Consider the following 57,671-nt stretch of genomic DNA (forward strand, 5'->3'; position numbering starts at 1 on the left):
AAAAAAGCTGTTTAAATTTATTTATTTTATTATCATTATTCATAAATTCCCCCCCTATAAATACTTGATTTAACGATACGACCTGTATACAAATAGTAGTTATAAAAATTCTGCGATTAAATGAGTTAATATGCCTGTTATTTGTTAAGTATATGTACATATAAAAAATTCAAAATTCAAATGTCTAATAGGTTTACGTTGAAAATAACGGGACTATTGTATTGAGACTATGTATTTAGAACAAAATGTGTATATTTTAAATACCCGTTTTTTATATTAAATAGTCACATTTGATAAATTAAATTTATATAGTTTTTTAAATAATTCATTAGATCATTAAATCAATGATGATTCAAAAGAAGTTTTTCCAGTTTGAATAATTACCTGAAAGTTATGATAATGTACTAGTAGGAAGAAATGGTGGGGTGAAGTTGATGAAAAAAAATATTGGAATCGGTATTATTTTAGTTCTGGTCATCACAATGCTTGGCACTTACATAAAAGCTGAAATCAATCAAAGTACTGCAATCAACGAAAATGCATTAGGGAAAGAAGTTGAACTGGGGGAAGAAGTGGGCCTTGAAAAAGGTCAGTTTGCACCGGATTTCACATTATATAATTTACAAGGCGAGCCGCTGACACTTTCGGAGCTGAGAGGGAAGCGGGTTGTACTGAACTTCTGGGCAACGTGGTGTCCGCCTTGTGAAGCGGAAATGCCGCATATGCAAAAGTACTACGAAAAATACCGTGAAGAAGACAATGTGGAAATTGTCGGTGTTAATATGACATATGCTAACGAAAAATTGGAGCGTGTGGATCAGTTTTTAAAAAGCTATGGTATTACCTTTCCTATCGTACTGGAACAAGCTGAAGCAGTCGCCTTTCAATATGAAATTTTGACAATGCCGACAACGTATATGATTGATTCTGCAGGGAAAATACAAAAGCAAATCATTGGTCCGCTGGATTTGGATACATTGCGGGAAAATGTAATACAACTCGATTAAACGGGGGAATGAGCAGGCCCGGCTTCTTAGTTATCATCATTTTGTGACGTATAAATTCGACTTTATAAGTATGAAACTTTCATTCGCTTCATAAATTTTATGGAACGGAGGAGAATTCGTGCGGAAAAGTCGGATTTTTTTATTAGTAGTTGTAATGATGTGTATCGGCATAATTGTTTATGGTGTTATGAAAATCAAGGCACAACCACAAGAGGAACAGGCGGATTTTGCGGTAGTCAATGAACTGCATGAGTTAATCACGAGTGAATCAGTTTATGATATCAACTCTGAAAAATTGGTGGAAGGTGCACTGCGAGGAATGGCCAATGCAATAAATGACCCCTACAGTACTTATTATTCGGAGCAAGAAGCAGCATTACATAAACAGACGCTCGCAAGTGAACGAATCGGCATTGGTGTTGAGTTGGCAGAAGCGAATGGCAAGATTATCGTAGTGGCCCCTATTAAAGCATCGCCTGCAGAAAAAGCAGGTATTCGACCATTGGATGAGATTATACAAATCAATGAAGTACGTCTTGACGGGAAAACTATGGGGGAAGTTCGTAAGCTGATGTACGGCAAGGAAGGGGAAGAAGTTGAGCTTGTCATTTACCGACCGGAACTGGACCAGCATTTAAAGTTGGTCATGAAAAGAGAACGTTTGAAAAATGATACGGTGGAAGCTGAAGTTCTCGAAGTAGAAGGGAGAAAACTAGGCTATATAACGATCAATCTTTTTGGCGAAAAAACAGCAGAAGAATGGAAAGAGGCTCTTGATGGAGTAATCAAGGAGGAAGTAGAAGGATTAATCATTGATGTGAGGGACAATCCAGGTGGCTATTTACATAGTGTTGCCCAAATGATGAGCATGTTCGAGCAAAAAGAGAAGATCTTTGCGTATATGCAAAATCATGACGGTGTAACAGAGCCACTGAAAACAAAGAAAGTGGAGCAGTTCCAGCCTTACGCAAATTGGTTGCGTGATACGCCTTTAACTCTTATCCAAAATGAAGGAAGCGCATCAGCCAGTGAAGTGTTTGCGGGTGCCCTGCAGGACTGGAAACGTTCGGTCATTATTGGGGTGACGAGCTTCGGTAAAGGGACGGTCCAACAAACATGGGATCTCCAAAACGGCGGAGAAGTAAAATTATCGACGAACAAATGGCTTACACCTTCTAAAAAATGGATCCATGATGTAGGGATTGAACCGGATGTCGAAGTGACACAGCATCCTCTTTACAGTGTAGAAACAAAAATACTGAAAGGACGCTATGAAGAGGGAGAATACAGTGAAGAAGTTGCCTACAGCCAGCGTATTTTAAGTGAACTGGGCTACGCTATCAGCCGGACAGATGGATTCTTTGATAAGGATACAGCTCAGGAAGTAGAAAGCTTCAGACATAAGCATGATATTGCAGAAGGAAGCTATATGGATGAAGTATTTTTCAATGAATTAACGAAAGAACTGCAAACATTCAAACAGTCGAAAGTAAACGACATGCAGCTGCAGATGGCGATTAGTTATATTATGCATCAGTTTGAGTGATAAATAGTGTAAAAGATATTGAAAGCTCGTTTCTATAAGAAATGGGCTTTTTTTAGTTGATTAACATTTTATTTAAATACGATCTGAAAAAATTCCATCTTATTTACCGCCTCCTTAGATCTCCGAATCTCCCACCATGGCTTTATTTCATTTCCGGTACAAATGGGACTACGCATTCCGTAAAGGATTTGGTACAATTATTCGTACGGTAGGTGAGAATATGGATGGAACAGTTTTGATTGAAATTTTAAAAGGGATTGGCCGATTTTTTATAAATCCTTTGTTTTATATCGCCATCATTTCCGCAGTTTATTTAGGATATCGCCGAGTGAAGCGCGAACGAAGGTATTTTAACCGACGGATACTAGGTGGCTGGTCCGAGCTGAAAAATATGCTTGCGATGGGTTTAATGCTGTCCGTTATTATTTCCTTATTTAGTCTCGTAATAGGCTTAACAGTATCACTCGAATTATTGACAATTGTATTTATAGTAAGTTTCGTAGGTTTGATCATTTATATGTATCAATTATTATCGCCGGCGATTGTTATGGCGGTTGCTTTTTGTGGAATCATTTGGATGCAATGGCAAGATTGGTCATATACAATCGGAACGATTGAATTGGCAGGGAGAAATGTTACGGACGATCTTGTTATGACCGTTCCGATTATGACAGGACTCTTGCTGATGGCAGAAGGAATTTTAATTCGCCGTTATGGTGCCCGTTTTGCTTCACCGATTGTTGAGAAAACAAAACGTGGATTAAATGGGATAGGCTATTTTAGTAAACAGCTTTGGATTTTACCTGTCTTTACTATTATTCCGGGTGAAGGCATTCAAAATTTTGCGCCTTATTGGCCACAATTTACGATCGGAGCAGAACAGTTTTCGATCATTGTTTTCCCGTTTATTATCGGATTCCAGCAGATGGTGCGCCAAAAGCTGCCTATGAATGTTTATCCTCAAATGGGACGTTCAATTATTATGATAGGGCAATTTGTGCTGATCGTCGGATTGGCCGCTTATCTCCTGCCGGTACTAGGTGCTGCAGCATTAGCATTAGGGGCAATTTCCCGTACAATTATCGGCATTCATTATAGTCGTTCTGAGGACCGCAACAGTTATGCCGTTGTACGCAGTGATAAAGGTGTTATGATTGCCGGTATTTTACCGGATTCCCCTGCAGAGAAAATGGGACTTGTTGCAGGTGAAATTATTAAGCGTGTAAATGGACAAGATGTTTTTACAGAAGAAGATTTGTATAAGGCATTGCAGATCAATGCTGCCCATTGTCGTTTGGAAGTGCTTGACCATTCAGGCGAAGTGCGTCTTGCACAGCATGTTGTCCATCGTGATGATAATCACAAAATCGGGTTATTAGTTGTTAGTTAATTTCAAAAGAATCTCGGTAATACGAGGTTCTTTTTTTTGGTTAAAACGGGTATAAACAAATTATGTTAAGATTAAATTGTACTAGACAGCGTTGTGTAACTTCAGGAATTTTTATCGTTTTTGGTAGGGGTGAGTGGTTATGTTAGATTGGCTGACAATCGATAATATAGAAACAATTGTAGAGAAATATAAGTTATTAGGCCCGTTTTTCGGGATTTTATTAACGTTTTTAGAATCATTTATACCGATATTGCCGTTGTTCGTAATAATCATTGCCAATGCTGCAGCATACGGGTTATTTTGGGGTTTTTTACTGTCCTGGCTTGGAACGGTGGCAGGGTCATACATGTTCTTCCTCATGATTCGCATGTTCGGAAAGTATCGTCTCTTCCATCGGATTAAAGAACAGAAACAAGTAAAAAAACTGATCAACTGGGTGGATATTAGAGGATTCACACCACTGTTTGTTCTACTATGCCTGCCGTTTACACCTGTTGTCGTTGTCAATACGGTTGCTGGTTTATCCAATATTAAAAAGAAATATTATTTTTTGACACTCCTTATTTCAAAACCTATTTTAATCTTTTTAATTAGCTATTTAGGCAGTGATCTGCGAGATATTTTAACCTCTCCTACAAAACTTATTATTTCAGCTGTCATTATTTTAATCATTTGGGGAATCGGCAAATTGATTGAAAACATCTTAAATAAGCGTGTGGAAAGAGATTTGCGAGAGATAGGTAAGTTACGTAAACATAAATAAAAAAATATAAGTCTTGGCTTTTTACAAATAGTGAAAAGGCAGGGCTTTTTTGTATGAATCCAATTAATGCGCGAACATGTATTCTTATATTATAATAGAAGAAAGAAATAGAAGTGAGGTGGGAATTGTGACGTTACGAGTTATATCAGGACGGGCAGGCACGGGAAAAACAACATTAATTCACCGTGAAATTGTCGATGATTTAAAAACAAATATATTTGGACATCCAATTTTTATATTAGTTCCTGACCAAATGTCGTTTACAACGGAATATGAGCTGACAACGAATTATGACATTGAAGGAATGATGCGTGCACAGGTTATGACATTCAAACGGCTTGCCTGGTTTGTGCTGCAAAATGAAGGCGGTATCGCCCACGAACGTATTGACGGCACAGGGTACCGCATGCTGTTGCGACGTATTTTGGAAGAACATCAGGAAGATTTCCTGCTATTTAAACGAGCGGCAGGCAAACCCGGTTTTACGAAAGAAGTGGAGCAGATTTTAAAGGAATTCAGTCAATATCATATCGATGTGGAAACAATCGACCCGCTGATCGAATCATTAAAATCAAACGGTGCAAGTGAAGTACTACTTCATAAATTGCATGATCTGAACATTATTTTAAAGCAGCTGCATGAGCGGATCGGGACGGAATATATTGATGGCGATGGCTATTTCCCGCTGCTAATTGAGCGTATTCCGAAAATGGAAAGCTTGCGCGATACCCACATTTATTTGGATGGGTTTGTTTCATTTAATGGACAGGAATTTGCCATTTTAAAAGAGCTTCTTATTTATGCAAAACGTGTCACAATTGTTCTCCCGATGGAAGACCCGCAAATGGATTTACTGGAAGGCTCCGTGTTTTACAGAGCTGCGATGACGTACGACAAAATAAAGAATGAGCTGCAAAAATTACGATTCGAAGGAGGAATTGATATTGAGGAGGAGCCGCGCGTTCATTTAGAAGTAAACTATCGTGCGACAAATCGGGACTTGCTGCATATTGAACATTGCTTCGACAAAATTACGGATACACCAGTCGAATCAACGGGACATACGAAAATATTGGAAGGTGTAAACCCGCGCGCAGAAGTGCAAGGTATTGCCCAGGAAATTAAACAGCTCGTTCTGGAAAAGGGGCTTCGCTATAAAGATATTGGGATAATGTACCGCCAGGCAGATGTATATGATGCGATTATTGGAACGACTTTTACCCAATATGAAATCCCGTTTTTCTCAAATGAGAAGCGGGCGATGCTTTATCATCCGCTTATCGAATTTAGTCGATCTGTGCTGGAGATTATTACGACAAACTGGAAATATGAGCCGGTTTTCAGAAGCATTAAAACCGATCTGTTTTTCCCTTATGGAGCCAATTTAGTCGCAATGCGAGACAGAGCGGATATTTTGGAAAACTTCGTCATCGCAAAAGGAATTGTCCATGACCGTTGGATGAAAGATGAAGTATGGCATTATCGCCGTTTTAAATCACTGGAAAAAGTCAATGCGGTTCAGACAGAAGACGAGCTGGAGCATGAACAGCTTTTAAAATCGGTACGTGACTTAATCCGGGAGCCGGTACTGGCATTGCAGAACCGGTTGAAGGGCAAAAAAACAGGCCGTGAAATTGTAGTGGCACTTTATGAGTTTATGGAGCAGCTTGATATTTATAAGAAGCTGCTAAAAATGCAGGAGCAGGAAGAGCAGGCCGATTCACTCCATCAGTCAATGGAGCATGAACAGGCTTGGAACGGCTGGATTCATATTTTGGAGCAGTTTGACCTTATGTTCGGCGATAAAGTTATGCCTTTGGAAGAAGTAGCGCAAATTTTGGATGAAGGCTTTGAAACACTTGAATTTGCAAGTGTGCCGCCGACATTGGATGAAGTGACCGTTTCGACTGTCGAGTTTGCGCGTTTTGATAATAAAAAGGCCATTTTCGTCATCGGTGTTAACGATGGGGTTTACCCGATGCGTATGGAAGCAGGAGGACTGCTTTCTGATGACGATCGTGAAACATTTGAGAAAATCGATGTGGAATTGGCACCGGGTATAAAAAGCAGGCTTTTGCAGGAAAGTTTCCTGTTTTACCGTGCGATTTCTTCATCGACACAATATTTATATATTACGTATGCAAATGCAGACGAGGAAAGTAAAAGTAAGCTTCCATCGCTTTATATTAACCGCCTGCACAGCATGTTTGAGATTAGGGAAAACCGTGGTACGCCAAATGAAAAAACAGTTCGCACACTGCCGCATCGGCAAATTGCAATGGACCCGCTTGATGAACTTCAAGAAGGCAATGTGCTCAATTATTTACAGCATCCGTCACCGGCAATCGGCTTCTTAATGACCCAGCTGAAGCAGGCACAGCACGAGCGACGTCCGCTTACCGATGAATGGGCGGCGTTAAAAGCATTTTATGAACGAGAACAGCGCTGGAAAGATGTGCTGAATGTGGTGGAAAAACCTTTATATACGACGAATGAAGCAGAACCGCTAACGGAAGACATAGCGACAGCATTGTATGGGGAAGACTTTTTGGCAAGTGTATCGCGTATTGAACGCTTTTACAGCTGTCCGTATTCACATTTTGTATCATATGGACTTAAACTGCACGAGCGTACGGAATTCAAACTGGAAACATTCGCGATGGGCGATCTGTTCCATGAGGCAATCCGGACGATTTTATCTGAGAAAGAGCCATCGATCCCGCTTACGACATATGTAGCGTGCTATAAAAAGGCGGATGAAACCATTTCAAAACTGGCGGATTATTTCTCGTACAGTATTTTAAAAAGCAGTCACCGCTTTGAATATATTAAAACGAAACTTGTAAAAATCGTGGCACGTACAATTTATGCACTTATTAATCAAAGCGAGCTGTCGAAATTTAAAGCGATTGCCCATGAAAAGCCGTTCGGGAAGCGTGACGACAAAAATACGGAACAGGATGACCGCAACCCGCTGGAAGCACTGAAAATCGATCTGGAACATAACCGGAAAATGTATGTGCGCGGGCAAATTGACCGAATTGATGCTTATAAAGATGCGGAAAATCTGTATTTGCGTGTTATTGATTATAAATCAAGCGGCCGCAAGCTTGATTTTACCGAAGTATATAACGGGATTTCGCTGCAGCTGTTGACGTATTTAGATGTAGCGATGAAAAATATTCCGATTATTGCACGTGAAGGGAAGTTCATTCAGGATTTATCGGAACTGGAGAATATTATTGTCCAGGCTGCCGGGATGTTCTATCTGCATGTGCACAATCCGCTAATTCCGACAGAAGATTATGAGCAGTATGATCATGTGGAAAGTATGCGTCAGGAGAAGTTCAAGTTAAGCGGCTATATGGTAAAAGATGTGGAAGTGGCGCAATTGATGGACAAGTCACTTGAACCGAGTAAAACATCCATTATCGTACCGGCAGCGTTTAAAAGCGGAGAGAATCCGGAATTCAACAGCCGTTCCTCAAAAGTGATCGAACAAGAACAGATGGAAAACTTGCAGGAATTTGTTCACTATAAATTCCGTCAGGCGGGCAATGAAATTTACCGCGGAAATACGGAAATTAAGCCGTATAGTTTAGGAAATCAAAAGGCTTGTACGTATTGCAGTTTTAAATCGGTTTGCCAGTTCGATCAGTCGGAAACAGGCAACAGCTTCAACGAAATAAAGAAACAGCCGGAACAGGAAGTATTTGAAAACATTAAAAAGGTGGTATGTGCAGATGACAATTCCAGCGAAGCCGAGTGATGTTCAATGGACAGATGTGCAGTGGAAAGCCATCTACGCATCCGGGCATGACATATTAGTATCGGCAGCGGCCGGTTCAGGAAAAACGGCGGTATTGATCGAGCGACTCATCCAAAAGATTTTAGCGCCTGAAGACAAGCGCATTGATGTAGATGAGCTGCTCGTCGTAACGTTTACAAATGCCTCGGCAGCGGAAATGCGCAACCGTATGGCAGAAGCGCTTGAAAAGGAACTTGCCCAAAATCCGAGCAACCAATTTCTGCGCCGTCAGCTAAGTTTATTGAACAAAGCGCAAATCTCCACGCTGCATTCATTCTGTTTATCGATTTGCCGTGAATATGCATACACGATTGATCTGGACCCGGGTTTCCGTCTGGCAAGTACAGAGGAAGCTTCGTTATTGCAGGATGATGTGCTGATGGATGTACTTGAAAAGGCATACCGGGGCGATATGGAAACTTTGTTCACGAAAGAGGAGCTTTACACTTTAGTTGACAGCTTTGCATCTGACCGCAGTGACCAGGCGATTGAACTGTTGCTGCAGGAAATGTATAAAGTGTCCCGTGTTCAGCCAAACCCGTATGAATGGCTGCGCGCATTGCCGGAGAAATACGATATTGATCCGGAAAGTCCGATTGATGAGTTGGTTATCGCAAAAGAAGTGCGCCCGTTTATTATTGGAAGCCTAAAAGAAATTGCAACACGGCTTGAAAAAGGCTTGCAAATCGTTTCCGTTACACCTGCTTTAGAGAAAAACAAGCCGTTGTTTGAAGCAGAATATACAGGGGTTAGGCATGTACTTGAAGCGATGGAGGAAGGCTCATGGGAACAGGCATATGAGCTGATTCCTGCAGTTGAGTTCGGACGGATCAAGCCGTTGACGAAAAAGGATACGGAAGAAGATAGGCAATCTTATGCGGTAGCGAAAAATCATCGTGATACGGCGAAAGAAATGCTGACGGATTTGAAGGAAACATTTTTTGCGCGTCATCCAAAGTTGTATGTTCAGGAAATGGCGGCGACTATGCCTATTTTGGAAACGCTCGTAAAACTGACGATTGAATACAGTGAAGCGTTTAAAAAGGCGAAGCAAGAGCGCGGTCTGCTTGATTTTTCGGATTTGGAGCATTATGCATTGGAAATTTTGACAGATGAAGAAAGCACGTCCAATCCACCGCAGCCATCCGATGTGGCATTGAATTTCCAGAAGCGTTTCAAAGAAGTGCTTGTTGATGAGTATCAGGATGTGAATTTTTTGCAGGAAACTATTTTGCAGCTTGTGAAAAACGGCGATGAGCAGGACGGGAATATGTTTATGGTCGGCGATGTGAAACAAAGCATCTACGCGTTCCGTCTTGCAGAACCTCGCCTTTTCCTTGATAAATATAAGCGATTTGAAGAGGACCCGTCCGGTACAGGAATGAAAATTGACCTGAATGCCAATTTCCGCAGTCGTTCGGAAGTGCTGGAAGGTACGAACTATGTATTTGAGCAAATAATGGACGAAGAAGTCGGCGAAATTGCGTACGATGAACAGGCAAAACTGAAGTTCGGGGCGAGCTATGATGAACAGCAAGTACCGATCGAATTAGTTTTACTGGAAGGTGATTCAAAAGCGCAAATGATTCCTGGTAGCGAAGACGGCTCAGAAGAAGAGAGCATCAGCTCGGCACAGCAGGAAGCGCGCTATATTATTCAGCGCATCCGTAATTTAGTCGATCATGGGGGACAAGTATACAATCCGAAAACAAAATCGATGCGTCCTGTCAATTACCGCGATATTGTAGTCTTGATGCGCTCGCGTACATGGTATACGACGTTTGCGGAGGAGTTCAAATTGGCCGGACTGCCGCTATACGCCGAAACGGACGGCGGTTATTTTGAATCGCTTGAAGTGATGATTATGATCAACACTTTAAAAGTTATCGACAACCCGTATCAGGATATTCCGCTCGCTTCTGTACTTCGTGCACCGTTTATCGGGTTAACGGAAAACGAACTGGCGAAAATCCGTTTAGTGAACGGGAAAGTCCCTTTTTATGAAGCATTAAAGCAGTATAAAGAAGAAGCAGCGGGTGACATGCCAATCGAAACAGAAGCTAAGCTCGACAAGTTCTTTACGATGCATCACAAATGGCGACAATTCTCCCGTCACGGGGCATTGGCCGATCTGGTATGGCAAGTGTATCTGGATACGAATTATTACGAAATGGTCGGCGCGATGACGAACGGCAAGCAGCGCCAGGCGAACTTACGGGCACTGCATGACCGTGCATTAAGCTATGAGAAATCATCATTCCGCGGATTATTCCGCTTCCTGCGATTTATCGACCGGATGAGTTCACGCGGAGACGATTTAGGAATTGCGAAATCGACGAGTGAAGCCGATGATGTCGTCACATTGCTCACAATCCATAAATCAAAAGGACTTGAATATCCTGTCGTATTCGTAGCAGGGATGAGCCGTACATTCAATACGAAAGATTTGGGCAGCCGCTATATTTTCGATCAGGATTTCGGTTTGGCGATTAAATCGGTCAATCCGGATTTAAATATTATTTCGACCTCCCTCCCGCATTTATATGTGAAAGAGAAAAAGCTGGCAAAAATGAAGGCGGAGGAAATGCGCGTTTTATATGTAGCGATGACCCGTGCGAAAGAGCGCCTCATTTTAGTCGGTTCGATTAAAGATTGGGAAAAGCAGAAGGAAGAATGGGCATTTTATCAGGAGCTGGAGGATACGGTGCTCCCTGCATACATTCGTTCAAAAGCGAACAGCTATTTAAGCTGGGTCGGTCCGGCTGTTGCACGTCATAATGATTTCCTGTTTGCCAATTACGGCTATTCGAAAGAAGCGGCAACAACAGAGAAATGGACGGTCCGCATCATTCCAAACCGTGACTACTTGCTTGCCAATGAAGCGGAAACGGTGGAGCATGAAGTGGTTGAACAGGCAGTGAATGAAGATTTAGTTCAGCTACTGGCGAAACGTTTCACGACACCATATCCATATGCAAATGCGGTTAAGAAGAAATCAAAAACGTCGGTATCAGAGCAAAAGCGTCTCGAAAGTTTGCAGCGGATGGAAGAAGAGCAGCTTTACAATATGGAAGCGAAGCGCTACGTAAAATCCGATGTCCCGAGCTTTATGCTGAAAGGGAAAAAAGAACGGAAGCTTTCGGCAACCGAAATCGGAACTGCTGTCCATGCCGTTATGCAGCATATTCCGCAGCAAGGATTTGCATCGATCGAGGAGACGAAAAGCTATATTCAATCGCTTGTAAATCGACAGCTTCTGCAGCAGATCGAAGCGGATGCGATATCAGCTGAAAAAGTATTCGCCTTTTTCGGAACAGAAGTCGGTGAGCGTTTTAAAAAAGCGAAACAAATTTTGCGAGAAGAACCGTTTACACTCAGTCTGAAGGATCAGGAAGGGGATGCCCAAATTATACAGGGGGTCATCGACTGCATTTTTGAAGATGAACATGGTAAATGGGTGCTTCTCGATTACAAAACCGACTATATCGAACAGTATTTATTAGGCGATTTTGAGAAAATTAAACAAAAGATGACAAAGTCGTACCAAATTCAATTAAACTATTATCAGCATGCTGTCCAATCGATTAAGCGAATTCAAATAAGTGAACGCGTTTTATATTTATACAGTATTGGACAAGAAGTGAAAATAGATTAGGGGGATGAATGGTGGATTTTCGCCCAGTAGGTACGAACGAACGGGTCGCAACACTTGATATTTTACGTGGAGTTAGTTTACTCGGCATTTTATTGGTTAATATGTTTGGCTTTTACTTGCCGATGCCGCATATAGCGGATTTGGGCAGCTGGTTTAATGAAGTTCAGGATATCGTACTGCAGCAGCTTTTGGATATTTATGTGCAAAGCAGTTTTTACCCGTTATTTTCTATGCTGTTCGGGTATGGATTAGCGATGCAATATGTAAAAGCAAATGAGACGGGTGCAGATTTTTATCGGTTTGCGCCGAAGCGTCTAATTTTATTATTTTGCATTGGAATGTTTCATGCGATTGTCATTTGGTGGGGCGATATTTTGGCCACGTACGCATTTTGCGGAGTATTTTTAATCGCGCTACTTCGTTTGAAGGCAAAATGGCTCCTGCTTGTGGCGGTTGGGGTGAATGCTTTGTATCACGGCTTTAATTTAAGTTTATATGTCGCGGCAGGTTTCTTTACGGCGTCAACGGATAGTTTCTCTGTCGATATTGAAGCAATTCAAAGTGCCTTAACAGCATACGGTATCGGGAACTGGACGGATGCATTTATGCAGCGTCTTGATGATTTATCGATTCAGATGAGTGTCATGATGTGGATTTCGTCATTATTTACGATATTACCTTATATGCTGTTTGGCGCGGCACTTGCAAAATGGCGTCTGATCGAGCGGGCAAAAGAAAAAATTACTGTTTGGATCATTTTGGCTGTAGCTGGTATTGGCGGTGGACTTTATATGAAGAGCTTGCCGATAGCAGGTGACCAAACTTTCGGCAATGAATACTTGCAAGTTTATATCGGTGGACCATTATTGGCAATTGGCTATATGGCAGTCATCACATTGCTGACACAATTACCGGCCATAGTAAAACTGCTGTCGCCAATTGCAAAGGCTGGCCGTATGTCTCTCACGCTCTACCTGATGCAATCTGTTATTTGTACGGTGCTGTTCTACAATTGGGGCTTTGGTTTATACGGGAAAGTGGATGTGCAAATGGGGATTTATATGGCGGTCGGAATTTTCGTCATCCAAGTACTATTTGCGGAAATCTATTTCTCAAAATATAAACAAGGACCGATTGAAGCATTGCTGAAAAGATTTACTTACGGTAAACCTGCAGAACGTAAAACGTGAACAAAGAATGCGGTATTATATAAAGTTTTATGCACCGAAAGCTTAGTTTTACGAATTAAGTCCCTTTTTGTCAGAAAAGTGAGGCAATTATTTATATTTTAATGTATGATGTAAAAAAACAGAAGGAGTGCTCCACGTTATGAAATTGTTATCATTTAAAGTAAACGAACAAGTAAAGTTTGGCCCAAAAGTGAAAAAAGAAGAGGCAGTTTGGGATGTAATCGAAATCCAAAAACAACTTAATGTACTAAAAGACTTTCCGAAAACAATTATTGACGGGATTGCACATGGCTACGAATTTGTTGAACAGGTTCGTAAATTAGTAGAAGCAGCTCAAAATCATGAAGATGGAGCTCAGTTTAAACTGGCTTATTCTGATATTGAATGGCTGTCGCCAGTTCCTCGTACACCGAAAAATATTTTATGTGTTGGTAAAAATTACAGTGATCATGCGCGTGAAATGGGTGCAGAGAAAGCACCGGAACATATCGTTGTTTTCACGAAGTCACCAACTGCAATTGCCCCGGATGAATCGACATTACCTGTGCATGCAGATGTGACAGATTCCCTTGATTATGAAGGGGAGTTAGCTGTCGTAATCGGCAAGCGCGGAAAAAATGTTCCGAAAGCAATGGCATTTGACTATGTGTTCGGTTATACAATTGCCAATGATCTGACAGCCCGTGACGCACAGGAGAAGCATAAACAGTTCTTCTTAGCCAAAAGTTTGGAAGGCAGCTGTCCAATGGGGCCGTATTTAGTAACGAAAGATGAAATTCCTGATCCGCATGCATTATCAATTGTGACAAAAGTAAATGGTGAAGTACGCCAAAATGGATCAACGAAAGATATGCTGTTCTCTGTTTCCGAAATTATTGAGACAGTTTCAAAATATGTAACGTTAGAGCCAGGCGATGTTATTTTAACAGGTACGCCGGCCGGAGTCGGAAAAGGGATGAACCCGCCGCAATTTTTAAAAGCAGGCGATGAAGTGAAAATCGCAATCGAAGGAATCGGAACTTTAGCAAACCGATTTGCTTAATATTTTCATAGCTGCGGATTGCTAGTTTCTGATATTAATAGGCAGTAGATTTCCGGTGTTAGGGGAAATCTACTGCCTTTTTTGCAGAAAAGTATAGCTTTTTTATGACAACTCATTGAACTTGGAAGATTCAATTGAATTTATATGGCTTCACATGGTAGGATATTGCCTGTAGAGAATAAATAGAAGAGGTGGAAAATTCGTGGATTTCTTAACTAGTACGACACATATGCACATTACGACTTGGGTAATTGCATTAGTATTATTTTTAATCGCAGCATTATCCGGCAAAAAGATGAAAGCAGTACACATGATCTTACGTTTGATGTATATTTTAGTAATCGTTACAGGGATGTCTTTATTCCTTGAATGGCGCGACAAAATTTCTGAAAGCGGCATGAACTATGATATGAAAGTGTTATTTGGTATTTTAGTAATCGGCTTTATGGAAATGGTATTAGTACGTAAAAACAAAGGCAAATCTGTCAATATGTTCTGGGTACTATTCGGTATCGTTCTATTAATTACATTATACTTAGGCTTAAGCATGGGTATCGGTGTAAACTTCTAATTAAAGAGTGAAGCGTGTAAAAAGTGGAGGTGGCTTTTTACACGCTTTTTTTATTTGAATTCTACATTCCCCTAAGAATTTCCATTAAAAGATACCGCGACGTCAATTCCTAATCATATCAAACAATCTATACACATTTCTGACACGTATTTGTTGAATTTCCTATAAATAACTATTTAAGCTAGCTACGTTTATACCTTTTTTGGTAAAATGACGATGGACTGTATATGAAAGAGAGGGAAATGAATGGGATTTAATAAATGGTTTCGTACATTAGCTGCAGGTGTGCTGCTTTCGACTTCATTGTCAGTTGCTGCTGTTGCAAATGCGAAAGAGCGTACGATTGCAGATGAAAGTATATATGATGTTTTAGTGGACCGTTTCTTTAATGGTACCGGTAAAAATGATGATGATACAGTAAATGCGCAAGACCCGACGATGTTTGCAGGCGGGGATTTTAATGGATTGCTGAAGAAAATCGATTATGTAGCAAATATGGGCTATACGATGCTGTCGATTGGCTCTATATTTGAAACTGAAAAATATGATGGTTCGATGCCAACGAGCTATACAATGTTTGACCACCGTTTTGGTACAGCAGACGAATTTAAAAAGATGGTCGAGGCGTATCAAAAACGCGAAATCAAAATGATGGTTGATTTCCCGATTTCCAATGTTAGTCCAAACCATGAACTTGCAGAAAAACAAGGATTTGTGGCATCTGAAAATGATGGGAAAATACAGTGGGACTTAACGAATGAAGAAGTACAGAATGAACTGATCAACAGTGCAGTACAATTTGTAAATACATATAAACTGGACGGGGTTCGTTTGACGAATATTGAACAAGCGGATACTGCTTTTTTAAATCGCTTTATCCAGCAGCTAAAAGCAGCAGGTGCCTATGTTATTGCGAATGCAGAAAGTGATGCAAATTTTGACGCGAAATTTTACAGTGATACTGCTGCCAACTTCACAAATGCATTTAAAAATGTTGATTTAAATACGACAGTACTGGAGCCGCATATCGAGGAAATGCTTTCAGGAACTCCGGTATTATCGATGACCGATACAATATGGTCGGATCGCTTCACATTGGCTGCAACAGAAGAAGGCATGTATCCGCCGACACGCAGTAAAATCTCGATTGCGAGCACGCTTTTACTTCCTGGTGTGCCGATCGTACAATATGGATCTGAAATTGCGATGAATGGGGAAGCGGGTGTTGAAGCACACCAGTACTACAATTTTAAAACAGACTCGGAATTAGCCGATTATGTCGGAAAGCTTCAGTCTTTACGAAATGATTCCGATACTTTGCGTAACGGGGAATTTAAATGGCTTGAAAATGAAGACGGCTATGTTGTATTTGAACGCAAATCCGATGAAGAAACATGGATTGTAGTCATTAATAATAGTAGTAAAACAAAACGTGTGCATATTCCGGTGGCTGAGCTAGGTGAAGGAAAAGAAGTTCGCGGAATGTTCAACAGTGAAATCATCCGTGAAAATAAAGACGGCAACTATGCGATTATTTTAGACCGTGAAATGGTTGAAGTGTACCAAGTGATTGAAGCGCGTGGCATTAACACTTCTTATATTGTTGCACTTGGATTGGTCGTTGTGTTATACACAGCATTTATGATTGTTATTATGAAGCGCGGAAAAAAACGCCGTGCAGAAAATTCAGCTCAATAAAGTGAAACTTCAATCAGTGGGGGTTTTTTTACCCCCACTGATAAAAAGGAACCCAAACTAAAACCGTCACATCCTGTGCCAACGCTTGCGTGACCAACATCGTGTTGGCCCGAACCAATCGGGCTTTTACGGGTAGTTGACCTCCTGCCTATCCTTTTCCCCTGCATAAGTCTAAAGGCAGTAGTCTACTACCCGTTAATGCGGGATAAAATGAAACAGCCTGGAGAAGCAGACAACATGCTTTTCCAGGCTGTTTATATTTTATTACAGTTTTAGTCGGTCCTGCAGAAATTTCCCGATGCCGTCTTCGTTGTTCGATAACGTAATTTCATTGGCGATTGATTTCAAATCGTCTATTCCGTTACTCATCGCAACGCCAACGCCTGCGTATTCAATCATTTCCAAGTCATTATCCTCATCGCCAAATGCAATGATGCGATCACGCGGAATGCCCATTTCTTTTGCAATATAGTCGATGCCTACTGCTTTACTTAACCCTTTATGGACAATTTCGATAATCGGGAATGGAGCTCCCCAACGACGATGCTCGATCAGTTCAGCGTGCACATCCTGTAAATGCTTGCGGATGATCGGTGTATTGACATCATCGGCTTGAATGAGTAAACTTGTCGGATTTTCCTTTAATGTATTTTTCAGATCGCCAGTTAAAATATTGGGATTACCCATATGCAGCAACTGAAGCACACCTTCATCTTCACGGTGAAGGTACACATCATCCAATACTTCGGCGATTAAGTTGTCGTATTCATATTTATGAACAGATTCTACAACATCATGGACTACACTTAAATCGACAGTTGTATGAATCGTTTTCCACATCGGATTTTTAGGGTGGTGGATGAGGGCTCCGTTGAAATTGACAATCGGAGTTGTTAAACTAAGCTCCTGATAATAAAGCTGACTCGCACGATACGGACGTCCTGTCGCAATCATCACCTGATGACCTGCTTCTTTTGCCTTCAACAAAGTTTCCTTTGTCAGCGCAGAAATTTTCTTCTCGTCCGTCAATAAAGTGCCGTCTAAATCTAATACAATTAAATGTTCGTTCATAAGAGTAAGCCTCCTTTAGCCTGGGTATAATTGTAACGTGCAAAAATAGCATTCGTCAAAGTTTTGAAACATCGACCAATTTTTGCTAATGTAAACAAAGAGGTGAGAAATTTGATAGTTGATAAAGAACAATGGAAGTCCATTCCATTACTGCATGTATATGATGAAACGATGGATGAGCAAACACCGGTCGTAATTTTTCTTCATGGTTTTTTAAGCGCAAAGGAACATAATTTACATTACGCTTATCAGTTTGTGCAACAAGGTGTACGCGTTATACTACCGGATGCATTAATGCATGGCGAGCGCTCGAACCAATTGACAGAAGATCAGATGAACTTTAACTTCTGGAAAATTGTATTAAAGTCAGTGGAAGAAGTACATACTATTTATGAAGAATTGAAGCTGAAAAACTTGGCAGGGAACAAGGTTGGGATTGCCGGGACTTCAATGGGCGGAATTGTCACTTCAGGCTGTTTAGCGATCTATCCATGGATTGAAACGGCAGGTATTTGTATGGGAACGACAAGCTATACGAAACTGGCCCTCCATCAAGTAGAGGATTTAAAGCAAAAAGGCGTAACATTTCCGCTATCTGAAGAACAGCAAAACGGCTTGCTTCAAATGCTCCAAAAATTCGATATGGAGCAGCATGAAGATTTATGGGCAAACAAACCGATTATTTTCTGGCATGGTGAGCGCGATACGGTCGTTCCTTATCATATGAGCCGAGATTATGTTGAACAACTAGAAAAAGAAAAAAAAGCAGAACATATTACTTATTTGGCAGAACGAAAAGCAGGGCATGCGGTTTCGAGAAACGGGATTTTGCAAGTCACGCAATTTATGGCGCAATGTTTGGCATAAATCTTGCGTTCTGCTATGATTAACATTAACACCATGGCGAAAGGGGAAGTTTAAAATGGCAATTGATCACGATATGAAAGAAAGTATGTTAGGTGCATTGGAAAACGTAATTGACCCTGAGTTAGGCATTGATATCGTCAACTTAGGCTTAGTATATGAAGTGGATTTAACAGACAAGGGCTTAGCAATCGTTACGATGACATTAACATCAATGGGTTGTCCGCTCGCACCGGTTATCGTTGACCAAGTAACAACGGCACTTAGCGAATTACCGGAAGTAAAAGAAGTAAAAGTCGATATCGTATGGCAACCGGCATGGTCTAAAGATAATATGTCACGCTATGCAAAGATGGCATTAGGCATTCGTTAATTAATAAATGAATAAATAAATTGAAATTCGGTCATTTTGCATATAGGCAAAGTGATCGTTTTTTATTAGAAAATTTGCGAAAGAAACAGGGCGTAATTATTTGTTGTTTGACCAAATTTGACTTATAATTAAAATAATCAAAAAAGGTCAAACTAAATGAAAGGGTGCATTCTATGCAATTTAACCAAACACAAGATAATCGTCCGCCCTTAGAACAATTTGGACGTAACTTAATTGAACAAGTAAAAAACGGTAAGATGGATCCGGTTATTGGACGAGACGAGGAAATCCGGAACGTCATTCGTATTCTTTCACGTAAAACAAAAAACAATCCGGTCCTCATCGGTGAGCCAGGTGTTGGTAAAACAGCGATTGTCGAAGGGCTGGCACAGCGAATCGTAAGACAGGATGTTCCTGAAGGATTAAAAGATGCGGAGCTTTATGAACTGGATATGAGTGCACTGATTGCCGGTGCATCATATCGCGGGCAGTTTGAAGAGCGGCTGAAATCGGTATTAAAGCAAGTGAAAGAATCAGAAGGGCGTATTATTTTATTCATCGATGAGATCCATACAATTGTCGGTGCAGGGAAAACAGACGGAGCAATGGATGCAGGAAATATGCTGAAACCAATGCTTGCACGCGGTGAACTGCACTGTATTGGAGCGACAACATTGGATGAATACCGGATGTATATCGAGAAAGATCCTGCATTGGAACGCCGCTTCCAGCAAGTAATGGTGCGAGAACCTTCTATTGAAGATACAGTATCCATTTTACGAGGAATAAAAGATCGTTTTGAAGAACATCACCGTGGTGTACGCATTCATGACCGCGCGATTATTGCAGCGGCCCAACTGGCAAACCGTTATATTACAGACCGCTTTTTACCGGATAAAGCAATTGATCTGGTTGATGAAGCATGTGCAATGATCCGCATCGAGATCGATTCAATGCCACAGGAACTGGATCAGTTAACGCGCCGCCTCACTCAGCTGAAAATTGAACAGCAGGCACTGAAAAAAGAAAAAGATGATGCGAGCAAAAAACGTCTTGAAATAATTACAGATGAAATTGATACATTGGAAGTATCGATAAAGTCAATGAAGGAACAGTGGGAACTCGAGAAAAACGGCTTACAAATTGTGCGGGATAAAAAAGATGAACTGAAAAGAATGGAAGCCGAGCGCGATGATTTATTTATTTCAGGCAGTAATTTAGCGCGGGCAAGTGAGCTTCAATACAGTAAAATACCTCAGCTTGAAAAGGAAATTGCCGAACTGGAACTACAGTTGAAACAGTCGGAAGGTAACCGGATGCTGCGTGAAGAAGTGACTGAAGAAGAAATCGCTAAAATTATTTCACGCTGGACAGGTATTCCGGTAACGAAACTTGTTGAAGGTGAACGCGAAAAACTGCTCCGTTTAAAAGATACACTGCATGAACGGGTAGTTGGTCAGGGCGATGCGGTAACGTATGTAACGGAAGCAGTTTGGCGTGCGCGTTCTGGTATTAAAGATCCAAATAAGCCAATCGGAAGCTTCTTGTTCCTCGGTCCAACCGGTGTCGGAAAAACGGAATTGGCAAAAGCGTTGGCCGCACAACTATTCGATTCAGAAGACCATTTCATCCGTATTGATATGAGCGAGTATATGGAGAAGCATTCTGTATCACGGTTAGTCGGAGCTCCTCCAGGCTATATTGGCTACGAAGAAGGTGGTCAGCTGACAGAAGCGGTACGCCGTAATCCATATTCCGTTGTACTGCTGGATGAAATCGAAAAGGCACATCCGGATGTCGCCAACATTTTACTGCAAGTACTCGATGATGGCCGCATCACCGATAGCCAAGGACGGATCGTCAACTTTACGAATACCGTCATTATCTTAACATCCAATATCGGTTCACAGTTTTTACTGGAAACATCAGAAGAATCGAAACAGCTTGTCCAAGCGGCATTACGCCAGCACTTTAAGCCTGAGCTGTTAAACCGGATGGATGATATAATTATGTTCCATGCATTATCGAATGAGCACTTCCATAAGATTGCCTGGAAATATGTAAAGCAGCTTCAAGATCGGGTAGCAGAACAGGAAATTACGCTTTCTGTTGACGGGGAAGTTGTAGACTGGATTGTGAAGCACGGAATTGACCCGCAGTTTGGTGCACGTCCGCTCAAACGTTTTGTCCAACGCCATTTGGAGACGATTGTTGCCCGTGAGCTGTTAAAAGGGGAAGTTACAGCAGGTGGAAGTTTATCGATTGCATTGGAAAATGAAGAGTTGGTTATAAAAAAATCAAATTAAGTGTGAAGACAGCTTGTGCGTAAATGCGTACAAGCTTTTTTATTTAGGGAGGATTAGAGTTCTAATATAAATGAAAAAGTTCCAATAAAAGCCGGAAGTTCTAATTAGAGGTACTACTGTTCAAATAAACGGGTCGACTTTTCTAATATTGAGTATATATCTTCTAATATTGTATGGAAATTTTCTAATAAAGTCAGCCCCCGAAAAAATAGACGTAAATAACAAGGGGCTGTCCAGTAGTTTTACCGGACAGCCCCTTGTTATCTATTAGTGATGCTCTGCTTCTGCTTCTGGAGTTGATTCGTTTGGAATGATTGCAGCGATAATAATAACTAATACGCTGAATACTAATGATACGATTACGCCATTCATGAAGTTAAAATCTACACTTAATACAGAACTTACTACATAGTTTAGCATTGAAACTAATAAGAATGACCAAAAGAACGTAATGATATATTGCATCAAATTCACCTCATTGAACTTATTTATAACGTTATTGTGAAATTACATCTTCAATATCATACCACAAGCATTCATGAAATTAAAAGGGCGAATCAAATTATTCTTCAAGTTGTCATAAATGCTTATTTTTATTGCTTTTTTTAGTAAGAATTAACACGGAAAAAAAGAAGATTAGCACAAAGATGTTTGTCTAAAAATGGAACGTTTTTGTACGTTCACGCTCAAAAATTTTAAATGGAAGAAACGAATGAAAACTTCCAACCACCATTTAATTTCATGACGATGTTTTACCAATTAGAATAGCCATTTTAATCGGGAGAAAAACAAGAATAATCCATAGTCCCTCTTTTTCCAGAAATTTTAATTGTGTTAAAAATAATTATGTTCTATAATTAGTACCAACTACTAATAATTAGTTATATTATTTGATCCAAGAGAAAACAAGGGGGCTATTATATGAATGCCGGTATTATAGGGATGGGGAAATATGTTCCGGAAAAAGCTATAGCAAATAAAGATTTTGAAAAAGTTTTAGATACATCAGATGAGTGGATTCGTTCTCGGACGGGTATTGAAAACCGTTTTATCGCTGAGAATGAAGAAACATCGGATTTAGCATATAAAGCAGCAGTGCAGGCTATTGAAAATGCAGGTATAACACCAGATCAAATCGGTCTAATCGTTGTTGCGACGGTTACACAGGATCAGAATTTCCCTAGTGTAGCGTGTCAAATTCAAGAACGACTTGAAATATCGGGATGTGGCGCAATGGATGTTTCCGCTGCATGCTCAGGATTTATTTATGGAACGGCTATTGCAAAACAATTTATTGAGAGCAATGATTATGAATATGTATTAGTAGTAGGTGTTGAAAAACTGTCGAAAATTGTGGATTGGGATGACCGTAACACAGCTGTCCTATTTGGGGATGGTGCAAGTGCGGCTGTTCTCGGCAAAGTTTCGGAAGGGCGCGGAATTCTTGCATTCGAACTTGGAGCTGACGGAACAGGCGGAAAGCATCTTTATCTAAATCCTGAAAATCATATTGCAATGAATGGTCGTGAAGTATTTAAATTTGCGGTTCGTCAAATGGGCGAATCAGCAGTAAATGTACTCGAAAAGGCAGGCCTGACGAAGGAAGATGTCGATTATTTAGTACCGCATCAGGCGAACATCCGCATTATGGAAGCCGCAAGAGAACGTCTTGACTTACCAGAGGAAAAAATGTCGAAAACAATCCAGAAATACGGCAATACATCTGCCGCTTCAATCGGTATTTCAATCGTTGAAGATTTGGAGTCAGGTAAAATCAAAGACGATGATATCGTTGTTTTAGTAGGCTTCGGCGGAGGCCTTACATGGGGAGCACTCGCATTAAAGTGGGGTAAATAAGAATGTAGATTGGGATGTGGGGGAAAGATGGAACGAATGCTAAAATCGTCATGGCCTGTCACAACGCATTCGTGACCACATCGTATTGGCCCCAAATCCGAAATAGAAATCAATCTTTAAATAGGAAAAGAACTTAACTTAGAAAAGGGTGTTAAATAATGGAGAAAAGAAGAGTTGTTGTTACAGGAATCGGTGCAGTAACGCCAGTAGGAAACAGTGCAGAACAAGCATGGGAAAATGTAATTGCAGGCAAGTCTGGTATTGGACCATTAACACGAGTAGATGTAAGCAAATTTCCAGTATCTGTAGCGGCTGAAGTAAAAGATTTTAATATAGAAGATTATATCGACCGAAAAGAAGCTCGGAAGATGGACCGTTTTACACATTATGCATTAGCAGCTTCAATGATGGCTGCAAAAGATGCCAACTTGACGATTACCGAAGAAATGGCACCTCGCGTAGGTGTTTGGATCGGTTCTGGAATCGGCGGAATGGAAACGCATGAACAGCAGTTTTTAACATTCCAGGAGCGCGGTGTTCGCCGTGTGAGTCCATTCTTCGTACCGATGATGATTCCGGATATGGCTTCTGGACAAGTATCGATTTATCTTGGCGCAAAAGGGGTAAACTCTTGTTCCGTAACGGCTTGTGCATCAGGAACTAACTCGATTGGTGACGCATTTAAAGTAATTGAACGTGGAGATGCGGATGTGATGATTACAGGTGGAGCAGAGGCGCCAATCGTAACAATGGCGGTAGCAGGCTTCTGTGCAAATACAGCGTTATCGTTAAATCCGGACACGGCTTCTGCATCACGTCCATTTGATAAAAACCGTGACGGCTTCGTTATTGGTGAAGGCGCAGGAATTTTAATTTTGGAAGAGTATGAACATGCAAAAGCACGCGGTGCGAAAATTTACGGTGAAGTTGTTGGATATGGTTCAACTGGGGATGCCCATCATATTACAGCACCGGCTCCAAACGGTGAAGGTGCAGCACGTGCGATGCAAATGGCAATCGATGATGCACAAGTATCGCCTGCCCGAGTTGGTTACATTAACGCACACGGTACGAGTACACCATATAACGACTTATTTGAAACACAGGCAGTTAAGACTGTTTTTGGTGACCATGCCTATAAATTGGCGATGAGCTCAACGAAAAGTATGACTGGCCATTTATTAGGTGCAGCAGGCGGTATTGAGGCTATCTTTACAGTACTTGCATTGAAGGAAGGTATTTTGCCGCCGACAATGAATTTACACGAGCCGGATCCGGAATGTGATTTGGATTATGTACCAAATGCAGCACGCAAAGCGGAAGTTGAATACGCGTTAAGCAATTCACTTGGCTTCGGTGGACATAATGCTTGTTTATTGTTTAAAAAAATTACAGATTAATAAATAACAAAAAACGAACGTGCTTCTTCTATCGCACGTTCGTTTTTCGTATAGTTGTACGAAGGATGGTGTTTTGTGACACGTTTCGTACTTTTTTTATTTTTTTATGGGCTCAGTGTCATGTCGATCAGTAATATGATTTTATACTTGAATTACCGCACGCTCGGTTATTCATGGCATGCTGTATTGATGTACATTGTACATGGAGCAGAGTTGTATATGCTGCTTGTTGCTATTGGCGGGATGATTAGCGTCGTTTACGGCCTAAGCCCATCGCGTTCTCCATTTTCTTAAGTGTTTTAGAGGCAATGGCATTCGCTTTTACTGCACCCTCATCCAAAATTTCATCAAGTTCCGGTGAGTCAATAAGTGCATAATAGCGTTCCTGAATTGGTGTTAAGTGGTCAATAACAGCCTGTGCTACTCCAGCTTTAAAATCACCATAGCCTTTGCCTTCATATTTTGCTTCTAAATCTGCAATTGCTGTTCCGGATAAGGCAGATTCAATAATAAGCAAGTTTGATACACCTGGTTTGTTTTCAATATCAAATTTAACGATACCCTCAGAATCCGTTACAGCAGATTTGATTTTCTTCTCGATTTCTTTTGCTGTATCAAGCAGGCGGATCGTCGCTTTTGTGTTCGTATCGGATTTTGACATTTTTTTCGTCGGCTCCTGCAATGACTTGATACGAGCGCCTTCTTTCGGCAATTGAATATCAGGAATTGTTAATACGTCATTGTAGCGCTTATTAAAACGCTCAGCTAAATCACGTGTTAATTCAATATGCTGCTTTTGGTCTTCGCCAACCGGTACGATGTCTGTATTGTAAAGAAGAATATCGGCAGCCATTAACGGCGGGTATGTTAATAGTGCAGCAGAAACAGACTCTTTACCTGTTGATTTGTCTTTGAACTGTGTCATACGCTCTAATTCACCGATTGAAGCGACACATTGCAGCATCCAGCCGGCTTGTGCGTGGGCAGGGACTTCTGACTGAATAAATAAGATCGATTTTTTCGGGTCAATGCCGCATGCAATATACATTGCAGCCAATGAGCGGATATTTTTACGCAGCTCCAGGCGATCCTGTGGCACAGTAATTGCATGCTGATCCACGATGCAATAAATGGCGTTGTTGTTTTCCTGTAGAGCAGGGAATTGTTTAATCGCTCCGATATAGTTCCCTAAAGTAATAGTTCCTGTTGGTTGTACACCTGAAAAGATTGTTTTCAATGGGTGTTCCTCCTTAAAATCAAATGAAAATAAAAAAACATCATGCGTCCTCTATTCGAAAATAGAAGGGACGAATGATGTTAAAATCCGCGGTACCACCCAGCTTGCCTTAATCGGCCACTTTGCTTCGTAACGTGAAGGCGACGAGCTGGACTACTAATAGAAATGTTCATCAAGCTAACTCGGAAGTCCATTCCATTTAACGAATGATCTGTTTGCACCAACCACAGACTCTCTAGGCATTCTTATTAAATGTACTACTCTTCGTCATCGTTTTTCATAATCTTGAAAGGATTATAACGTAACTAATGAAAAGAAAGCAATCGTTTTATTTTAAAGAAACAGGAATAAAACGAAGAAAAATGGAAATAGTAGTAAATAGATAATTAAATTATATGAAATGGCATCATATTATCTGATTTTTTCTCAATTACAATTTATTAAATGAGAAAAAACATCAAAAATCAGTACGTTTTATTTTACTATTTTACGGGTAAAATTTGTTATGGCACAAAATTATAAAAAGTGTGCTTATTAGAGAGAAATGCGTAATAAAATTTATTACGTAAGTTGAATTATTTGTTGACATTGTATATTCAAACATGGGTTATTCATGTATAATGGGAACAGAATCTTAAATTAAATTAATTCTAAATTGAGTTTTACTTATACATTTGTGCTTCTACATTAACAGGAAGCAACATCTAGCAATTGAATTGAAATCAATTAGAGAGGGAGTGAGCCAATGTTAGTAACATTATTTACTTCACCAAGTTGTACTTCATGTCGAAAAGCAAAAGCATGGTTAGAGGAACATGATATCCCATATACAGAACGCAACATTTTTTCCGAGCCACTTACAATTAGTGAAATCAAAGAGATTTTACGAATGACAGAAGATGGTACAGATGAAATTATCTCAACGCGTTCGAAAATTTTCCAAAAGTTGAATGTCGATGTTGAAACATTGCCGTTACAACGATTATATGAGCTTATTCAGGAATATCCGGGACTATTACGTCGTCCGATTATTTTAGATGAAAAACGTCTGCAAGTTGGTTATAACGAAGATGAAATTCGTCGATTCCTGCCTCGTAAAGTACGAGCATACCAGTTGCAAGAAGCCCAACGCATGGTTAACTAAATATACCGCTCATGATGTTACGGATGCATATTGTGCAATTGTAGCATCTTTTTTTTATTTTAGAACATATTAGAAAGAGACCTTAAGGACTTGATTTAAAGTATTTCGTGCAATACAATTTCAATTATTCAAATAATTTACGCTGAATAATGTTTTTCCTTTTCATTTTAATCCAATCCATCATACAATAGAGTTATAGATACTTCTAATATTTAAAAGTATCTAAGTTCCGATGCAATAGAACGCCATATTGTATGCCACTTGGAAATAAAGCGACGTTCTATACAATGACTGTGAAGGGGGTTGAGGTCTAATGGACATCGAACGCATTAATGAAAATACGCTAAAATTATTTATTACGTATAGTGATATCGAGGACCGCGGTTATACGCGCGAAGAAATATGGTACAATCGCGCAAAAGGTGAAGAGCTTTTCTGGGATATCATTGGTGAAATAAATACAGATGATTATTTCGATTTAGATGGTCCAATTTGGATTCATATTAACGCTTCAGAAAGTGGATTGGAAGTCGTTGTTACACGCGCATCTGTAGGTAATGACTCCGAAACTTCTTCGATGGCTGGCAACTTTGAAGATGACCTTCATATATCAGATCAATTAAATGAAATGGAAGAATCGATCTTCAATGCGATTGGCAAAGCAGCAAAAGAAGAAGAACAATCGCTTGAAAACGCCCGATTCCGATTTAAAGATATTGACGAACTAATACCTCTTGCAAAACGCGCAGCACCATTAGGAATAGAATCCGTGTTGTATAAATGGGAGGATTACTACTATTTATATGTAGATTTAAAAGATTTGGAAAGCCAGGAAGCGAGAAATATCATCGCTTTATGTACTGAATATTTAACGGCTTCCAAAATTACAGCGCACCGCCTTGAAGAGTATGCGGAGACAATCATTGCTGAAGACTGCTTCGAAACAATCATTACGTATTTTGAGTAGGAAAGCAGTTTACGAAAGCCACCTGATTTTAGGTGGCTTTTTTATGTTTGTAATGGGGTAATATAATTGTGAAAGTAGAAAATGTAGGGAGAAAATTATAACGTAGCTTGGAAAAAGTGAAAAACAATATGATAAAAGTAGAACTTTGTGAGGCAAAAGTGGAAAGTTCATAGATATGTAATAAAAGTAGAATTTCTTTGAAAAAGCCAGTTTCCAATAGTTATTATTTATAAGTTGAAATAGAATGAGCATTTCATTAAGATGGATAAAAAGGAGTGGAAGCAAATGCTGGTCGCAATGACCGAACAACAGCAATTATTTCATTTAACGTCGAAATTTTCCCTGAATGAACTGCAAAGATTAAAAAAACAGCAATCCTTTTTCTGCCCCCAATGTAAAGAACAGCTTTTATTAAAGGCTGGACAAATAAAAATTCCGCACTTTGCACATCAAAAAAATAGTGAATGCGATTCTTTGTTTTCGGAAGGGGAATCTGCTTCACATCTACTTGGGAAACAACAACTCTTCCACCAATTTTCGAACCTTCAGCTACGTCCCGTTCTTGAACCGTATTTACCGCAGCTTCAACAGCGACCGGATCTTCTCATCACATTTAAAAATCGTCAATATGCAATTGAATTTCAGTGCAGCCCCATCGCACATCCATCTTTTCAACAGCGAACAAGCGGCTATTTGCGTGCCGGAATAACTCCGATATGGATTTTGCACACGCCCGAAAAATTTAAATGTCCCGGTATCGTAAAAGTTTCAATCAATCAAACAAACGCTCAATTTATGCAACAGTATAAAACCCAGAAATTCCTCATCACCTATGATGTAAAAAGCAAAACCTTCTACTATATTAGTAATTTAATCCATCTTCATAAATTGCAGTATTTTGCAGTTGTTAAGCCGTTAGCCCTCAATCAACAACGTTTTCCGCTCTTAGTTCCTGAAAAAGTAACGAAACCCCAATTTCATTTGCTTCTGAAAAACTTCAGCATATTCCGTGAGCAATATATCCGCCCCCGTCTATTATTAAGCAAAAAAGGGGTTAACGATCAATTTTTCCGTTCTATCTATGAATTAAGGCTAACGATGACGGATTTGCCGATTTTTTTAGGGATTCCTGTGTGCAATACGCATGCTTTTAATCAATTTTGTATAGAATGGCAAGTAGGGTTTTTTCATTTTATGGAATACCATGCGCTCACTGCTAAAACGATGAATGAAAATGCAATTCCTTATTTTTTCAAATGGAATCAATTGGAGCTGACGGATGAGCGGAGAGCAGCGGTGGAACATTATTTAGCAATTTTAAGACATCTCAATATTGAGCAATTGGGTGATAATATTGCCGAGAAACAACTTTTTAATGTTCTGTACGACGAATTGGTTGCATTTGGATGTTGAAATTGTTTAAATAGATTTATAATTTCGAATTTCGGAATAGTAGGAGGCAAATAAATGGCAAAGCAAATTTTAACGCGTGAAGAAGTACCTGAGCAATTAACATGGGATTTAACAACAATTTTTGAATCCGATGAGGCTTGGGAAGCTGAGCTGAAAGAAGTAGAACAATTATCAAAAAAAGCTTCGGATTATAAAGGGAAAGTAGCGGATAGTGCGGAAAGCTTATACAATACATTGCAGTTCAGCGATGCATTATACGAACGTCTGAGCAAGTTATATGTATATTCTCATTTGAAGCATGATCAGGATACTACGAATAGTAAATACCAGGATCTTGATGGTCGTATTCGCTCTGTTCTTACAAATGCAGGAGCAGCGTGGTCATTTATTACGCCTGAAATTTTAGCATTGGATGAAGCGACATTAAACAGCTATGTGGAAAGCTATGAACCACTTTCGTTATATGAACAAAGTCTAAGAGAACTGAATTTGGGCCGTCCTCATATTTTATCTGCGGAAAAAGAAGAGCTGCTGGCACAATTTTCCGAAGTGACATCGACAGCTGGCAAAACATTCAGCGCTTTAAACAACGCAGATTTGGAATTCCCGAAAATTATAGGGGAAGATGGAGAAGAAGTACAAATTACACACGGTAATTATATTACAATGCTTGAAAGCGACAATCGCGAAGTACGTGAGGCAGCATTTAAAGCCGTTTACAAAACTTACGGCCAATATAAAAATACATTTGCGACAACTTTAGCCGGGAATGTAAAGGCGCATAATGCCAATGCAAAAGTTCGTAATTACAATTCAGCGCGCCATGCTGCACTTAGCAATAACTTCATTCCTGAAAAAGTGTATGACCAGCTTGTTTCAACAATCCATGACTATTTACCGGCATTACACCGTTATGTAGAGCTTCGAAAAAAAGTGCTTGGTGTCGATGAACTGCATATGTACGATCTATTTACACCGCTTGTTAAAGAAGTGAAAATGGAAGTAACATATGACGAAGCGAAGAAAACGATGGTAGAAAGCTTTGCTCCACTTGGTAAAGAATATCAGGAAATCGTCCAAAAAGGTCTGGAAAGCCGGTGGGTAGACGTGCTTGAAAATAAAGGGAAACGCAGCGGTGCTTATTCCTCTGGAACGTTCGGTACAAATCCGTATGTGTTAATGAACTGGCAAAATAATGTAAATAACCTTTATACATTGGCACATGAATTCGGCCACTCAATGCACAGTTATTATTCACGTGCGAACCAGCCGTATCAATATGCGGATTACTCAATTTTCGTTGCAGAAGTGGCTTCAACGTGTAACGAAGAATTATTATTTGATCACTTAATGAAAACATTGGATGATGATAAGCAAAAAATCTATTTATTAAATCAATGGTTAGACGGTTTCCGCGGTACAGTGTTCCGTCAAACAATGTTCGCAGAGTTTGAGCATATCATTCACGAATTAGATGCAAAAGGCGAATCAATCACATCGGAAAAATTAACATCGATTTATTACGATCTAAACAAACAATACTTTGGTGATGCAATGACAGTAGACGAGGAAATCGGTCTGGAATGGGCACGTATTCCACACTTCTACTACAACTATTACGTATATCAGTACGCAACAGGTCAATCAGCGGCAACAGCATTATCTAAACAAATTTTAGAAGAAGGCGAACCGGCAGTTGAGCGTTATATTAACAACTTCCTAAAAGCAGGCTGCTCGGACTTCCCGATCGAAGTATTAAAAGCTGCAGGTGTAGATATGGAATCTCCGGAACCGATCGCATTGGCATGTAAAGTATTTGAAGAGAAGTTAGAAGAGCTTGAAAAATTATTATTAAATAATTAATAGTTTGTGAAAACGCATCTGTTTAAGGTGCGTTTTTTGCTTGAATAAATGGAAATTTACTTTAAATCAGTGGGGGATGAAGAAAACTATTTAGGAGAAGCTGTCAGAAGTATAAATGTAAAGAATGGTGATATATCGGCGTTTGAGGCGGGGAATTAAACTCGAATTTATGATATTTTATTTTAAACCTCTTTTCTTCATATGGAAACGCTTACTATATGACGAATTTGTGAAATTGTGAAAGATTCATTGCAAGAAATATTATTCCATGATAGAGTAATACTCGTGAAATAAATCACATAACAAACATACACCCCTTTGTTTGAACGTGAACATTTCTCCCATCCCCTTTGTGAAAAAGAGGCGTCTTATTTCTCGAGAATAAGGCGCCTCTTTTGTTTTGTTTACCGATTTTTCGAGCTGTAGATGGAAGGGCAGGGGGAATTCTACAGGATGAGTAGGAAATTTCTCACTTCGGTAAATAGTTTCCCCATTTCAAAGGAAACTGTCTACTTCACACTCAAAACTTTCCACATTTCCATGAAAACATTCTACTTTCGTATAAAAAGATTCTACTTTTCCGATCCAAGAGTTGAATATAGTAGGAGCGTTCTACTTAATCAGGGAACAGTTCTACATTCAGCTTAAAACTTTCCACATTCCAGTGCAAACGTTCTACTTTCGTACCAAAAACTTCTACTTTATCAATTCAAACGGCGAATAAAAGCACGTCACTTCACTTCCTCAAAAAAGCGTCCTACATCCCTCATAACAGCCCCTTCACTATATCTAGCATGGTGTCATCTCATAACCGCATGAGCGGGCGCAGGAAAGGATTTATATCTGTATCTACCCTCACAACCATAAAAAAGAAGTGACTGTTCGTATCCCAACTCGGAACAACCTCCAGAAAACATTAAAAAAAACCAGCCTGCATGGATGCATAGCTGGTGAAAATATTGTATAAGTGCGTTTAATAAATTATTTAGTAGGTCGTACGTTCTTTTGCACGCCAAAGTGTAATTTCATCGGTCATGATGCGTTCTACTTTTTGCTGAAGCATACGTTTCTTTAATTCGCGTTCTGCCAGTTGTTCATTGATTGAGTAGATTTCGGCTACTTCAGCTGTTGTAAGGGTGCTGAATCGATCGAATAACTCGTCTAATGCGGGAACCGGTTGGCGAATTAATTCTTCTCCTAGCAATTCTGCTAAAATATGCTCGTAAACTTCATAATTATAAGAACCGCTTACTTTCAGGCCTTCATCTTCAATGCATTCATTGAAAAATACGATGCTTGGAATTTCTTCAACTTCCATTTCACGAGTTAAGTATAAATCGCATTGGAACGCACGAGCTGCTTCTTTTGAACCAAAGTCGGACACGAACTCATCCATATCGAGATTGACTTGCTGTGCGATTTCAATTAATGTCGCGTGTGAATTGATGTTGCGTGTATTAAGTGTTGCTACTTCTTGAACTTTGTTTAAATAGCGGAAACCTGCACGCTTTCCTTGAAGTTCGGCCGCTTTAATTGCAATTGAAGGTAATGCTGGATGTGTAATATCCAATTCCGCTCCGGAAACACAGCCTTTCATCCGGCTCGTCATGCTGTTTAAAGCAGCGAGTTCCGTACTAAGGACATATCGACATGTAAAGTAATGACCGTATTCTACTTGCAGTTTACGCATTGTCGTTTGTAGGGCTAATGCTTTTTCGCAAAGAGGGTCAATAAAAATATAAAGCTCAATCGGTTTATTACATGTAGATGGTGCTACAGGTTGCTGTAAAAGTTGGACATTATTCACTCAAATCCCTCCTCATCATTTGGGGCGTTGACCATATGGTGAGCAGTCATAACGAGACGCTTATAGTAAACTTCACGGAATTTACCGTCCAAGCCCACTTCGTCCATCGCCTCTGCCATACATTCAAGCCATGCCTGGGCACGATCGGGTGTAATTTTAAAATGCATATGTCTCGCACGCATCATCGGATGACCATGTTCTTCTGAGAAAAGGTTAGGTCCCCCAAGATACTGCGTTTGGAATTGTATTTGTTTACGAATTGTTTCCGTCAGATCTTCAGGGAAAATAGGAATTAATAAAGGATGCTTCGCCACTCGAGAGTAGAACGCGTTAATTAATTCAGAAAGCTTTTCAGCACCGAGTTCCTCATAAGGAATCGTATATTTTCGATTCATTAGTTATACTCCTTTGTGTCTTTCTTTGCCAGTATATGAAATATGAATGTCATGTAAGTAATGTAAATTTCATTTAGGCGATACAATCATTCTAGCAACGTAGGGCCATTTTAACAAATAAAGTGCCCTGCCAAAAAGTTTAAAGGGCATTTCACATCTATCATCAGTACCGCTGAATCATTGATTAATAGGTGTTTACACCGATTTTCCAACTAATCCAAATTAGAGCATTTCAGGAGCATAAACAATTAAATATCAAAATTGCTTTTGGCTTTCGTCTTCAAATTTTCACTGCAAGTTCACCGGTATTAATAAAAAATTTACACATTCATATAGTTCATTATTTTTTTGACATAGTTTTGAGTTTCCTGGAAAGGTGGGATACCCCCATATTTTTTTACATTTCCAGGACCCGCATTGTACGCAGCAAGCGCTGTTTCCACATTATTATCAAACTGGTCGAGCATTTGGCGTAAATATTTTGCACCACCCATAATATTTTGTGCAGGGTCAAAGCGGTCAGACACCCCTAAATAGCGCGCAGTTGCAGGCATGAGCTGCATTAACCCGGATGCACCGGCAGCGCTAGTAGCAGAAGCATTAAAGTTCGATTCCTGTTTGATAACGGAAGTAATCAGTTTTTCAGGTAAATTGTATTTCTTAGCGGCAGCAGTAATTTCTGCCTGATAAGTCTCAGCACCGGCAAAGAAGTTTGCTACATCGGTCTTTCTAGTAAAATCCGTCATATACTGTTCAATTGTGGATGTTTCATTATTTGCTGATAGGCTATTGAATGTACCCGGTAAATTCGTTAAGTTCGATGAATTATTCAACAAAAATGATGCGATATAGTTTTGAGCAGCCGAGTTTTGCTGCTGCGAATTAGAAGTTTGTTCGGAATCCGTTAACTGCTGGAAAGTGCTCACATCACCAAGTCCATTTAGCGAACTTGATAAAGATTGTCCATTTAAAATGTCGCTCATTAAGTCGGAAAATAGAGTCGACGTAGATGATGATAATACACTTGCGCTTGACTGATTGGATGTATTTAAATTCTGCATTGCCTGAAGTTCAAGCAATGTTTTCATTGATGAAATATCCATCACAGCACCTAGCCTTTCTGATTGTTTAAAGCCGTCATAAAGCGCACTATTTTCTTTTGCGCAGGCTGTGGCTCAATTTCATGATGTGCCAAAAATTCGGAGAAAATCTCTTTTCCGACTGCTTCATCATGTGTCTCATATTCTACCTCATAATCGTCGCAGTGCAAATAGAAAGAATGGTCAAACACGAGCAAACCGCCTTTGTATGGGATTTCTACCCGGTCGGTCGTCAATGTTCCGTAACAGTGCAGCTCGCCTACCGGAATATTAAATAGCGCCAGTCTTTCGTTTACAGAATACGGGGGCACTCCTTCACCGGCCAGCATACGATCTGCTTCCTCACTTGTTAAGTAATCTGTCGTTTCTAAATGCTGGTGCTTGGAAGCTTTCTCTTTTAACGTAAATTCAATCGCATCTTCCACGACACGAATTCGAAGAGCACTGTGAATTTGTTTTAAATCGTTTTCTTTTGTATCAAAGTAATGGTTAACCTGGCGAATAATTTGTTCGTTTTTTATGGAGAATGCTTCAAGAAGCTGTTCATACTGTGACTTTGTTAGTATATTCTTAAATTCTATTTCAATTTGCTGTGTCATTGTCATCGTCCTTTTTGTTAATAGTTTTCAATTAAATTCAACGGCTGAAAGAAGTCAAACGTTTCTGCACCAATCGAGTGTCCTATGGTAAAATGTGAAGGGTAGATGAATCATCAATTTTATCATCCGACAATTTCAGGTGATGAAAAGAAAAAGGAGATTAATTCATTGCGAAACGTATATATAATTGATCATGTTGAAGTAGTACATAAAGAAATCTATTTTATTTTAAATGAAAAGAAACAACTTAGCCAATTGCAATCAACAGGGCAAGTGATCGTCGATTCGGATAACGAGGCGTTTCTTTATATCATAGAAGAAAATGAGGCATACAGTTATATAAGCTTTTCAAAAAATGTATGGCCGCAACTATTACAAATGTTATTGGCAGAGCAGAAAGCATACTTGAAAGTGGAAGATGGTCTGCTGCCGCTTCAACAATTTGCTGATGAATTACAAGGATTGCTTTATAATATTGAAGGCAACAGCAACTATGGAGATCAATTTGTTGATAATATCGAAAAGGCATTTGCCGAATTCTTGAATAAATAGCAATAAACTTAAATATCACAAGAAAAACATCATTTCACGTGATTTAGGTGTGAAATGTGTATTTCTCGTCTACAAGAAGTATAATTGTTTGAAACAACGTGTTGATGAAATAGTGTGAAAGGTATGAACTATTTCTAGTTGGGGGGTTTTTTAAATTGGGGCAGTGGGAAGTATTTTTGAGTCCATATCGACAAGCTGTGGATGAACTTAAAATAAAATTAAAAGGGATGCGTTCGCAATTTGGTATTATGAGTGCCAATTCGCCAATTGAATTTGTTACAGGTCGTGTAAAACCACTTGCTAGTATATATGACAAATCGCTTGATAAAGGGATACCATTCGAACCGACTGCGCGTTTAGGAAATGAATTGCAAGATATCGCCGGTGTACGGATTATGTGTCAGTTCGTGGATGATATTGCAACAGTAACCGAGCTGATCCGTCAGCGTAATGATATGAAAGTGATCGAGGAAAAAGATTATATTACACACAGTAAACCGAGTGGCTATCGTTCACACCATATGATTATTGAGTATCCGGTAGAAACGATTCAAGGTCGCATCGTTGTTGTGGCAGAGATTCAAATTCGTACATTGGCGATGAACTTCTGGGCATCAATTGAGCATTCCATGAACTACAAGTATAAAGGGATTTTCCCTGAAGAGATAAAAAATCGATTGCAAAGCGCAGCCGAAGCAGCATTCCGATTAGATGAAGAAATGTCCTCAATTAGAAGTGAAATTCAAGAGGCACAGGCATATTTCAGTGAAGTGAAAGAAGCAACGAATACAGCTATCCATAAGTCAACTGACAAAGAGGAGCGTGACAAATAATGAAGTTTTCAATTCAATCACGCAGAGATGACCAATCAAACGAATTGATGGAGCTCGCAAAATCTTATTTAATTGATTTCGGTTTACAATTTGATGAACAAGAGCCGGAAATTGTTCTTTCGATTGGCGGCGATGGAACATTATTGCATGCTTTCCACCGCTATTTGCACCGTTTGGATAAAACAGCTTTTGTCGGAATCCATACCGGCCATTTAGGTTTTTATGCCGATTGGAAACCTTCAGAGCTAGAAAAGTTAGTATTGTCGATTGCCAAAAAGGAATACAATGTCGTTGAATACCCGTTATTGGAAGTGCAGGTTCATCGCCAGCATTCCGAATCCAGTACGTTTCTGGCGCTGAATGAAGCAACGATAAAATCGCCGGACGTAACGCTTGTAATGGATGTGGAGCTGAACGGCGAGCATTTTGAGCGCTTCCGTGGGGACGGTTTATGTATTTCGACACCGTCGGGCAGTACAGCATACAATAAAGCACTTGGCGGAGCGATTATTCATCCGACATTGCAGGCTTTGCAAATAACAGAAATGGCATCGATCAATAACCGTGTGTTCCGGACGGTAGGATCATCTTTAGTATTGCCGGCACATCATAACTGTGTACTAAAACCTGTACATGAGCAGCAATTTAATATGACAGTCGATCATATAAGCATGACGGAAACCGATGTAAAATCGATTACATTTAATGTGGCAAATGAAAAAGTGCGTTTTGCTCGTTTCAGACCATTCCCGTTTTGGGAACGTGTGCATGATTCATTTATCTCGAATGAATAGAATGAGGGTATATGGATAAACGATTTCAATTACAATTTATCAATACGGTCGATCAGGAGCTTTTGCGTGATGCAATTGCTCACTGGGGCATTTCAAAGCGTGCATTGACCGCCATTAAATTTGATGGTGGGGCACTTTTGGTTAACGGTGAAGAAAGAAATGTGCGGCATCGCTTGGCGGAAGGCGATGTTGTATCGATTATTTTCCCGGTAGAAGAAGCAAGTGAAGGACTGATTCCAGTACAAGGAGAATTAGCTGTTGTTTATGAAGATGAGGCAGTGCTTCTTATCGACAAACCGGCCTTCATGAGCTCGATCCCTTCTCGGGAACATCCGAATAATTCGCTTGCCAACCTTGTATATGGCTATTTTGAACAGCAGCAGCTTGCTTCTACTGTTCATATCGTGACAAGACTTGACCGCGATACATCCGGGTTGATGCTTATAGCAAAGCATCGTCATATACATCATTTAATGAGTGAACAGCAAAAAAAGGGACAAATTCATCGTGAATATGAAGCAGTTGCAGAAGGCATCATTGAGCAAGCACAGCAGTCCATTATCGCTCCGATTGGACGGAAGGATACGAGTATTATTGAACGTGAAGTACGTCCAGACGGACAATTTGCCCATACGGATGTTACTGTGCTGACTCGTAAAAATAATACGACACATATTCGCCTGAAGCTTCATACGGGAAGAACCCATCAAATACGTGTTCATATGGCTTATATTGGCCACCCATTAGTAGGGGATGAATTATATGGAGGCAATCATACATTAATTGACCGCCAGGCACTCCATTGCCGCTACATTGAATTTGAACATCCGTTAACGAAAGAAAGAGTGCACTTTAAAAGCAAGCTGCCGGAAGAGATTTCTACATTGATTAACTAATGCAAGATGCCAAGATTTCATTGGCATCTTTTATTTTTGGGGAAATTGGGAATATACTGTTGAGAAGGAATTTACGTAAGTCATTAGTCGATTTATTGAACGACGAAAAAAAATAATGATAAAACGTAATTAACCTTGACGAAATACGGTAATTAATCATAAAATAACTCGTTATGAAAAGTCGAAAGGAGGGGGGCAAGCATGATAGAGGAAAAAAATGATGAAGTCCAGTACGATGAAGCGTTTTTGCGAATGCTGCTTGATGAAGAAAATATCGAGTCATTCCGCGAACATTTCCTAGTACTCCATCCATATGATCAAGCACAGTTTTACGAAGAGGTGGGCCCGGACATACGGCAAATTATTTATCGTTACTTGTCTCCTCAAGAAATGGCAATCATTTTTGAAACAACTGAAATTGAGGACGATGAATATAAAACATACTTAGATGAGATGGATCCATCATATGGTGCGGCCATGTTCGGCTTCATGTATACCGATAATGCGGTAGATATCCTCAATGAATTGGATACCGAGCAACGGGAAAATTTCTTGGACATGATGGATGAAGAAACCGTCGATGAAATTAATGAGCTTTTAGGCTATGAAGAATATACAGCCGGGGCCATCATGACGACAGAATATGTATCGGTCGTTGAAAGCGCAACGGTTCGTGAGGCAATGCGAGTGCTGCGTCAGGAAGCCCAAACCGCCGAAACGATTTATTATATTTTTGTAGTGGACCAGGAACATCGACTGCTTGGTGTCATGTCGTTAAGGGAACTGATTGTCGCTGAAGGGGATTTATATATTCGTGACATTATGAGCGAACGTGTCGTCTCGGTCAAAGTAACGGATGACCAGGAAAATGTCGCGAACTTGATAAAGGACTACGACTTATTGGCAATTCCAGTTGTCAACGAGAGCCGTGAGCTTCAAGGGATTATTACGGTCGATGATATTATCGACGTTATTGAAGAAGAAGCAGAGGACGACTATTCCAAACTGGCCGGTATTGCAGATATGGATGATAATGATGCAGGTCCTTTACGCGCGGCAGGCAAGCGTTTGCCATGGCTCATTATTTTACTGTTTTTAGGAATGCTGACATCTGGACTTATGGGAATATTTGAAGCAACGCTTGATAAAGTAGCCTTGCTTGCAACATTTATTCCGCTCATTTCCGGTACATCCGGTAATAGTGGAACCCAGGCCTTGGCTGTAGCGGTACGAGGAATTGCAACTGGGGATATTGGCGGGAAAAGTAAATTCAGGCTGATCGTGCAGGAATTAAGTACAGGACTTATTATGGGGGTAGTTAGCGGTGCCATTGTTGTCGGAATCATTTTCTTCTGGAAAGGTACATTAATGATCGGTCTGCTTGTCGGGGCATCGATTTGCTGCTCGATTATCGTCGCGACACTGGCTGGATCGTTTATTCCGATTTTAATGCATAAGCTGGGTGTTGACCCTGCCGTTGCATCTGGCCCTTTTATTACAACGTTGAATGACGTCACAAGTATTATTATTTATCTTGGCCTTGCATCGACGTTTATTAGCCGGATTCTGTAAGGAACGATTTGAAAAGACTTTGCATATTGTATGAAAAAGGATGTGGAATGTGGAAATTCACCCATTACTTTTTATTGCAAGTCCGGTCTATATACAAGAAAAACGAGTTGAAGTTGAAGAAGAAAGTACATCAATTTATGTACGACCTACCACTGAAAAAATAGAAAATGCCCTTATTGCCCGACAGCTCCATTATTTTTCGAAGCCGATGAAAGAGCCAAGGGTATTGTTATTTATTTTGCAATCAGGTGAAAAAATACACGGGTCAATCGATAAAATAAGTGGTAGTCAAGTATTGTTGAATTGTCATGATACTAAACGCTGGATAAAAGCAAATGAGATTGTATTAATTCATCATACTTTATAAAAAGGAGGAGCCAAGTTAATGGCTCCTCTTTTTTAGTTTGTTTCATGAAAGAAAATACAGCATCCCGCGCTATGCGCGAGATGTGTTTTTTAACAAGAATTAGTCACAAATGCCAAGGTCCACATCATCGATACATTGAACAGCACAGAAGCAATCTAAATCAACTGTGATACAGCTATCTGAAGCCTCAAATTCTGTCACTTTACATACTTGACGGAAGTCAATAGCTGTTCCTTGATCGTTTAGTAAATCAACTGTACGCTCATTGTCATCTTGTGGTACAAGAACACGCAATGTTGCACAGCAGCCATCAAATACATCCTCAACACGGAAATAAATTGATACACAAGGACAATCATTTCCATCTGCTGTAGTGAATGTTGCAAAGAATGGAGAACCATCCTTGTTTAATAAAGTAAATACACGTGTGTCGACATTGTTACGTGCCGGGTTAACAATTCCACCAAGCGGCTCTAGGAAACAGTTTGTTGTACAGCGACTGCATTCATCTTGTACTGCCGCATTTTGAATTTCTAAAATCGCACGGACAACCTCGCAAACACAGCCACGTGATTGGTGATGTCCGCCAGCTCCACCTACATCATTATTACCTCTTCCACAACCCATAAATTTTTCACCTCCGGTTTACTTAACTCTTACTAATAATATGACCCAGGTTTTAAAAGAATCGGGCGAATGAACAGGTTTGGTGAAACTTCTATGGGCGTTGAATAATTCAAAATAAGGGAGGTTATACTTGGAGAAAAATGGACTAAAGGGGGGACTGTTATGTGGAAAGCATTTATGGCATTAAGTTTGGTTCTAGTTCTTGCAGGCTGCAATGACCGGGAGAAGGTTGTAACGTATGGAATGACAGACAATGAACAGAATCAGGAGGAAGTGGAAAAGCTTTTAAAAGAAGATGATGCAATTGAACAGGCGAATCTTTTAGTAATTGAAGATGAATTATTTGTCGCAATGCAATTAAAACCATTTGAAAAATGGAACCGCCAAAAAATTGAACAAGATTGGAAAAAGAAGTTGGAAGATAAATTTTCCGATAGTAAAGTCAATGTTTCCGCGGATTTTAAAATGTTTTGGGAATCGACTAAATTGATGGAAGAAAAAGACCAGAAAAAAATGCTGAAAGAATTGCATGCATTAAAAAGGCTTGCTAAGGAGGAAACGTAACTTGAAAGAGCAACAATACAATACGTTAAAAGATCAAATTACACCGAAAACGCCTCTTGCCATCAATTGTTTAAAAGCTTTTGCAGTTGGCGGTGTAATTTGTTGTGTAGGACAAGCAATTTCCTTTTTTTATATGATGTTTTTTGATTTTACGGAAAAAACTGTAGGTAACCCAACGGTGGCAACAATGGTGTTTATCGCCATGCTCCTGACAGGGTTCGGACAATATCGTAAACTAGGCCAATTTGCGGGAGCCGGAAGTGCAGTTCCGGTAACAGGGTTCGGTAATGCTGTTGTTTCTGCAGCAATTGAAGGGAAATCGGAAGGACTTGTATTAGGTGTCGGCAGTAACATGTTCAAGCTTGCCGGCTCGGTTATTTTATTTGGGGTCGTGTCGGCCTTTTTTGTAACCTTGATTAAATTAATACTAGTATCGGTAGGTGTCGCGGCGTGGTAATTGTTTTTAAATCAAAGCCATCCATTCTTTCCTCTGGTGTTGTAGTGGGACCTTTGGAAAAAAGAAGTGTATTCCAAACGTATTTTGACAAAATTTCGACCGACGAACGGTTGCAAAAAGCTTCGAACGAAAAAGGGAATGCTATGCTTATCTCTGAAGCATGTCAGACTATTTTAAAAAAATCGAACTTAAATAATTTGGATATTGATTATTTACTGGGCGGCGATTTAGTCAATCAAATGACACCTACAAACTTTGCAGCTCGGGAACTGGCTGTTTCGTTCATCGGTCTTTTTTCTGCCTGTGCAACATCTGTCTCTTCTATAGTTATCGCTTCATTATTGACAGAACTGGGTGCCAGTGATTTTTCTATTGCCGGTGCCTCAAGCCAGCATAACTCGGTCGAACGCCAGTTTCGCTATCCGGTTGATTATGGAGGTCAAAAGCCTGCAACTGCGCAGTGGACTGTAACAGCAGCAGGATTTGTATTAATTGGTAAGCATCAGCCGAAGCTACCGTATGTAGAAGCAGCAACAATCGGAAAAGTAATTGATTACGGAGCAACAGATCCATTTCACATGGGTGGAGCAATGGCACCGGCAGCATTTGATACGATTCAGGCACATTTAAAAAAGCGTTCGCAAACAATACAAGATTACGATGTCATAATGACAGGTGATTTAGGAAAAATCGGATTGAAAATTTTAATTGCGATGTTTGCACAAAGTGGTGTGAAAAAAGAAGATTTATCAAGATTCCGTGATGCCGGTGCAGAATTTTACGGTGAAGATACTGCATTTTTGGCAGGTGCGAGTGGTGCGGGTTGTTCTGCTGCAGTCTATAGCGGCTATATGGTGGAACAATTTAAAAGTGGTCGTTACAAGCGCGCATTATTAGTGGCGACAGGAGCCCTTTTATCGCCGCTTTCTTTTCAACAAGGTGAGTCAATTCCGTGCACAGCACATGCAATTGAAATCGGGATGGGGTGAGTACAATCGGCTTTACATTTTTAGTGGCATTTGTCGTTGGTGGTTTAATTTGTGTAATTGGTCAGTTATTAATGGATGTAGGAAAGCTGACACCTGGTCATACATTGTCCATTTTAGTTGTAGTAGGAGCAATTTTAGATGGGCTTAATTTATATGAAGCCTTAATAAACTTCGCCGGTGCCGGTGCGACAATTCCAATTACTTCATTTGGAAACTCATTGACACATGGAGCGATGGCAGAAGCTGAAAAGCACGGCTGGATTGGTCTCTTGACAGGTATGTTCGAGGTGACAAGCTCTGGAATTAGCGCTGCAATATTGTTTGGTTTTATCGCAGCATTAATATTTAAGCCTAAAGGAAAAGTAGATTAGACGAATACCCTCCTTTTTTTTGAGTGTTTGCATACACTACAAAATAGAAAGGGGGGTATAAGTATGTCTGGATATGGTTGGCAGCAGCAAGGTTGGCAACATGGTGGCTGTGATTATGGTTGTTCCCCAGGCTATGGCGGTAATAACAGTATGACATTCGTATTGATCGTTGTACTCTTTATTTTACTTATTATCGTTGGTAGCGCATTTATTTAAGGGAGGTAAGTAAACAGTATGGATCGTTCGTTTTTTAAAAAAGTGGAGCGCAAAACCGGTGTTGATTTCGATGAAATTATGACGCTTGCAAATGCATTAACGTATGCAGATTTCTCGGATGAAAAACAAGTCCGAAAAATCGTGAAAAAAGTAAGCCGTCTCGCAAATAAACCGATTACGAGTGAACTTGAAGATAAAATTGTCCAATCAATCATTCAAGACGGTAAATCTTTGGATTTTTCGAAAATCGAGAAAATGATGAGGTAAGTCGGAACTTAAAAAGTGGCGTAACAATACGAATAACATCCATCTTCTTCAGCGGAAAATGGATGTTTTTCTACTTTTATGAGATTAAAAGAATTAGATTTTCTTCTCCATAGCGCGATGCGGAATGCCAGCATCCATAAATTCCGGGGAAGTAACAGTGTATTCCAGTTTCTCATAGAAAGGAACTGCATAGCTTTGGGCATTCAATTTAAGTTTTTCAAAAGCTGCATTCTTTGCGTATTGTTCAACAGCTTCCATAATTAATGCGCCAAGTCGTTTACCGCGATAGTTGTTCAATACGCAAACACGTTCAACTTTTCCGACTTTCGGTTCGACTTCCCGAAGTCTTGCTGTAGCAATCGAATTTTCACCTTCATTTACCAAGAAATGAACGGCTGTCTCATCATATTCATCTAATTCCAAACTTAGTGGAACTCCTTGCTCTTTGACGAACACTTCTTTACGTAGCGCAAATGCATGTTCGCGATCTTCGTCAGTTGTAACTAGTTTTACTTCAAACACGTATTACTCAGCTCCAGTCAATTTGTATGTTTCATAAGTTGTCCATGAGCCGTCTTCCAATTGGTAAAGCAAGTGGAAACGATCGATCGAATCTTTTTCATCTACTCCAACCATACGCAATTGACCGTGAATATCATCATGCTCGGAAGCGCTCATTTTTTGTGCAATGGTAATATGCGGCACAAATACATGCTTTGGCGCACCAAAATTGATTTTTTCCTGAATCAATTTTTGAATATTTTCCAACTGTGGTGTTGGCTCAACTCGGAAGTAAATGGCATTCGTCGTCGGGTAAAATGAACTGATTCGAGAGGCGTGAATTTGTAAAGGTGCAAACCTTGATGCCACTTCCTGCAAATGCTTGGAGATTTCCCCGATTTCAGATTCATCCGCGTCAAACGCATCTTTGAGCGTAATATGAGGTGTGATTAAAGCATAATGCGGGTCATAGCGTTTGCGATAAGTGTTCGCTAAATCTTGTAATTTTTTAGATGGAAAAGCAACAATACCGTATTTCAAATTCATTACCCCCTAAAAATATTATAAATAATTTCATATAGCACCGTGCTAAATGAATGTGAGACGTCCTGTAAATGGCATAGATTTATACAACTATTAATGATAACAAAAATCTAGATACAGCCACACCAAGGCGTAATTGTTTTAATTATAACAGAAAAATTTGTGAATAAACATTTCCAACATACCGTATTATCCGAAAATTTCAATTAGTGCACGTTTTAGATCAGGTTTCCAATAAGTCCATGTATGATTTCCATTGAATTCTTCATAGAATGTATCAATACCATGTTGAACGAACAGTTGATGCAGCTCACGGTTCGGTGTTAAGAGATCTTTAACCGAACCATCCTTTAAAGCCACTTGATCTTCCTGGAGGCCGATAATATGGTACAACGAAAGAATATTGACATTTTTCGCATCCTTAACCACCTGTAATACAAGCTCATCTACATAAGGTGATTGTAAAATAGCTTTACCAAAAATATTAGGATAATGGAATGCAGTCATTAATGAAATGGTTGCAGCCATAGAATCACCTATTAATGCACGACCACCGCCGACTTGTGTAGTTGAAAATTCATCATCTAAATAAGGCACGAGCTCATGTGCCAAAAACCGCATATACGCTTCAAATTGATCTCCTGCTGGTATATATTTTCTCTTTCGATCTTCATAGTTTTTGTATGGCACACCAACAATAATTGTATTTTCAATTAAATAGCCATCGATCAGTTCATCTGCGAGACGCGGAATGCCCCCTAGCTGAAAATAATCTTTACCATCGGATGCGATTAAAATGTTATATTCATATAATGGAGAATAATTCGCTGGAATATAAATTAGTAGTTCTAACTCTTCGTTTAATGCATTGCTAAAAAAAGTAACATCTTTTACTGTGCCTCTCTCCAATGTTGTCACCCCTGTATTTTGATGTATCTAAAATTGTATCATATAGTAAAATAAAGGTGTAATATATAAAGAAAGCCATAAAGTGAAACTTGAATCACGGGTAGTTGACTTCCCGCATAAATGCAGGAGGCTTATTAACCGTTAATGCGGGAAAAATGAGTGCTTAAAATAAACAGAAGTGAGGATTTCTTATGCATAATAAAAATATTCGTGTACACTCAGACGAAGTAACAAAAGCTACCTATGACGCGTTGGAACGTCGTCATGTAACAATTGAAGATATTGCTGAAATCGTGTTTACGATGCAATCACCATATAATGAAGGTTTAACAATCGAACACTGTATTCAATCGGTTGTTCGTGTTTTAAATAAACGTGAAGTGCAACATGCTGTACTAGTCGGAATTGAGCTTGACGAACTGGCGGAAAAAAGATTACTGTCGGCACCGCTTCAAGCAATTATCGAGGCAGATGAAGGACTGTTTGGTGTTGATGAAACTTTGGCATTAGGCTCAGTTTTTACGTATGGAAGCATTGCCGTAACAACTTTCGGCCATTTGGATAAGCAAAAAATCGGGATTATTGAAAAGCTTGATACAAAAGCGGGCGAATCAGTAAATACATTTTTAGACGATCTAGTTGGGAGCATCGCAGCTTGTGCAGCTTCACGATTGGCACACCGTATGCGCGATTTAGAAGAAGAAGGCGGTACATTCGCAGATATTCCACCAGTAGAATTAGGACCAAATCCTAAGTCAAACACGGACATTTAGAAAGGGTTTAAATAGAATCGATGAAATTAAAAGATGTAAAAACGCTAATTACGAGCGGTACTATTATTATTGCAGTAGGTTTATACTTAGCATTTAGTGAACCTAAAAAAAATACGGAGCAAACAACTTCCCCTGCAATTACGGATCAAAATATAGAATACAAACTTACAACTGATGTTGCGATGGACAAAACAGGCAATCAGTTAATCGACGTGATATATTTGAATGCCAATGATGGCGATACATTCAATGTCGAAATGGATGGTAAAAAAGAGCGTGTACGTCTTCTTATGATTGACACACCTGAAATGAACTATAACAAAGGCGAACCTATGCCATACGCAGAAGAGGCAAAGGAACGTACGATTGAACTGCTGGAACAGGCGGAATCAGTTCAACTTTTGTTTGATAAAGGCCCTGAGACAGATAAATATGACCGGTTATTGGCATATGCTTTTGTAGACGGTGTTAGTTTACATGAAATTTTATTAAGTGAAGGTCTGGCAGCAGTGCGTTATGTCAATAAACCGAATGATACTCTGGAAGATGAGCTTTTGGAAATTCAGCAACAAGCTGAACAAGAAGAGCTGAACATTTGGGCTCAGGACAACTATTTACAGCGTGACGGTTTCCATCCGGAAGAAGTAAGCAAGTAATTCTGATGCAAATAAAAATTTGTTAATAATGAAGGCGGACTTGAAAATAACTTTTCAAGTCCGTTTTTTTTTGCGTTTTGCCTCATAAAGGAAGATTTTGTTTCCCGTTTAGCTCATGTTGAAGAAGCAGGTTGTATATAAATTAACTGGATTGGTATGATGGTATGGCAAGAATCTTTAGGATTTAAATTACTTATATCTTTCGGAAGTATATTTATTTTAAGGGGGAAGAATGATGACAAAAGTTTTAATGTTGCATGGTGTTAACCACAACATGTTCGGAAAACGTGATCCTGAACATTATGGAACGATCACTTTAGAGGAAATTAATCAAACGATTCAGGAACTGGCAAACGAGCTGAATGTTGAAGTGGAAACTTTCCAGACAAACCACGAAGGTGAATTTGTGGAGAAAATTCATGATGCGTTCCTTTCCGGCATTGATGCAATTGTTTTAAATGCTGGTGCCTGGACTCACTACAGTTACGCAATTCGAGATGCTTTAGATATTTTTACAGGTCCAACAGTTGAAATACATATGTCCAATATTCATGCACGTGAAAGTTTCCGTGAAAAATCTGTATTTGCGGATATAGTGACAGGTCAAATCTCTGGTTTTGGCAAAGAAAGCTATTTGCTGGGCATTCGTGCAGCAGTACAAGCAATAAAAAACAATTAATAGTAAAAATATTAAAATTGCCCTAAATACTTCGGATAAATTACTAAGCGATTTCTATTATGGAAATCGCTCGAATTTAATATTTATATTCCCTGCAGAGCATCCTTCCCGATGCATTCTAACGCATTGTATTTTTCATTGAAAATATATGGATTGTAATATTTTGAGACGTTGCAAATACGACAAATTCATGAAGTTTGCCATCAAAAGAAGCAAATTTATTATAAATGAGAATATTATCAATTGAGAAACAGGTAATTTTATGGCATGCTATATAGTGGTATTGAGAAATATTCTCTATTAGAAATTGAAATATATAGAAAAGGAGGAGAAATAGTGTGAGAAAAAGTTTCTTCATATTTTTTGCTGCTCTTTTTTTGGTAGCGTTTACTTTACCCAATAATTCATCCGCAGCGATTGCTGATGGTACATATGATGTTAGTTATCAAGTAAATAAACCCGGGAGCAATTCGGCATCTATGGCGAATGACTATTTTTTAAAGCCAGCCAAATTAATTGTAAACAACGGAAAAATGACAATGCAGCTTACGATTAAAAACAGTAGCTGGGTTACGCAGTTTAACCCTCCGGGCGGAGCGAAAGTAATCAGCTCAAATGAGTCGGCAGACCAGCGTACAGTGCAATTTCCTGTTACCAATGCAAATCTAGTGACAATAGCGATGAAAATCGACATTGATGATATCGATTACCATCATAGCTATAGTGTTGATTTTGTATTTAATAGCGGGGGGTTACCTGAAGCGAAAGTAGAGGAACCTAAAGAAACGGTAAAGCAGGAACCGGCAAAAACAGCTCCCGCACCTAAGGAAACACCGACAAAGTCGTCAGGAAGTAATACTACTTCTTCAAATACACCAGCACCATCTACTGAAAAGCAGAATACAGATTCATCCGATCAGCAAGCGACAACAGAAACAACAAAGACAGATGAGTCAACAAAATCAGATGAAGAAATTGCGTCTGAAACGAAGCAAGCTGAAGATTCTGAGGTAGTAGAAAATCCGGAGACGAGCGATGAATTACCGTTAATGGCGATTATTTTATTTTTCATAGCAGCCGTTGTATTCATCCGCACTAAGAAAACAAAAACTATATAGACAGATAGGGGAAATAAAGAATGGCAAACAAATCAAAGGCAACTAAAGCAGTATTAGCATCATTACTTGCTACATCAGCTATCGTACCTGCAATGGCAGTATCTGCAGACACAACTACAGGAACGAAGGCAGCAGAAGCGGCAACTACAACAGCATCAAAAACAATTGACTTCAAAGTTGAGGCGGATGATGCACTAAAACGTTTTATCCCAACTACAGGTAATTTAGTTGAGCGTAATGGTCAGCAATATATCAATATTGAATTATCAGACGCGGTACTAGCAATGGTAAATAGTGTGACAGTGGCAGGACAACCTGCATTGGCTGAATATAGCGGGAAAAAGCACATCAACATTCCAGTAACTGAAGATTATGTTCCTGTAGAAGCTACTTTAAATATGACAATTACTTTCGTTGGTAAAGATCCGGTTGATTATAAAGTTACGTTAACACCTGATGCAAAATCAATTAAAGAAGTAACGGAAACAACAAAGCCGGTTGAAGAAGAGAAAGTTTTCAAAGTAGGTAAAACATTTGAGTCGGTAGCAGACGGTACATATGAAATCGTTTGGGATGCATACAATGCAGAAAAAATCGGCAATTACAAAGCGATTTCAAATCACTTCTCACCTAAAGCGAAGTTAATCGTTAAAGATGGCAAATATTCAGTAGAAGTATCTGTTGCAGAAGCTTCAAAAGAAATGGTAGCAGGATTTAAAATTGCTGGTAAAGAAGCGACTGAAAAAGATGGCGTTTACACAGTAGAAATTCCATCAATAAGTGATTTACATGATGCAGGGGTTCACGTTGTTGTTCCTGCAGCAAAAATGGATAAATGGTATGACTTCGGTTTCGCAATCGAAACAGCGGACTTAGAATTACCTAAAGCTGAAACCAAACCTGCTGCTCCGGAAGAAAAAACAGAACCAGTTTATGTATATAAAGATGGAACAAACGAATTATCAATCATGCACGGCCGTTACCTTGAAGAGACAGTAACAGTTACAGCAACTGAAGGTGGCTATGATGTTGATGTAACATTCCCTGAAGGTCAATGGGTAAACGACTTCAAAGTGGAGGGTGCAACTGTTGCATTAAAATCGGAAGAAACAGTAGAGAATAATAAAGTACAAGTTTACACAATTTCTGTTACAGATCTTGCTAAAATTTACACAGCAACAATTGACCTTTCTGTAAACCAAGGTCCGGTTAAATATGACAGTGTTCATAAAGTTCAATTACAGTTCGGTGGTAAACAAACTGTTACTGTTCCATTTAAAGATATCGCAAACAACGGTAACAAAGATGCGATCATTAACCTTTACAACAAAGGAATTTTCATCGCTGCAGAAAAATTCAATCCAGGCAACAACTTGAAACGCTCTCAATTTGCGTTAATGTTAAATCGCGCATTAAAACTGGATGTACCGGCAAAAGCGAACTTCTCTGACATCGCAAAATACGATGATGAAACAAAAACTGCAATTAATGCATTAAACGGTTACGGTATTATTAACGGTAAAACAGCTACCACATTTGCACCTGGACAAGATATTACTCGTAAACAAGCAGCTTTAATGATTTACCGTCTATTAGAGAAAAATGGCTATAAAGCATCTGGCGAAGTAGCAAAATTCTCTGATATGCCGAAAGAAGCGGAAGCATCAAAAGCAATCTCTGAATTAAACAAATTAGGTATTATTTCTGGTTTTGAAGGGAAATTCAATCCGGAAAACAAATTAACACGCTCTCAAATGGCAAAAATCCTAAACAATACATTAACTGTTGTTGACGGTTTAAAGAAATAATTAATGATATGTAAATGGCTTATAACAAACAGCCATTGCTAATACTATTTTAGGTAGGGTTGTGTTAAAAGCTGAGCTTTTAATACAGCCCCAATCCTATTTTTAAGCAAGGACAGTTAATAGGTTACGCTTAAATTGAACTAAACTTCCATCTAGTTGGGGATGAAATTTTACTTCAGTTTAAACAGCTAGGAGGAAAATAAATGAAGAAGTGGTTAATCGGTCTCGCACTGAGCATGGCGATACTTGCGGGATGCGGAAATAGTGAACAGAAAGCAGCGTCATCCAATACCGCTGATGATAATAATGCGTCAGAACAGACCTCAGCAGTTGAAGAGGAGCATCGTATTATTGCCGGAACAGTTGTCATTGCACAAATTTTGGACCGGCTGGATCTTGATGCAGTCGCAATTCCGGATACGGTGAAGGATTTGCCGGCACGATTTGAGGATCTGCCGAATATCGGGAATGCGATGGATCCGGATGCGGAAATCATTAAATCGCTCAATCCTACGGAAGTGCTGTCCGCATCAACATTGGAATACGATTTAAAGGATAAATTTGAGCAATTGAAAATTCCGGTCGATTTTGTTGATTTAACAAGTATTGAATCGATGATGGGCGAAATTACAGCACTTGGTGAACGCTACAACCGTGTGGACGAGGCAAAGGCTTTAAATGATGAGCTACAGACTGAAATTGATGCGGTAGAGGTTGCAGCAAGTAATGAAGAAAAGCCCCGTGTACTCATTTTACTTGGAGTACCTGGCAGTTATTTAGTGGCAACGGAAAATTCCTATGCGGGAGATCTAGTACGTCTTGCAGGCGGTGAAAACGTCATGGCTGGTCAGGATGCAGAATACTTGCCTTCAAATACAGAACATTTATATTCATCAAACCCTGACGTTATTTTACGTTTATCGCACGGTATGCCGGATGAAGTTATTGAAATGTTCGATACGGAATTTGCCAAAAATGATGTTTGGAAACATTTTAATGCTGTGAAAAATGGACAAGTATATGATTTAGAAGAAGAATTATTTGGTACGACAGCAGCATTAAATGTACCGGAAGCGCTCAATGAACTAGTAGAAATATTTTATCCATAGCCCCTGCCTTATAGACTTAAGCAGGGAGAAGAGGATAGGCGGGACAAAAAAATCCCGTTCTCGTTATCAATAACAATGTTGGAAAAGCAAAGTTGAGGAAGGTTTTGCTTTTCATCATATAAAGGATGTTTTCTGTGACCAAAAAAATTTTCAGCTTTATCGCTGTCACTGTATTGCTTGTTATAACAATCATTTACGCAGCGACAACAGGCAGCATACAGATGTCATTTTTCGACTTTATAACGAATTTCTTCAATGCCGATAATGCGGATATGGCAGCGATTAAGGATTTGCGTTTTCCAAGGATCATCGTTGCGATATTTGCAGGAGCTGCACTATCGGTTGCCGGTGTTTTATTGCAGGCGATTATGCGAAATCCATTAGCGGATGCCGGCTTCATCGGAATATCCGCGGGAGCTGCATTTACAAAATTATTTATCGTAAGCTTCGTACCGACATTATTTTTCTTTACACCACTAGCAGCATTTATCGGAGGAGCGCTTGCATGTTTCTTCGTTTTTCTGCTTTCCTGGAAGTCAGGGCTGAATCCATTAAAGTTAATTTTGGTCGGGATTGCGATTAATGCCATGTTCTCAGGGCTTACAGAAGCGATGATCAGTTTTGGTGCATCGGCAACAGGTTCGATTACGTCAAATCTTTCCTTAAAAACTTGGGATGATGTATCGTTAATTGTTACATATGGCTCGATTGGTTTACTTCTTGCATTTATTTTATACGCTTCTTGCAATGTGCTCGTGTTATCCGATAAAACGGCAAAAAGTGTCGGTTTTAATGTAACAGCTGCACGCATTCTCATTTCGACGGTTGCCGTAATGCTAGCTGCTTCATCTGTAGTAGTGGCAGGGGTCATTTCATTTGTCGGAATTTTAGTGCCGCATATCGCACGCCGACTTGTCGGTTATGATCATAAAGTGTTAATTCCATTTACGGCACTACTGGGCGCATTTATTATATTATTGGCCGATACACTTGGACGTACAATGTTCAGCCCGATGGAAGTACCCGCATCAACGATTATGGCCATAATCGGAGGACCATTCCTCATATTCCTACTTAGAAAAGAGTGACAACCAATATGGAAATAAAACAAGTAGTCGTTTCCCATGACGGGACGACCCGTCATTTAAATGCAGTATCGACCGCTATTCCAAAAGGGAAAGTGACGACAATTATAGGACCGAATGGCTGCGGGAAATCCACATTGCTAAGTGTCATGTCACGAAACAACGAACCGCTTGAAGGTCAGGCAACGCTCGAAAATCGGGACTTGGTGGAATATAAGCCGAAAGAGTTTGCGAAGAAATTGGCGATTGTGTATCAGCAAAATGATATACCATCAGATTTGACGGTGGAGAAGCTTGTTATGTATGGACGGATGCCGCATACTTCATTATTCAGAAAGAGAGCGGAAGAAGATGAGGAGGCTGTTACATGGGCGCTTACTTGTACGAATCTGCTTCAAAAACGGCATAATGATTTATCGGCACTTTCCGGTGGCGAACGCCAGCGTGTATGGATCGCAATGGCGCTTGCACAAAAGTCGGAAATTCTTTGTCTGGACGAACCGACAACGTATTTGGATATATACTATCAGCTGGAACTGCTGGAGCTCGTAAAGCAGCTGAATGAACAGTACGGCTTGACGATTGTGATGGTGCTCCACGACATTAATCAGGCAATCCGTTACAGTGACCACATTATTTTGATGAAAGCCGGTAAAATTATTGCAGAAGGTGTACCACGCGATATTCTTACAAAAGAAGTAATCAAGGAAGTATACGGGGTCAATTCCGTGTTTCATGAAGATGAGCAGTTCGGATTATATATGATGCCGCTAAGTATTTAATATGCGGAAATTTGTTCAAATTGTAAGTGGCATCGTGATGATTATTTGCGCGGGGATTATAATCCGTTATTTTTTCAGCTATGAGAAAGTGGAAAAAGAGCTTGAAAATGCACAGCAAATTGTCGAACAAAGTGAGCTTGCCACAATTCAACAGCAAAACGATCGTATTATCGGCTGGCTCACACTGGAAAATACCCGTCTTGATAATCCTGTTTTACAAAGAGATAATAACGAATTTTACTTAACTCATAATTATTTGGACGAGAAAAGCCGGGGTGGGAGCATATTTGCCGATTTTCGCAATGAGGTAATGGAAGACCGTCATACAATTTTTTACGGGCATGTTTTACGCAATGGTACGATGTTCGGAGATTTGCCTAAATTTGGCGAGCAGGCATATGCAGAAGCCCATCCGGTTTTTTACTATGAAACTAACGACAAGCGCTATGCATTGCAAGTGTTTGCCGCCTATGAAACAACGATCGACTTTTATTATATCGAAACACAATTTACAGACTACACATATACGCAGTTTTTAGAGGAGATTCAGCAGCGTTCCGATATAAAACTGCCAGTTCATGCAACGGCTACAGATAAAATTGTTACATTGTCGACATGCACGACATCACAAAATGACAAAGAGCGTTTCGTCGTTCATGCAAAAGTAGTCGAACTAGAAAATAAGAGGTGAAGTATGATGAAAAACAGTAAAAAATTAATGACTGCTTTACTTGCTGTTTCTGTATTGGCAGCATGTGGGCAAAAAGAAGAACAAGTAGCAGAGCCTGTGGAACAGCAGGAAACAACGATAGATGTTAGTGCAGAAGCAGAGCAGTTTAAATCGCTTTTTACAGGGCAAATGGACAGCTTTGTAACAGATACCGAGCTTTTAGCGAGTGCTATTAAAGAAGGTAAACTGGAAGACGCACAGAAGCTGTATCCGTTAGTAACCCTGTATTATGAACGACTACAGCCGCTAACTCCGAGTTTCCAGGAGCTTGACGAAAAAATAAACGGCGACCTTGTTGAAGGGAAAGAAAAGGAAACGACAGGCTTTCAACGTATAGCATATGGATTATTTACTGAAAAGAAGACAGCAGGGTACGAAAAAATAGCGGATGAACTCGTTGCCGATGTGAAGACTCTTCAAGCCGATTTTGCGACAATTGATGTGTCGGAAAATAATGTACTTGCTTCAGGTGTGACTATGTTTCAGGATATGGCAAATAACCGCTTAACTTCACCGAGCATTGCAGGAAATGAAGTATATGCAGTGAAAGCACAGACAGAAGCTGCCGAAGATTTAACGGAAGTGTTTGTACCTCGTGTTTCAACTGAAAGTGCAGATGCTGCATCAAAAGCAATTACAGCATTAAACAAAATTGTAGCATACTACGAAGTAGGAAAAGAAGATTACGTAAACTATAATCTCTTTACGACAAAACAAGAACAGGAACTCATTACCGCAGTGACAGATGTCGAAAAGGCACTACAGCAAATGAATGATTCAATTAAATAATGGGATAAACAGGCATAAATAAAGCGGTTCAAATTTTACGACATGTAAAGTTTGAACCGCTTTTTATATAAAGGATTTTTTTAATCCAAATGCTCATGTTTTATATATTGAGTAGCTGATTGAGGAATGTCTTTATACGAATTTTCATTGAAAGCATCTAATGCCTCATCATCAAAAGTGACAGTTAAAATTTCCTTATTTGTATTTTTAACAGGCATAAACCACTTTAGTGTAATATTATTTATCTCTTCCACGTGCTGGATTTCGTTAAGTAAGTTATAACTATCTTTCAACAATGTAGTTTCACTAAGAAATTCTGATGCCTTTAGTGAGACGATAACATTTTGTTTCTCATCAACCGGTATAATTTCGATATTCAGCATTATATTTTCGACAAACTGTTTCAGCACGATTTCAGTCAACATCAGCATAGTGTGAGTTTTTAATTGCTCCTGAGTCATCGATGCCTTTGCTTCAATGATTGTTTCTTCCTGATCGGAATTCTTCATTTTTATAATATATTGTACTGAAACGGCGCAAACAAAAATAAGTAAGGCGATTAACATAGATTTCAGTAATTTATTTAAAATAAGGATAACCTCCTATGAACTTAGCGTAATAATCACTATTATATAGTCATTATGCCACAAAAAAATACTAAAAAGGACTGTCAATTGTGACAGTCCTTTTAAAAATTAAGTATTTTGTTCTTCATTAGGAATAGTAGCAACAAATTCGTCAAAGTATAAAAATGATTCATCCTCAAGTTGTTTAACTTTCTGTTCGTTTAATCCAATAGATAATGGCCCGGAAAAAATCTCGCCCCACCAAGTTTCAGTAATAATCATTTTATATAGCCTCCTTGTACGATTGTTTTACATTACTTATTATGTTCGATTATTTATTTAGTTATGAAATTCCCATATGCCTTTATTTATAAACATTTCTTTAAAAATTAAGACAATTTAATCATGATGCCTCCTTTTTTTAGCAGGATATTTTTTAAACTTTGTAGTAGTTATTACTATAGTTAATATGTGTGAACAGCTATAATTTATGCATACATTTATCTTCATTCAATAAAAATGATTATTTTCTTTAGCCGTTGATGAATGAAGCCGGATTTCTGTATAGGTCACGGATATTAACTATGGGAAGGATGAAAAAAATGAATTTTACTGCAAATGATGTTGAACAAATGATTGAGAATCAGCGCGCTTTTTATTTTACTGGCGCTACAAAAGATGTAGAATTTCGTAAAGAACAGCTCGTAAAATTAAAAGAAACAATAAAAAAATACGAAGATCAAGTTATAGAAGCTTTAGCATTGGATTTGAGAAAAAGTGAGTTTGAAGCATTCACTACTGAAATCGGTATTGTTTATGATAGTATTTCCTATTTTTTAAAAAATATAAATGGCTGGATGGAACCACAGCCTGTCAAAACTCCGCTTCATTTCCAGCCCGCAAAAAGCTATGTTGTACGTGAACCATATGGAGTGGCATTAATTATTGGACCATTCAACTATCCTTTCCAATTGATTATGGAGCCATTGATCGGGGCGATTATCGGAGGGAATACGGCGATCGTAAAGCCATCGGAATCTGCCGAAAATACAGCATTTATTGTGAAGAAAATCCTCGAAGAAGTATTCTCTCCTGAATATGTACGTGTTGTAGAAGGAGAAAAGGATGAAGTAACGGCATTAATCCATGCATCATTTGATTATATATTCTTTACGGGAAGTGTGGCGGTTGGAAAGGTTGTTGCAAAAGCAGCAGCAGAGCGTCTTACACCGATTGCATTGGAATTGGGCGGAAAGAGTCCAGCAATTGTCGACCAAACAGCAGGTTTGGATGTAGCTGCGAAGCGGATTGTTTGGGGGAAATTCAATAATACAGGCCAAACATGTGTGGCGCCTGATTATGTTCTTGTCCATACAAGCGTTGCGAAGAAATTTACGCGACTCCTTAAGAAAGCAATTAAAGAATTTTACGGTGATGATCCACAGCACAGTCAAGATTACGGGCGTATTATTAATGAACGCCAATTCGACCGTCTGCAGAAAATTTTAGATAATGAACGGGAAACTGTCACATTTGGTGGTCGCACAGACCGAGAGGATTTATATATGGAACCAACAGTGCTGGAAAATATTACGTGGGATCGACCTTCCATGGAAGATGAATTGTTTGGACCGATTTTACCAGTTATGACATATGAGAATTTACCAAAAGCGATTCATGAAATTCGTCAATTGCCGAAACCATTAAGTGCTTATTTGTTCTCGGAAAATGAAAAAGCCATCGCATACTTTTTAGAAGAGCTTCCGTTTGGCGGAGGCTGTATAAATGATGTTATTACACATGTCGGCAATACTCATTTACCGTTTGGCGGAGTAGGACCTTCAGGTGTGAAAGCATACCACGGAAAAGCAAGTTTCGAAAACTTCACACACCCGAAATCGATTATGCACCGTTCTAATAAACTGGCAAATAGCTTGCTATATCCTCCGTATAAACAAAAAGTAAAGCTTGTTCGAACAATTATGAAATAAAAAAGAAGGCTTTCCCGAAAGTGAAATCAGGAAAGCCTTCTTCTATTACTCTCTCATAATC

The 57,671-nt window shown here is 39.5% G+C and carries 58 protein-coding genes and 1 other annotated feature (2 of these 59 cut by a window edge); of the genes, 43 read left to right on the forward strand and 15 right to left on the reverse strand.

The window, feature by feature from the left end; translation table 11 throughout:
- A protein-coding gene (locus AC0VXV_RS04090; RefSeq protein ID WP_475530464.1) for an EAL domain-containing protein crosses the window boundary here: on the reverse strand, positions 1–43 show its start. 2,927 nt of this gene lie to the left of the window's left edge; 43 of the gene's 2,970 nt are visible here — the first part of the coding sequence; it begins with the start codon at positions 41–43; its stop codon lies off the left edge, out of view.
- A gap of 391 nt (positions 44–434) precedes the next feature.
- On the opposite strand from AC0VXV_RS04090, the gene AC0VXV_RS04095 reads away from it, so the two are divergent.
- The 10 genes from AC0VXV_RS04095 (at position 435) to AC0VXV_RS04140 (ending at position 16,670) form a co-directional block, all read left to right on the forward strand.
- Positions 435–1,007, forward strand: coding sequence for a peroxiredoxin family protein (locus AC0VXV_RS04095; RefSeq protein WP_475530465.1), 573 nt, complete (start codon positions 435–437; stop codon positions 1,005–1,007).
- A gap of 118 nt (positions 1,008–1,125) precedes the next feature.
- Positions 1,126–2,553, forward strand: a complete 1,428-nt coding sequence (locus AC0VXV_RS04100) for a S41 family peptidase (RefSeq protein WP_475530466.1) — start codon at positions 1,126–1,128, stop codon at positions 2,551–2,553.
- Positions 2,554–2,773: 220 nt separating this feature from the next.
- Positions 2,774–3,943, forward strand: coding sequence for a PDZ domain-containing protein (locus AC0VXV_RS04105; RefSeq protein ID WP_475530467.1), 1,170 nt, complete (start codon positions 2,774–2,776; stop codon positions 3,941–3,943).
- Between the two features lie 139 nt (positions 3,944–4,082).
- Positions 4,083–4,706: a TVP38/TMEM64 family protein gene (locus AC0VXV_RS04110; protein WP_475530468.1), complete on the forward strand. Its 624-nt coding sequence runs from the start codon at positions 4,083–4,085 to the stop codon at positions 4,704–4,706.
- A 127-nt stretch (positions 4,707–4,833) separates the two neighbouring features.
- Complete coding sequence (gene addB / locus AC0VXV_RS04115) at positions 4,834–8,475, forward strand: helicase-exonuclease AddAB subunit AddB (RefSeq protein ID WP_475530469.1); 3,642 nt, start codon at positions 4,834–4,836, stop codon at positions 8,473–8,475.
- Positions 8,450–12,169: a helicase-exonuclease AddAB subunit AddA gene (addA, locus tag AC0VXV_RS04120; protein ID WP_475530470.1), complete on the forward strand. Its 3,720-nt coding sequence runs from the start codon at positions 8,450–8,452 to the stop codon at positions 12,167–12,169. The genes addB and addA overlap by 26 nt, the downstream gene beginning before the upstream one ends.
- A gap of 11 nt (positions 12,170–12,180) precedes the next feature.
- Positions 12,181–13,359 carry a DUF418 domain-containing protein gene (locus AC0VXV_RS04125; protein ID WP_475531398.1) on the forward strand — a complete coding sequence of 393 codons (1,179 nt, stop codon included), beginning with the start codon at positions 12,181–12,183 and terminating at the stop codon, positions 13,357–13,359.
- A 139-nt stretch (positions 13,360–13,498) separates the two neighbouring features.
- Entirely contained in the window at positions 13,499–14,401 is a 903-nt protein-coding gene (locus AC0VXV_RS04130) for a fumarylacetoacetate hydrolase family protein (RefSeq protein ID WP_475530471.1), read from the forward strand.
- Positions 14,402–14,603: 202 nt separating this feature from the next.
- Positions 14,604–14,972 carry a YisL family protein gene (locus AC0VXV_RS04135; protein ID WP_475530472.1) on the forward strand — a complete coding sequence of 123 codons (369 nt, stop codon included), beginning with the start codon at positions 14,604–14,606 and terminating at the stop codon, positions 14,970–14,972.
- Positions 14,973–15,218: 246 nt separating this feature from the next.
- Positions 15,219–16,670 carry an alpha-amylase family glycosyl hydrolase gene (locus AC0VXV_RS04140; protein ID WP_475530473.1) on the forward strand — a complete coding sequence of 484 codons (1,452 nt, stop codon included), beginning with the start codon at positions 15,219–15,221 and terminating at the stop codon, positions 16,668–16,670.
- 264 nt (positions 16,671–16,934) lie between these two features.
- On the opposite strand, the gene AC0VXV_RS04145 is transcribed toward AC0VXV_RS04140, so the two are convergent.
- Positions 16,935–17,741, reverse strand: coding sequence for a Cof-type HAD-IIB family hydrolase (locus AC0VXV_RS04145; protein WP_475530474.1), 807 nt, complete (start codon positions 17,739–17,741; stop codon positions 16,935–16,937).
- A 102-nt stretch (positions 17,742–17,843) separates the two neighbouring features.
- Here AC0VXV_RS04145 and AC0VXV_RS04150 point away from each other — a divergent pair, with 102 nt between their 5' ends.
- The 3 genes from AC0VXV_RS04150 (at position 17,844) to AC0VXV_RS04160 (ending at position 21,284) form a co-directional block, all read left to right on the forward strand.
- The gene (locus AC0VXV_RS04150) at positions 17,844–18,608 is read left to right on the forward strand and encodes a dienelactone hydrolase family protein (RefSeq protein ID WP_475530475.1); all 765 of its coding nucleotides are present in this window, start codon (positions 17,844–17,846) and stop codon (positions 18,606–18,608) included.
- A 61-nt stretch (positions 18,609–18,669) separates the two neighbouring features.
- Complete coding sequence (locus tag AC0VXV_RS04155) at positions 18,670–18,978, forward strand: metal-sulfur cluster assembly factor (RefSeq protein ID WP_475531399.1); 309 nt, start codon at positions 18,670–18,672, stop codon at positions 18,976–18,978.
- A 173-nt stretch (positions 18,979–19,151) separates the two neighbouring features.
- Entirely contained in the window at positions 19,152–21,284 is a 2,133-nt protein-coding gene (locus AC0VXV_RS04160) for an ATP-dependent Clp protease ATP-binding subunit (RefSeq protein WP_475530476.1), read from the forward strand.
- A 267-nt stretch (positions 21,285–21,551) separates the two neighbouring features.
- On the opposite strand, the gene AC0VXV_RS04165 is transcribed toward AC0VXV_RS04160, so the two are convergent.
- Positions 21,552–21,749, reverse strand: coding sequence for a YjzD family protein (locus tag AC0VXV_RS04165; protein WP_008403579.1), 198 nt, complete (start codon positions 21,747–21,749; stop codon positions 21,552–21,554).
- 456 nt (positions 21,750–22,205) lie between these two features.
- Between AC0VXV_RS04165 and AC0VXV_RS04170 the strand changes: the two genes are divergently transcribed.
- The 3 genes from AC0VXV_RS04170 to AC0VXV_RS04180 all read left to right on the forward strand — a co-directional run bounded on the left by AC0VXV_RS04170 (position 22,206) and on the right by AC0VXV_RS04180 (position 24,835).
- A complete protein-coding gene (locus AC0VXV_RS04170; protein WP_475530477.1) occupies positions 22,206–23,141 on the forward strand; it encodes a beta-ketoacyl-ACP synthase III in 936 nt (311 codons plus the stop codon).
- Positions 23,142–23,299: 158 nt separating this feature from the next.
- A complete protein-coding gene (gene fabF, locus AC0VXV_RS04175) occupies positions 23,300–24,541 on the forward strand; it encodes a beta-ketoacyl-ACP synthase II (RefSeq protein ID WP_475530478.1) in 1,242 nt (413 codons plus the stop codon).
- 75 nt (positions 24,542–24,616) lie between these two features.
- The gene (locus tag AC0VXV_RS04180; RefSeq protein ID WP_079524771.1) at positions 24,617–24,835 is read left to right on the forward strand and encodes a hypothetical protein; all 219 of its coding nucleotides are present in this window, start codon (positions 24,617–24,619) and stop codon (positions 24,833–24,835) included.
- On the opposite strand, the gene trpS is transcribed toward AC0VXV_RS04180, so the two are convergent.
- Positions 24,789–25,778 (reverse strand): tryptophan--tRNA ligase, encoded by a 990-nt coding sequence (gene trpS, locus AC0VXV_RS04185; RefSeq protein ID WP_413077646.1) that lies wholly within the window; start codon positions 25,776–25,778, stop codon positions 24,789–24,791. The two genes, AC0VXV_RS04180 and trpS, sit on opposite strands and share 47 nt — an antisense overlap.
- Positions 25,779–25,841: 63 nt before the next feature.
- Positions 25,842–26,058, reverse strand: a binding site (T-box leader).
- Between the two features lie 465 nt (positions 26,059–26,523).
- Between trpS and spxA the strand changes: the two genes are divergently transcribed.
- The 4 genes from spxA (at position 26,524) to pepF (ending at position 31,165) form a co-directional block, all read left to right on the forward strand.
- A complete protein-coding gene (spxA, locus tag AC0VXV_RS04190; protein ID WP_008403575.1) occupies positions 26,524–26,922 on the forward strand; it encodes a transcriptional regulator SpxA in 399 nt (132 codons plus the stop codon).
- Positions 26,923–27,235: 313 nt separating this feature from the next.
- Positions 27,236–27,889, forward strand: a complete 654-nt coding sequence (gene mecA, locus AC0VXV_RS04195; protein ID WP_340800196.1) for an adaptor protein MecA — start codon at positions 27,236–27,238, stop codon at positions 27,887–27,889.
- A gap of 285 nt (positions 27,890–28,174) precedes the next feature.
- Positions 28,175–29,302 (forward strand): competence protein CoiA, encoded by a 1,128-nt coding sequence (locus AC0VXV_RS04200; RefSeq protein WP_475530479.1) that lies wholly within the window; start codon positions 28,175–28,177, stop codon positions 29,300–29,302.
- 54 nt (positions 29,303–29,356) lie between these two features.
- Positions 29,357–31,165 (forward strand): oligoendopeptidase F, encoded by a 1,809-nt coding sequence (gene pepF / locus AC0VXV_RS04205; RefSeq protein ID WP_475530480.1) that lies wholly within the window; start codon positions 29,357–29,359, stop codon positions 31,163–31,165.
- 985 nt (positions 31,166–32,150) lie between these two features.
- Here pepF and AC0VXV_RS04210 read toward each other — a convergent pair.
- From AC0VXV_RS04210 to AC0VXV_RS04225, 4 genes are all read right to left on the reverse strand, one after another.
- Positions 32,151–32,972, reverse strand: coding sequence for a DsbA family protein (locus AC0VXV_RS04210; protein ID WP_475530481.1), 822 nt, complete (start codon positions 32,970–32,972; stop codon positions 32,151–32,153).
- A complete protein-coding gene (locus AC0VXV_RS04215; RefSeq protein ID WP_008403570.1) occupies positions 32,969–33,367 on the reverse strand; it encodes a globin domain-containing protein in 399 nt (132 codons plus the stop codon). The genes AC0VXV_RS04210 and AC0VXV_RS04215 overlap by 4 nt, the downstream gene beginning before the upstream one ends.
- A 320-nt stretch (positions 33,368–33,687) precedes the next feature.
- Positions 33,688–34,470, reverse strand: a complete 783-nt coding sequence (locus AC0VXV_RS04220) for a lytic transglycosylase domain-containing protein (RefSeq protein WP_475530482.1) — start codon at positions 34,468–34,470, stop codon at positions 33,688–33,690.
- Between the two features lie 8 nt (positions 34,471–34,478).
- Positions 34,479–35,066 carry a CYTH domain-containing protein gene (locus tag AC0VXV_RS04225; protein ID WP_475530483.1) on the reverse strand — a complete coding sequence of 196 codons (588 nt, stop codon included), beginning with the start codon at positions 35,064–35,066 and terminating at the stop codon, positions 34,479–34,481.
- Between the two features lie 105 nt (positions 35,067–35,171).
- Here AC0VXV_RS04225 and AC0VXV_RS04230 point away from each other — a divergent pair, with 105 nt between their 5' ends.
- The 6 genes from AC0VXV_RS04230 to AC0VXV_RS04255 all read left to right on the forward strand — a co-directional run bounded on the left by AC0VXV_RS04230 (position 35,172) and on the right by AC0VXV_RS04255 (position 40,080).
- Positions 35,172–35,618, forward strand: a complete 447-nt coding sequence (locus AC0VXV_RS04230; RefSeq protein ID WP_475530484.1) for a UPF0738 family protein — start codon at positions 35,172–35,174, stop codon at positions 35,616–35,618.
- 155 nt (positions 35,619–35,773) lie between these two features.
- The gene (gene yjbM / locus AC0VXV_RS04235) at positions 35,774–36,451 is read left to right on the forward strand and encodes a GTP diphosphokinase (protein ID WP_251689702.1); all 678 of its coding nucleotides are present in this window, start codon (positions 35,774–35,776) and stop codon (positions 36,449–36,451) included.
- Positions 36,451–37,245: an NAD kinase gene (locus tag AC0VXV_RS04240; protein ID WP_079524781.1), complete on the forward strand. Its 795-nt coding sequence runs from the start codon at positions 36,451–36,453 to the stop codon at positions 37,243–37,245. The genes yjbM and AC0VXV_RS04240 overlap by 1 nt, the downstream gene beginning before the upstream one ends.
- 11 nt (positions 37,246–37,256) lie before the next feature.
- The gene (locus tag AC0VXV_RS04245; protein ID WP_475530485.1) at positions 37,257–38,141 is read left to right on the forward strand and encodes an RluA family pseudouridine synthase; all 885 of its coding nucleotides are present in this window, start codon (positions 37,257–37,259) and stop codon (positions 38,139–38,141) included.
- Positions 38,142–38,342: 201 nt separating this feature from the next.
- Entirely contained in the window at positions 38,343–39,713 is a 1,371-nt protein-coding gene (gene mgtE, locus AC0VXV_RS04250; RefSeq protein WP_475530486.1) for a magnesium transporter, read from the forward strand.
- A gap of 40 nt (positions 39,714–39,753) precedes the next feature.
- Complete coding sequence (locus AC0VXV_RS04255) at positions 39,754–40,080, forward strand: 4-diphosphocytidyl-2C-methyl-D-erythritol kinase (protein WP_475530487.1); 327 nt, start codon at positions 39,754–39,756, stop codon at positions 40,078–40,080.
- A gap of 99 nt (positions 40,081–40,179) precedes the next feature.
- Here the strand turns inward: AC0VXV_RS04255 and AC0VXV_RS04260 are convergent, their stop codons facing one another.
- Complete coding sequence (locus AC0VXV_RS04260; RefSeq protein WP_475530488.1) at positions 40,180–40,707, reverse strand: CotY/CotZ family spore coat protein; 528 nt, start codon at positions 40,705–40,707, stop codon at positions 40,180–40,182.
- Positions 40,708–40,869: 162 nt separating this feature from the next.
- On the opposite strand from AC0VXV_RS04260, the gene AC0VXV_RS04265 reads away from it, so the two are divergent.
- The 6 genes from AC0VXV_RS04265 to AC0VXV_RS04290 all read left to right on the forward strand — a co-directional run bounded on the left by AC0VXV_RS04265 (position 40,870) and on the right by AC0VXV_RS04290 (position 43,571).
- Positions 40,870–41,271, forward strand: coding sequence for a YhcN/YlaJ family sporulation lipoprotein (locus AC0VXV_RS04265; protein ID WP_475530489.1), 402 nt, complete (start codon positions 40,870–40,872; stop codon positions 41,269–41,271).
- Between the two features lies 1 nt (position 41,272).
- Positions 41,273–41,728, forward strand: a complete 456-nt coding sequence (gene spoVAC, locus AC0VXV_RS04270; protein ID WP_079524794.1) for a stage V sporulation protein AC — start codon at positions 41,273–41,275, stop codon at positions 41,726–41,728.
- Positions 41,722–42,717, forward strand: coding sequence for a stage V sporulation protein AD (locus AC0VXV_RS04275; protein WP_475530490.1), 996 nt, complete (start codon positions 41,722–41,724; stop codon positions 42,715–42,717). Before spoVAC ends, AC0VXV_RS04275 begins: the two co-directional genes overlap by 7 nt.
- Positions 42,714–43,088, forward strand: a complete 375-nt coding sequence (gene spoVAE / locus AC0VXV_RS04280; protein WP_079524798.1) for a stage V sporulation protein AE — start codon at positions 42,714–42,716, stop codon at positions 43,086–43,088. The genes AC0VXV_RS04275 and spoVAE overlap by 4 nt, the downstream gene beginning before the upstream one ends.
- 63 nt (positions 43,089–43,151) lie before the next feature.
- On the forward strand, positions 43,152–43,304 hold the full coding sequence (locus AC0VXV_RS04285; protein WP_340717455.1) for a YjcZ family sporulation protein: 153 nt from the start codon (positions 43,152–43,154) through the stop codon (positions 43,302–43,304).
- A gap of 18 nt (positions 43,305–43,322) precedes the next feature.
- Entirely contained in the window at positions 43,323–43,571 is a 249-nt protein-coding gene (locus AC0VXV_RS04290) for a stage VI sporulation protein F (RefSeq protein ID WP_079524802.1), read from the forward strand.
- Between the two features lie 93 nt (positions 43,572–43,664).
- On the opposite strand, the gene AC0VXV_RS04295 is transcribed toward AC0VXV_RS04290, so the two are convergent.
- The 3 genes from AC0VXV_RS04295 to AC0VXV_RS04305 all read right to left on the reverse strand — a co-directional run bounded on the left by AC0VXV_RS04295 (position 43,665) and on the right by AC0VXV_RS04305 (position 45,524).
- On the reverse strand, positions 43,665–44,093 hold the full coding sequence (locus tag AC0VXV_RS04295) for a GNAT family N-acetyltransferase (protein WP_475530491.1): 429 nt from the start codon (positions 44,091–44,093) through the stop codon (positions 43,665–43,667).
- Between the two features lie 3 nt (positions 44,094–44,096).
- On the reverse strand, positions 44,097–44,612 hold the full coding sequence (locus tag AC0VXV_RS04300) for a YjcG family protein (RefSeq protein ID WP_475530492.1): 516 nt from the start codon (positions 44,610–44,612) through the stop codon (positions 44,097–44,099).
- A 192-nt stretch (positions 44,613–44,804) separates the two neighbouring features.
- Entirely contained in the window at positions 44,805–45,524 is a 720-nt protein-coding gene (locus AC0VXV_RS04305; protein ID WP_475530493.1) for an alpha/beta hydrolase, read from the reverse strand.
- A gap of 191 nt (positions 45,525–45,715) precedes the next feature.
- Between AC0VXV_RS04305 and AC0VXV_RS04310 the strand changes: the two genes are divergently transcribed.
- From AC0VXV_RS04310 to AC0VXV_RS04355, 10 genes are all read left to right on the forward strand, one after another.
- Positions 45,716–46,297 carry a phosphatidylglycerophosphatase A family protein gene (locus AC0VXV_RS04310; protein ID WP_475530494.1) on the forward strand — a complete coding sequence of 194 codons (582 nt, stop codon included), beginning with the start codon at positions 45,716–45,718 and terminating at the stop codon, positions 46,295–46,297.
- A gap of 20 nt (positions 46,298–46,317) precedes the next feature.
- Positions 46,318–46,953, forward strand: a complete 636-nt coding sequence (locus tag AC0VXV_RS04315; RefSeq protein WP_475530495.1) for a thermonuclease family protein — start codon at positions 46,318–46,320, stop codon at positions 46,951–46,953.
- Between the two features lie 235 nt (positions 46,954–47,188).
- A complete protein-coding gene (gene aroQ / locus AC0VXV_RS04320; RefSeq protein ID WP_475531400.1) occupies positions 47,189–47,632 on the forward strand; it encodes a type II 3-dehydroquinate dehydratase in 444 nt (147 codons plus the stop codon).
- Positions 47,633–47,970: 338 nt separating this feature from the next.
- Positions 47,971–48,750: a heme uptake protein IsdC gene (isdC, locus tag AC0VXV_RS04325; RefSeq protein ID WP_475530496.1), complete on the forward strand. Its 780-nt coding sequence runs from the start codon at positions 47,971–47,973 to the stop codon at positions 48,748–48,750.
- A gap of 20 nt (positions 48,751–48,770) precedes the next feature.
- Entirely contained in the window at positions 48,771–50,558 is a 1,788-nt protein-coding gene (locus tag AC0VXV_RS04330) for an S-layer homology domain-containing protein (RefSeq protein ID WP_475530497.1), read from the forward strand.
- 203 nt (positions 50,559–50,761) lie between these two features.
- Positions 50,762–51,667 (forward strand): heme ABC transporter substrate-binding protein IsdE, encoded by a 906-nt coding sequence (isdE, locus tag AC0VXV_RS04335; protein ID WP_475530498.1) that lies wholly within the window; start codon positions 50,762–50,764, stop codon positions 51,665–51,667.
- Positions 51,668–51,801: 134 nt separating this feature from the next.
- A complete protein-coding gene (locus AC0VXV_RS04340; RefSeq protein ID WP_475530499.1) occupies positions 51,802–52,755 on the forward strand; it encodes a FecCD family ABC transporter permease in 954 nt (317 codons plus the stop codon).
- A gap of 8 nt (positions 52,756–52,763) precedes the next feature.
- Complete coding sequence (locus AC0VXV_RS04345) at positions 52,764–53,534, forward strand: ABC transporter ATP-binding protein (RefSeq protein WP_475530500.1); 771 nt, start codon at positions 52,764–52,766, stop codon at positions 53,532–53,534.
- A 1-nt stretch (position 53,535) separates the two neighbouring features.
- On the forward strand, positions 53,536–54,225 hold the full coding sequence (srtB, locus tag AC0VXV_RS04350; protein WP_475530501.1) for a class B sortase: 690 nt from the start codon (positions 53,536–53,538) through the stop codon (positions 54,223–54,225).
- A gap of 3 nt (positions 54,226–54,228) precedes the next feature.
- Positions 54,229–55,053 carry an imelysin family protein gene (locus AC0VXV_RS04355; RefSeq protein WP_475530502.1) on the forward strand — a complete coding sequence of 275 codons (825 nt, stop codon included), beginning with the start codon at positions 54,229–54,231 and terminating at the stop codon, positions 55,051–55,053.
- Positions 55,054–55,133: 80 nt separating this feature from the next.
- On the opposite strand, the gene AC0VXV_RS04360 is transcribed toward AC0VXV_RS04355, so the two are convergent.
- Together AC0VXV_RS04360 and AC0VXV_RS04365 are read right to left on the reverse strand one after the other, a co-directional pair.
- The gene (locus AC0VXV_RS04360; protein WP_475530503.1) at positions 55,134–55,562 is read right to left on the reverse strand and encodes a hypothetical protein; all 429 of its coding nucleotides are present in this window, start codon (positions 55,560–55,562) and stop codon (positions 55,134–55,136) included.
- A 186-nt stretch (positions 55,563–55,748) separates the two neighbouring features.
- Complete coding sequence (locus AC0VXV_RS04365; protein ID WP_008403534.1) at positions 55,749–55,901, reverse strand: hypothetical protein; 153 nt, start codon at positions 55,899–55,901, stop codon at positions 55,749–55,751.
- A gap of 320 nt (positions 55,902–56,221) precedes the next feature.
- Between AC0VXV_RS04365 and AC0VXV_RS04370 the strand changes: the two genes are divergently transcribed.
- Positions 56,222–57,610: an aldehyde dehydrogenase gene (locus AC0VXV_RS04370; RefSeq protein ID WP_475530504.1), complete on the forward strand. Its 1,389-nt coding sequence runs from the start codon at positions 56,222–56,224 to the stop codon at positions 57,608–57,610.
- A 45-nt stretch (positions 57,611–57,655) separates the two neighbouring features.
- Here the strand turns inward: AC0VXV_RS04370 and AC0VXV_RS04375 are convergent, their stop codons facing one another.
- Positions 57,656–57,671: the 3' end of a two-component system sensor histidine kinase NtrB gene (locus AC0VXV_RS04375; RefSeq protein WP_475530505.1), read on the reverse strand. It continues 1,562 nt past the right edge of the window; only the last 16 of its 1,578 coding nucleotides appear in the window; its start codon lies beyond the right edge, outside the window — the gene reads right to left on this strand; its stop codon occupies positions 57,656–57,658.

The organism is Solibacillus sp. iso_87, from assembly GCF_056173085.1.

Coding starts and splice junctions, on each gene's coding strand:
- AC0VXV_RS04095 (WP_475530465.1), top strand. CDS start 435: ATGAAAAAAAATATTGGAATCGGTATTATTTTAGTTCTGGTCATCACA.
- AC0VXV_RS04105 (WP_475530467.1), top strand. CDS start 2,774: ATGGATGGAACAGTTTTGATTGAAATTTTAAAAGGGATTGGCCGATTT.
- AC0VXV_RS04110 (WP_475530468.1), top strand. CDS start 4,083: ATGTTAGATTGGCTGACAATCGATAATATAGAAACAATTGTAGAGAAA.
- addA (WP_475530470.1), top strand. CDS start 8,450: ATGACAATTCCAGCGAAGCCGAGTGATGTTCAATGGACAGATGTGCAG.
- AC0VXV_RS04130 (WP_475530471.1), top strand. CDS start 13,499: ATGAAATTGTTATCATTTAAAGTAAACGAACAAGTAAAGTTTGGCCCA.
- AC0VXV_RS04140 (WP_475530473.1), top strand. CDS start 15,219: ATGGGATTTAATAAATGGTTTCGTACATTAGCTGCAGGTGTGCTGCTT.
- AC0VXV_RS04145 (WP_475530474.1), bottom strand. CDS start 17,741: ATGAACGAACATTTAATTGTATTAGATTTAGACGGCACTTTATTGACG.
- AC0VXV_RS04160 (WP_475530476.1), top strand. CDS start 19,152: ATGCAATTTAACCAAACACAAGATAATCGTCCGCCCTTAGAACAATTT.
- AC0VXV_RS04165 (WP_008403579.1), bottom strand. CDS start 21,749: ATGCAATATATCATTACGTTCTTTTGGTCATTCTTATTAGTTTCAATG.
- AC0VXV_RS04170 (WP_475530477.1), top strand. CDS start 22,206: ATGAATGCCGGTATTATAGGGATGGGGAAATATGTTCCGGAAAAAGCT.
- fabF (WP_475530478.1), top strand. CDS start 23,300: ATGGAGAAAAGAAGAGTTGTTGTTACAGGAATCGGTGCAGTAACGCCA.
- spxA (WP_008403575.1), top strand. CDS start 26,524: ATGTTAGTAACATTATTTACTTCACCAAGTTGTACTTCATGTCGAAAA.
- mecA (WP_340800196.1), top strand. CDS start 27,236: ATGGACATCGAACGCATTAATGAAAATACGCTAAAATTATTTATTACG.
- AC0VXV_RS04200 (WP_475530479.1), top strand. CDS start 28,175: ATGCTGGTCGCAATGACCGAACAACAGCAATTATTTCATTTAACGTCG.
- pepF (WP_475530480.1), top strand. CDS start 29,357: ATGGCAAAGCAAATTTTAACGCGTGAAGAAGTACCTGAGCAATTAACA.
- AC0VXV_RS04215 (WP_008403570.1), bottom strand. CDS start 33,367: ATGAATCGAAAATATACGATTCCTTATGAGGAACTCGGTGCTGAAAAG.
- AC0VXV_RS04220 (WP_475530482.1), bottom strand. CDS start 34,470: ATGGATATTTCATCAATGAAAACATTGCTTGAACTTCAGGCAATGCAG.
- AC0VXV_RS04225 (WP_475530483.1), bottom strand. CDS start 35,066: ATGACACAGCAAATTGAAATAGAATTTAAGAATATACTAACAAAGTCA.
- AC0VXV_RS04230 (WP_475530484.1), top strand. CDS start 35,172: ATGAATCATCAATTTTATCATCCGACAATTTCAGGTGATGAAAAGAAA.
- AC0VXV_RS04240 (WP_079524781.1), top strand. CDS start 36,451: ATGAAGTTTTCAATTCAATCACGCAGAGATGACCAATCAAACGAATTG.
- AC0VXV_RS04245 (WP_475530485.1), top strand. CDS start 37,257: ATGGATAAACGATTTCAATTACAATTTATCAATACGGTCGATCAGGAG.
- mgtE (WP_475530486.1), top strand. CDS start 38,343: ATGATAGAGGAAAAAAATGATGAAGTCCAGTACGATGAAGCGTTTTTG.
- AC0VXV_RS04255 (WP_475530487.1), top strand. CDS start 39,754: ATGTGGAATGTGGAAATTCACCCATTACTTTTTATTGCAAGTCCGGTC.
- AC0VXV_RS04260 (WP_475530488.1), bottom strand. CDS start 40,707: ATGGGTTGTGGAAGAGGTAATAATGATGTAGGTGGAGCTGGCGGACAT.
- AC0VXV_RS04265 (WP_475530489.1), top strand. CDS start 40,870: ATGTGGAAAGCATTTATGGCATTAAGTTTGGTTCTAGTTCTTGCAGGC.
- AC0VXV_RS04285 (WP_340717455.1), top strand. CDS start 43,152: ATGTCTGGATATGGTTGGCAGCAGCAAGGTTGGCAACATGGTGGCTGT.
- AC0VXV_RS04290 (WP_079524802.1), top strand. CDS start 43,323: ATGGATCGTTCGTTTTTTAAAAAAGTGGAGCGCAAAACCGGTGTTGAT.
- AC0VXV_RS04310 (WP_475530494.1), top strand. CDS start 45,716: ATGCATAATAAAAATATTCGTGTACACTCAGACGAAGTAACAAAAGCT.
- AC0VXV_RS04315 (WP_475530495.1), top strand. CDS start 46,318: ATGAAATTAAAAGATGTAAAAACGCTAATTACGAGCGGTACTATTATT.
- aroQ (WP_475531400.1), top strand. CDS start 47,189: ATGACAAAAGTTTTAATGTTGCATGGTGTTAACCACAACATGTTCGGA.
- AC0VXV_RS04330 (WP_475530497.1), top strand. CDS start 48,771: ATGGCAAACAAATCAAAGGCAACTAAAGCAGTATTAGCATCATTACTT.
- isdE (WP_475530498.1), top strand. CDS start 50,762: ATGAAGAAGTGGTTAATCGGTCTCGCACTGAGCATGGCGATACTTGCG.
- AC0VXV_RS04345 (WP_475530500.1), top strand. CDS start 52,764: ATGGAAATAAAACAAGTAGTCGTTTCCCATGACGGGACGACCCGTCAT.
- srtB (WP_475530501.1), top strand. CDS start 53,536: ATGCGGAAATTTGTTCAAATTGTAAGTGGCATCGTGATGATTATTTGC.
- AC0VXV_RS04355 (WP_475530502.1), top strand. CDS start 54,229: ATGATGAAAAACAGTAAAAAATTAATGACTGCTTTACTTGCTGTTTCT.
- AC0VXV_RS04360 (WP_475530503.1), bottom strand. CDS start 55,562: ATGAAGAATTCCGATCAGGAAGAAACAATCATTGAAGCAAAGGCATCG.
- AC0VXV_RS04365 (WP_008403534.1), bottom strand. CDS start 55,901: ATGATTATTACTGAAACTTGGTGGGGCGAGATTTTTTCCGGGCCATTA.
- AC0VXV_RS04370 (WP_475530504.1), top strand. CDS start 56,222: ATGAATTTTACTGCAAATGATGTTGAACAAATGATTGAGAATCAGCGC.